Annotated in this window: 52 protein-coding genes, 2 tRNA genes and 1 pseudogene (2 of these 55 only partly in view); 31 read left to right on the top strand and 24 right to left on the bottom strand. The window is 56.1% G+C overall.

From position 1 onward, the window contains the following. Positions 1-90, bottom strand: the beginning of a protein-coding gene (locus ACR0MJ_RS02500; RefSeq protein ID WP_170403445.1) for an ROK family transcriptional regulator. 1128 nt of this gene lie to the left of the window's left edge; only the first 90 of its 1218 coding nucleotides appear in the window; its start codon is at positions 88-90; its stop codon lies off the left edge, out of view. A gap of 151 nt (positions 91-241) precedes the next feature. Here ACR0MJ_RS02500 and xylF point away from each other — a divergent pair, with 151 nt between their 5' ends. The 5 genes and pseudogenes from xylF to ACR0MJ_RS02525 all read left to right on the top strand — a co-directional run. After that, complete coding sequence (gene xylF, locus ACR0MJ_RS02505; protein WP_170512769.1) at positions 242-1261, top strand: D-xylose ABC transporter substrate-binding protein; 1020 nt, start codon at positions 242-244, stop codon at positions 1259-1261. 60 nt (positions 1262-1321) lie between these two features. After that, positions 1322-2620 (top strand): sugar ABC transporter permease, encoded by a 1299-nt coding sequence (locus ACR0MJ_RS02510; protein WP_480758970.1) that lies wholly within the window; start codon positions 1322-1324, stop codon positions 2618-2620. Next, complete coding sequence (locus ACR0MJ_RS02515) at positions 2620-3423, top strand: ATP-binding cassette domain-containing protein (RefSeq protein ID WP_170403439.1); 804 nt, start codon at positions 2620-2622, stop codon at positions 3421-3423. The genes ACR0MJ_RS02510 and ACR0MJ_RS02515 overlap by 1 nt, the downstream gene beginning before the upstream one ends. Positions 3424-3432: 9 nt before the next feature. Further along, positions 3433-4740, top strand: coding sequence for a xylose isomerase (xylA, locus tag ACR0MJ_RS02520; protein ID WP_480758974.1), 1308 nt, complete (start codon positions 3433-3435; stop codon positions 4738-4740). 91 nt (positions 4741-4831) lie between these two features. Further along, positions 4832-5182, top strand: a pseudogene (locus tag ACR0MJ_RS02525) (DDE-type integrase/transposase/recombinase); the annotation flags it as partial. A gap of 123 nt (positions 5183-5305) precedes the next feature. On the opposite strand, the gene ACR0MJ_RS02530 reads toward ACR0MJ_RS02525, so the two are convergent. From ACR0MJ_RS02530 to ACR0MJ_RS02545, 4 genes are all read right to left on the bottom strand, one after another. After that, positions 5306-6328, bottom strand: coding sequence for an adenylate/guanylate cyclase domain-containing protein (locus ACR0MJ_RS02530; RefSeq protein WP_170396212.1), 1023 nt, complete (start codon positions 6326-6328; stop codon positions 5306-5308). Positions 6329-6331: 3 nt separating this feature from the next. After that, positions 6332-6691, bottom strand: a complete 360-nt coding sequence (locus tag ACR0MJ_RS02535; protein ID WP_170403431.1) for a group I truncated hemoglobin — start codon at positions 6689-6691, stop codon at positions 6332-6334. A gap of 117 nt (positions 6692-6808) precedes the next feature. Next, a complete protein-coding gene (locus tag ACR0MJ_RS02540) occupies positions 6809-7639 on the bottom strand; it encodes a class I SAM-dependent methyltransferase (protein ID WP_480758977.1) in 831 nt (276 codons plus the stop codon). Between the two features lie 63 nt (positions 7640-7702). Continuing rightward, positions 7703-8515 (bottom strand): alpha/beta fold hydrolase, encoded by an 813-nt coding sequence (locus tag ACR0MJ_RS02545; RefSeq protein ID WP_480752674.1) that lies wholly within the window; start codon positions 8513-8515, stop codon positions 7703-7705. A 287-nt stretch (positions 8516-8802) separates the two neighbouring features. Here ACR0MJ_RS02545 and ACR0MJ_RS02550 point away from each other — a divergent pair, with 287 nt between their 5' ends. The 5 genes from ACR0MJ_RS02550 to ACR0MJ_RS02570 all read left to right on the top strand — a co-directional run bounded on the left by ACR0MJ_RS02550 (position 8803) and on the right by ACR0MJ_RS02570 (position 17682). Continuing rightward, positions 8803-11034 (top strand): ATP-binding protein, encoded by a 2232-nt coding sequence (locus ACR0MJ_RS02550; protein ID WP_480758981.1) that lies wholly within the window; start codon positions 8803-8805, stop codon positions 11032-11034. Next, a complete protein-coding gene (locus ACR0MJ_RS02555) occupies positions 11027-11740 on the top strand; it encodes a response regulator (protein WP_170396223.1) in 714 nt (237 codons plus the stop codon). Before ACR0MJ_RS02550 ends, ACR0MJ_RS02555 begins: the two co-directional genes overlap by 8 nt. A 39-nt stretch (positions 11741-11779) precedes the next feature. Next, positions 11780-12670, top strand: a complete 891-nt coding sequence (locus tag ACR0MJ_RS02560) for an adenylate/guanylate cyclase domain-containing protein (protein WP_480758984.1) — start codon at positions 11780-11782, stop codon at positions 12668-12670. A 113-nt stretch (positions 12671-12783) separates the two neighbouring features. Continuing rightward, entirely contained in the window at positions 12784-13248 is a 465-nt protein-coding gene (locus ACR0MJ_RS02565) for a hypothetical protein (protein ID WP_170396227.1), read from the top strand. 15 nt (positions 13249-13263) lie between these two features. Further along, positions 13264-17682, top strand: a complete 4419-nt coding sequence (locus ACR0MJ_RS02570) for a WD40 repeat domain-containing serine/threonine protein kinase (protein ID WP_480758987.1) — start codon at positions 13264-13266, stop codon at positions 17680-17682. Positions 17683-17753: 71 nt separating this feature from the next. Here the strand turns inward: ACR0MJ_RS02570 and ACR0MJ_RS02575 are convergent, their stop codons facing one another. From ACR0MJ_RS02575 to ACR0MJ_RS02600, 6 genes are read right to left on the bottom strand one after another with little or no spacing between them, the layout of a single operon-like run. Beyond that, positions 17754-18692 carry an HAD-IIA family hydrolase gene (locus ACR0MJ_RS02575; RefSeq protein WP_480758991.1) on the bottom strand — a complete coding sequence of 313 codons (939 nt, stop codon included), beginning with the start codon at positions 18690-18692 and terminating at the stop codon, positions 17754-17756. Further along, positions 18656-19471, bottom strand: coding sequence for a phosphonate ABC transporter, permease protein PhnE (gene phnE / locus ACR0MJ_RS02580; protein ID WP_480758994.1), 816 nt, complete (start codon positions 19469-19471; stop codon positions 18656-18658). Before phnE (ACR0MJ_RS02580) ends, ACR0MJ_RS02575 begins: the two co-directional genes overlap by 37 nt. Beyond that, positions 19471-20286, bottom strand: a complete 816-nt coding sequence (gene phnE, locus ACR0MJ_RS02585) for a phosphonate ABC transporter, permease protein PhnE (protein ID WP_480758996.1) — start codon at positions 20284-20286, stop codon at positions 19471-19473. The genes phnE (ACR0MJ_RS02580) and phnE (ACR0MJ_RS02585) overlap by 1 nt, the downstream gene beginning before the upstream one ends. Further along, the gene (phnC, locus tag ACR0MJ_RS02590; RefSeq protein ID WP_480758999.1) at positions 20283-21077 is read right to left on the bottom strand and encodes a phosphonate ABC transporter ATP-binding protein; all 795 of its coding nucleotides are present in this window, start codon (positions 21075-21077) and stop codon (positions 20283-20285) included. The genes phnE (ACR0MJ_RS02585) and phnC overlap by 4 nt, the downstream gene beginning before the upstream one ends. A 58-nt stretch (positions 21078-21135) precedes the next feature. After that, a complete protein-coding gene (gene phnD / locus ACR0MJ_RS02595; protein ID WP_170733433.1) occupies positions 21136-22110 on the bottom strand; it encodes a phosphate/phosphite/phosphonate ABC transporter substrate-binding protein in 975 nt (324 codons plus the stop codon). Between the two features lie 13 nt (positions 22111-22123). Further along, the gene (locus ACR0MJ_RS02600; RefSeq protein WP_480759003.1) at positions 22124-22978 is read right to left on the bottom strand and encodes a DeoR/GlpR family DNA-binding transcription regulator; all 855 of its coding nucleotides are present in this window, start codon (positions 22976-22978) and stop codon (positions 22124-22126) included. A gap of 224 nt (positions 22979-23202) precedes the next feature. On the opposite strand from ACR0MJ_RS02600, the gene ACR0MJ_RS02605 reads away from it, so the two are divergent. From ACR0MJ_RS02605 to ACR0MJ_RS02625, 5 genes are read left to right on the top strand one after another with little or no spacing between them, the layout of a single operon-like run. Then, positions 23203-23667, top strand: a complete 465-nt coding sequence (locus ACR0MJ_RS02605; RefSeq protein ID WP_480759005.1) for an NUDIX hydrolase — start codon at positions 23203-23205, stop codon at positions 23665-23667. A gap of 59 nt (positions 23668-23726) precedes the next feature. Next, entirely contained in the window at positions 23727-24752 is a 1026-nt protein-coding gene (locus tag ACR0MJ_RS02610) for an ABC transporter substrate-binding protein (protein WP_170422361.1), read from the top strand. Then, a complete protein-coding gene (locus ACR0MJ_RS02615) occupies positions 24753-26966 on the top strand; it encodes an ABC transporter permease (RefSeq protein WP_480759008.1) in 2214 nt (737 codons plus the stop codon). A gap of 11 nt (positions 26967-26977) precedes the next feature. Then, complete coding sequence (locus tag ACR0MJ_RS02620; protein ID WP_480759011.1) at positions 26978-28039, top strand: ABC transporter ATP-binding protein; 1062 nt, start codon at positions 26978-26980, stop codon at positions 28037-28039. Further along, positions 28040-28606, top strand: coding sequence for a histidine phosphatase family protein (locus ACR0MJ_RS02625; protein ID WP_480759014.1), 567 nt, complete (start codon positions 28040-28042; stop codon positions 28604-28606). A gap of 4 nt (positions 28607-28610) precedes the next feature. Here the strand turns inward: ACR0MJ_RS02625 and ACR0MJ_RS02630 are convergent, their stop codons facing one another. The 7 genes from ACR0MJ_RS02630 to ACR0MJ_RS02660 all read right to left on the bottom strand — a co-directional run bounded on the left by ACR0MJ_RS02630 (position 28611) and on the right by ACR0MJ_RS02660 (position 34449). Further along, positions 28611-29402, bottom strand: a complete 792-nt coding sequence (locus ACR0MJ_RS02630; RefSeq protein WP_170612481.1) for an inositol monophosphatase family protein — start codon at positions 29400-29402, stop codon at positions 28611-28613. A 214-nt stretch (positions 29403-29616) separates the two neighbouring features. Next, positions 29617-29691: transfer RNA gene (locus ACR0MJ_RS02635), tRNA-Glu, on the bottom strand. A 22-nt stretch (positions 29692-29713) separates the two neighbouring features. Then, positions 29714-29788, bottom strand: a tRNA-Glu gene (locus ACR0MJ_RS02640). 109 nt (positions 29789-29897) lie between these two features. Continuing rightward, positions 29898-31640: a single-stranded-DNA-specific exonuclease RecJ gene (gene recJ, locus ACR0MJ_RS02645; RefSeq protein WP_480759016.1), complete on the bottom strand. Its 1743-nt coding sequence runs from the start codon at positions 31638-31640 to the stop codon at positions 29898-29900. Positions 31641-31730: 90 nt separating this feature from the next. After that, on the bottom strand, positions 31731-32714 hold the full coding sequence (gene glpX / locus ACR0MJ_RS02650) for a class II fructose-bisphosphatase (protein WP_480759018.1): 984 nt from the start codon (positions 32712-32714) through the stop codon (positions 31731-31733). Between the two features lie 71 nt (positions 32715-32785). Next, positions 32786-34072 carry a homoserine dehydrogenase gene (locus ACR0MJ_RS02655; RefSeq protein WP_170403375.1) on the bottom strand — a complete coding sequence of 429 codons (1287 nt, stop codon included), beginning with the start codon at positions 34070-34072 and terminating at the stop codon, positions 32786-32788. Between the two features lie 128 nt (positions 34073-34200). Further along, positions 34201-34449 (bottom strand): hypothetical protein, encoded by a 249-nt coding sequence (locus tag ACR0MJ_RS02660; RefSeq protein ID WP_170396262.1) that lies wholly within the window; start codon positions 34447-34449, stop codon positions 34201-34203. 100 nt (positions 34450-34549) lie between these two features. Between ACR0MJ_RS02660 and ACR0MJ_RS02665 the strand changes: the two genes are divergently transcribed. Then, positions 34550-35137, top strand: coding sequence for a TetR/AcrR family transcriptional regulator (locus ACR0MJ_RS02665; RefSeq protein ID WP_170512799.1), 588 nt, complete (start codon positions 34550-34552; stop codon positions 35135-35137). Between the two features lie 7 nt (positions 35138-35144). On the opposite strand, the gene ACR0MJ_RS02670 is transcribed toward ACR0MJ_RS02665, so the two are convergent. Next, positions 35145-36056, bottom strand: coding sequence for a pirin family protein (locus ACR0MJ_RS02670; RefSeq protein WP_223117849.1), 912 nt, complete (start codon positions 36054-36056; stop codon positions 35145-35147). A 159-nt stretch (positions 36057-36215) separates the two neighbouring features. On the opposite strand from ACR0MJ_RS02670, the gene ACR0MJ_RS02675 reads away from it, so the two are divergent. Beyond that, positions 36216-36686 (top strand): hypothetical protein, encoded by a 471-nt coding sequence (locus ACR0MJ_RS02675; RefSeq protein ID WP_480759021.1) that lies wholly within the window; start codon positions 36216-36218, stop codon positions 36684-36686. On the opposite strand, the gene ACR0MJ_RS02680 is transcribed toward ACR0MJ_RS02675, so the two are convergent. From ACR0MJ_RS02680 to ACR0MJ_RS02690, 3 genes are read right to left on the bottom strand one after another with little or no spacing between them, the layout of a single operon-like run. Further along, the gene (locus tag ACR0MJ_RS02680) at positions 36683-37273 is read right to left on the bottom strand and encodes a hypothetical protein (RefSeq protein WP_170403363.1); all 591 of its coding nucleotides are present in this window, start codon (positions 37271-37273) and stop codon (positions 36683-36685) included. The genes ACR0MJ_RS02675 and ACR0MJ_RS02680 overlap by 4 nt on opposite strands. Beyond that, a complete protein-coding gene (locus tag ACR0MJ_RS02685) occupies positions 37260-37889 on the bottom strand; it encodes a hypothetical protein (RefSeq protein ID WP_170403359.1) in 630 nt (209 codons plus the stop codon). Before ACR0MJ_RS02685 ends, ACR0MJ_RS02680 begins: the two co-directional genes overlap by 14 nt. Further along, positions 37886-39613, bottom strand: a complete 1728-nt coding sequence (locus ACR0MJ_RS02690; RefSeq protein ID WP_480759024.1) for a Tad domain-containing protein — start codon at positions 39611-39613, stop codon at positions 37886-37888. Before ACR0MJ_RS02690 ends, ACR0MJ_RS02685 begins: the two co-directional genes overlap by 4 nt. Before the next feature lie 424 nt (positions 39614-40037). On the opposite strand from ACR0MJ_RS02690, the gene ACR0MJ_RS02695 reads away from it, so the two are divergent. The 8 genes from ACR0MJ_RS02695 to rpoD all read left to right on the top strand — a co-directional run bounded on the left by ACR0MJ_RS02695 (position 40038) and on the right by rpoD (position 51170). Continuing rightward, complete coding sequence (locus ACR0MJ_RS02695) at positions 40038-41468, top strand: Glu/Leu/Phe/Val family dehydrogenase (RefSeq protein ID WP_170396277.1); 1431 nt, start codon at positions 40038-40040, stop codon at positions 41466-41468. A gap of 196 nt (positions 41469-41664) precedes the next feature. After that, positions 41665-42918: a sarcosine oxidase subunit beta family protein gene (locus ACR0MJ_RS02700; RefSeq protein WP_480759026.1), complete on the top strand. Its 1254-nt coding sequence runs from the start codon at positions 41665-41667 to the stop codon at positions 42916-42918. Between the two features lie 55 nt (positions 42919-42973). After that, positions 42974-43237, top strand: coding sequence for a sarcosine oxidase subunit delta (locus ACR0MJ_RS02705; protein WP_170396281.1), 264 nt, complete (start codon positions 42974-42976; stop codon positions 43235-43237). Continuing rightward, positions 43234-46167, top strand: coding sequence for a sarcosine oxidase subunit alpha family protein (locus ACR0MJ_RS02710; RefSeq protein WP_480759028.1), 2934 nt, complete (start codon positions 43234-43236; stop codon positions 46165-46167). The genes ACR0MJ_RS02705 and ACR0MJ_RS02710 overlap by 4 nt, the downstream gene beginning before the upstream one ends. Beyond that, positions 46160-46705 (top strand): sarcosine oxidase subunit gamma, encoded by a 546-nt coding sequence (locus ACR0MJ_RS02715; protein WP_480759031.1) that lies wholly within the window; start codon positions 46160-46162, stop codon positions 46703-46705. The genes ACR0MJ_RS02710 and ACR0MJ_RS02715 overlap by 8 nt, the downstream gene beginning before the upstream one ends. A 35-nt stretch (positions 46706-46740) precedes the next feature. Then, positions 46741-47037 carry a hypothetical protein gene (locus ACR0MJ_RS02720; RefSeq protein WP_170396287.1) on the top strand — a complete coding sequence of 99 codons (297 nt, stop codon included), beginning with the start codon at positions 46741-46743 and terminating at the stop codon, positions 47035-47037. 80 nt (positions 47038-47117) lie between these two features. Next, a complete protein-coding gene (gene dnaG, locus ACR0MJ_RS02725) occupies positions 47118-49067 on the top strand; it encodes a DNA primase (RefSeq protein WP_480759034.1) in 1950 nt (649 codons plus the stop codon). Between the two features lie 114 nt (positions 49068-49181). Further along, on the top strand, positions 49182-51170 hold the full coding sequence (gene rpoD, locus ACR0MJ_RS02730; RefSeq protein ID WP_170396291.1) for an RNA polymerase sigma factor RpoD: 1989 nt from the start codon (positions 49182-49184) through the stop codon (positions 51168-51170). Positions 51171-51353: 183 nt separating this feature from the next. Here rpoD and ACR0MJ_RS02735 read toward each other — a convergent pair whose 3' ends face one another. Continuing rightward, positions 51354-52367, bottom strand: coding sequence for an AraC family transcriptional regulator (locus ACR0MJ_RS02735; protein WP_170565787.1), 1014 nt, complete (start codon positions 52365-52367; stop codon positions 51354-51356). Between the two features lie 339 nt (positions 52368-52706). On the opposite strand from ACR0MJ_RS02735, the gene ACR0MJ_RS02740 reads away from it, so the two are divergent. From ACR0MJ_RS02740 to ribD, 6 genes are all read left to right on the top strand, one after another. Beyond that, a complete protein-coding gene (locus tag ACR0MJ_RS02740; protein WP_480759038.1) occupies positions 52707-53132 on the top strand; it encodes a thiol-disulfide oxidoreductase DCC family protein in 426 nt (141 codons plus the stop codon). After that, positions 53122-53676 carry a DUF4166 domain-containing protein gene (locus tag ACR0MJ_RS02745; RefSeq protein WP_480759040.1) on the top strand — a complete coding sequence of 185 codons (555 nt, stop codon included), beginning with the start codon at positions 53122-53124 and terminating at the stop codon, positions 53674-53676. Before ACR0MJ_RS02740 ends, ACR0MJ_RS02745 begins: the two co-directional genes overlap by 11 nt. A 77-nt stretch (positions 53677-53753) precedes the next feature. Further along, the gene (locus ACR0MJ_RS02750; RefSeq protein ID WP_255612048.1) at positions 53754-54155 is read left to right on the top strand and encodes a hypothetical protein; all 402 of its coding nucleotides are present in this window, start codon (positions 53754-53756) and stop codon (positions 54153-54155) included. Between the two features lie 6 nt (positions 54156-54161). After that, positions 54162-54572 carry a secondary thiamine-phosphate synthase enzyme YjbQ gene (locus tag ACR0MJ_RS02755; protein ID WP_170403327.1) on the top strand — a complete coding sequence of 137 codons (411 nt, stop codon included), beginning with the start codon at positions 54162-54164 and terminating at the stop codon, positions 54570-54572. 119 nt (positions 54573-54691) lie between these two features. Beyond that, complete coding sequence (nrdR, locus tag ACR0MJ_RS02760; RefSeq protein ID WP_039534475.1) at positions 54692-55162, top strand: transcriptional regulator NrdR; 471 nt, start codon at positions 54692-54694, stop codon at positions 55160-55162. After that, entirely contained in the window at positions 55159-56259 is a 1101-nt protein-coding gene (ribD, locus tag ACR0MJ_RS02765; protein WP_480759046.1) for a bifunctional diaminohydroxyphosphoribosylaminopyrimidine deaminase/5-amino-6-(5-phosphoribosylamino)uracil reductase RibD, read from the top strand. The genes nrdR and ribD overlap by 4 nt, the downstream gene beginning before the upstream one ends. A gap of 3 nt (positions 56260-56262) precedes the next feature. Here the strand turns inward: ribD and ACR0MJ_RS02770 are convergent, their stop codons facing one another. Further along, a protein-coding gene (locus ACR0MJ_RS02770) for a capsular polysaccharide biosynthesis protein (RefSeq protein ID WP_480759049.1) crosses the window boundary here: on the bottom strand, positions 56263-57318 show its 3' portion. The gene runs 942 nt beyond the window's last position; only the last 1056 of its 1998 coding nucleotides appear in the window; its start codon lies off the right edge, out of view; its stop codon occupies positions 56263-56265.

Consider the following 57318-nt stretch of genomic DNA (forward strand, 5'->3'; position numbering starts at 1 on the left):
GGATCCATTGCTTCTGATCTGTTCCAACACCCGTAGGCGGGTCGCGTTTCGTTGGTCCAAAGAAACTACAGACGCTTTGCTTTTCAGCATCTTGCCCTCGCGAATCTTACCTTTGGTTCAATCTATTTGAATTTTGATGTGTCTTATAGACTAAATATTTTACCGACTGAAATAAATGTGTTATTTAAAATTGTGAGAGCCGCGAATCGAGTTGAGATGGCTCTGCATATGGGAGGAAATCATGAAAAAAATTCTCAGCTTCTCAGCTGTAGCCACGCTGCTGGCCTCGACTGCGTTCGCAGAGCCGGTAGTCGGCGTAAGCTGGTCCAACTTTCAGGAAGAGCGCTGGAAGACAGACGAAGCCGCGATCAAATCGGCGCTAGAAGCCGGCGGTGCCGAGTATATCTCGGCCGATGCGCAATCGTCCTCGGCCAAACAGCTTTCGGATATCGAAAGCCTGATTGCGCAAGGCGTGGATGCACTCATTATTCTCGCGCAAGACGCGCAGGCGATTGGACCGGCGGTTCAGGCCGCGGCGGACGAAGGTATTCCTGTGATTGCCTATGACCGTCTGATCGAGGACGACCGAGCATTTTATCTGACCTTCGACAACGTGGAAGTCGGCAGAATGCAGGCTCGGGCTGTCTTTGAGGCCATGCCCAAAGGCAACTACGTGATGATCAAAGGCTCTCCTACTGATCCGAACGCAGATTTCCTGCGCGGTGGTCAGCAAGAGATCATCGGAGCAGCCGTCGACAGCGGTGACATTGTAATTGTTGGTGAAGCCTACACAGATGGTTGGTTGCCCGCGAACGCGCAGCGGAACATGGAACAAATCCTGACCGCGAACGAAAACAACGTGGATGCAGTCGTTGCGTCGAATGACGGTACTGCAGGCGGTGTTGTTGCTGCGCTGACCGCACAGGGTATGGAAGGCATTCCGGTGTCAGGTCAGGATGGCGACCACGCAGCGTTGAACCGTGTTGCGCTGGGCACTCAAACCGTTTCGGTATGGAAGGACGCTCGTGAACTCGGAAAGGCCGCTGGCGAAATCGCAGTCGCATTGAGCGGTGGGACAAGCCCTGCTGATGTCGAAGGTGCAGTTAGTTGGACATCACCTGGTGGCACCGAGATGAACTCGGTCTTCCTCGCACCCGTTCCGATCACCAAGGACAACCTATCCGTTGTTGTGGACGCTGGATGGATCCCATTGGAAGATCTGTGTCAGGGCGTTGAAAACGGACCTGCTCCCTGCAACTAAACTTCAAAGTCCCTGGCCCCGTCTGGGCCGGGGACTATTGCTGAATATGAAAGATCGGAAATGACCGAAACTTCGTCTCAGCCGGTACCTGAAAAAGCGAAACCCAGCCTGTTCCAGCAACTGGAACTGGATACGCGGCTTTTGGGAATGATCGGCGCGTTTGTCATCCTGTGCATCGGGTTCAACATCTTCACAGATGGAAGGTTCCTGACGCCGCGCAATCTATTCAACTTGTCCATCCAGACGGTTTCGGTCGCCATTATGGCATGCGGGATGGTATTTATTATCGTCACACGGCACATCGACTTGTCGGTTGGTGCACTGCTGGCAACAACCTCGGCCGTGATGGCGATGACGCAAACCGAGCTTTTGCCACAAGTCCTTGGGATGGGTTTGAACAATCCAGCAACCTGGGCGATCACCATTGTTGTCGGGCTGTTTGTCGGCACGCTGATTGGTGCGTTTCATGGCTGGATGGTCGGATACCTGACGATACCAGCCTTCATCGTCACGCTTGGTGGATTTCTGGTTTGGAGAAACGTGGCGTGGTATTTGACTAGCGGTCAGACGATTGGTCCTCTGGATAGTACATTCCTGATGTTTGGCGGGACCAACGGGACATTGGGAACGACGACAAGCTGGCTGTTCGGCTTGTTTGCTACCGCAATCGCGATCTGGGCTTTGTGGAGCAGTCGTCGCGCAAAGGCGGCACATGGGTTCCCCGTCAAACCTGTCTGGGCCGAGGCCACTTTGGCCGGGATAATCGCGATCGCCATCCTTGGGTACGTTTACATCGTAAACAGCTACGCCATACCAACGCGTCGGCTGCAACGTATGTTCGAAGCGCGCGGAGAGACAATGCCAGAGGGGCTGGTCGTCGGATACGGCATACCGATTTCTGTACTCATCCTAATCATCGTGGCTGTCACGCTGACAATTGTGGCGCGAAAAACCCGGTTTGGTCGGTACATCTTTGCCACTGGCGGCAACCCGGATGCGGCAGAGCTTTCGGGTATCAACACTCGACTGCTAACCGTGAAAATCTTTGCTTTGATGGGTTTCTTGTGCGCCGTGTCCGCGGTGGTCGCCTCGGCCCGCTTGGCGAACCATTCGAACGACATTGGTACGCTCGACGAACTTCGGGTCATAGCAGCTGCAGTGATCGGAGGAACCGCATTGTCGGGCGGCATCGGCACTATCTATGGCGCGATCCTGGGTGCATTGATCATGCAGGCGCTGCAATCGGGCATGGCAATGGTTGGCGTTGACGCGCCGTTTCAGAACATCGTCGTCGGCAGCGTCCTCGTGTTGGCCGTCTATATCGACATCGTTTACCGCAAGCGACTGGGGGCAAAGTGATGCAAGCTCAGGATACGCAGAAAAAACCTTCTGGCACTGGGCGCGGTTCAGGCGCGCCGCCATTGGTCGAGATGCGCGACATCTCGATTTCCTTCGGTGGGATCAAGGCCGTCGACCATGTGTCGGTCGATCTCTATCCGGGTGAAGTCGTTGGCCTGCTTGGCCACAACGGGGCCGGAAAGTCCACGTTGATCAAGGTATTGTCCGGCGCCTATCAGATGGACCACGGCGAAATTCTGATCGATGGCAAGCCGGTCGAGATTGGCAATCCCCGTGACGCCCGGGCGAACAATATCGAAACGATATATCAGACGCTCGCCTTGGCCGACAATCTGGACGCGACATCAAACCTGTTCCTGGGGCGCGAGATGACGACGCCTTTTGGCTTGGTCAACGACGCAGCCATGGAGGCCGAGTGCCGAAAGATCATGGCGCAGCTCAACCCGAACTTTCAGAAGTTCAATGACCCGGTCTCCGCCTTGTCGGGTGGGCAAAGACAATCAGTGGCGATTGCTCGGGCCGTCTATTTCAATGCCCGTATCCTGATCATGGATGAACCCACAGCAGCGCTTGGGCCGCATGAAACTCAGATGGTGGCGGATCTGATCCACCAGCTGAAGGCGCAAGGCATCGGGATATTTCTGATCGATCACGACGTGCATGCCGTCATGGAACTGTGCGACCGCGCATCGGTCATGAAGAACGGAAAACTGGTTGGGACGGTCGATATCTCAGACGTAACTGATGACGATCTTTTGTCGATGATCATTCTCGGCAAACAGCCAGCACAAAAAGCAGAGTAGGGGGCAGAAATGCCAAGTGGATTTTTTGAAGGGATCGAGAAGGTCCAGTTTGAAGGCGTGGACAGCAAGAACCCGTTGGCCTTTCGTCACTACGACCCGGATGAAATAATCATGGGCAAGCGTATGGAGGACCATCTGCGGTTTGCAGTGGCCTGGTGGCATTCATTCGCGTGGGAGGGCGGAGACCCCTTTGGTGGACCTACGTTCGAACGCCCATGGTATCCTCAGGACGATATGGGCCGGGCCCGACAGAAGGCAGATATTGCATTCGAATTGTTTGCGCTTTTGGGGCAGCCATTCTTTTGCTGGCACGACGCTGACATCCGGCCCGAACAGGGAAATTTTGCCGATAACCTGCGCACATTGGAAGATATCACCGATTATATCGGTGAAAAGATGCAGGTGTCTGGTACCAAGCTGCTTTGGGGCACGGCCAATATGTTCAGCCATCGTCGCTGGATGTCTGGCGCCAGTACCAATCCTGATCCCGACGTTTTTGCATTCGCTGCAGCGACCGTGAAATACTGCATGGATGCAACTCACAAGCTCGGCGGCGAAAACTATGTTCTGTGGGGTGGTCGTGAGGGCTACGAAACCCTTCTGAACACGGATTTGAAAACCGAGTTGGACCACATGGGCCGTTTCTTGAACATGGTCGTTGAATACAAACACAAGATTGGGTTCAAAGGAACTATTCTCGTTGAGCCCAAGCCTCAGGAGCCGTCCAAACACCAATACGACTACGACGCCGCGACTTGTATTGGATTTCTCAGGAAGTACGGGTTGGAGGACGAGGTCAAGTTGAACCTGGAGCAGGGGCATGCGATCCTGGCCGGACACAGTTTCGAGCATGAAATTGCGGTTGCCGCTGCCGAAGGGATGCTTGGCTCGATCGACATGAACCGAAACGATTACCAATCCGGGTGGGATACGGACCAGTTCCCGAATAACACGCCAGAGGTTGCTTTGGCATATTACTACATCCTGAAAGCTGGTGGCTTTACAACTGGGGGCACAAATTTTGACGCCAAAATTCGTCGGCAATCGCTTGATGCAAAAGATCTTGTTGCAGCCCATGTCGGCGGAATGGACATTTGTGCACGGGGCTTGAAAGCTGCGGCTGCTATGATTGAAGACGGTGGCTTGGAGGACGCGCTGACGGAACGGTATTCCGGTTGGAACACGCCGGAAGCAGTGTCTATGTTGGGTAGCAGTCTGGAAGAGATTTCTGCCCGGGTTCTGCAGGAAAATACCAACCCGAAACCACAATCTGGGCGTCAGGAGATTCTGGAGAATTATGTGAACAGGTTTGTGTGACCAAGGAAAACTGCAATCGGGGAACTGTCAAAAGAGTCTTGTCAGAAGAGCTTTGCTTGGGCGGGGTAGGGGTGTTGCGTAGCTTTTGCCCATGACCAGACCTGCATCTTTCAAATACTATAATAACCAGTTCTGAGATCATCCGCTTGACCGTGATGCTGTACATTCGATTCCCGCTCTCGCTTCGGAATGCCGTAGATCTGTTGCACGAGCGAGGCATCGACCTGAGTCACGAAACCGACTGCTACTGTTGGAACCGGTTCGGTCCAGTGTTTGCCTCTGAGATCCGAAGATAGCGGATGCAACAACTGCGCGCACTCTCGATATGGAAGTGGCACGCCGACGAGATTTTGTGAAGGTGAATGGTAAGAGACATTGCCTCTGGCGGGTTGTTGATCACGAAGGCGAGGTGCTGGAAACCGTTGTCACCAAACGCCGAAACGAGTAGCCGCTTATTTTGGGATCAAGATCAGTGGTTTTGGGACTGGGTAAACAGCCTACTGTAGTCACTGCAGTGATCAGTCACCATTTAGTGCGAACAAAGGATTACAGCGGGCATTGACGCTCAGCTATCGTCGGACAAGCGCCAGATGTCTTGCTCTCCAAACCCACGGATTGTTCGCGCGCCGACATTCTCAAGGTCGAACTGATCTTTGAGGACCTGCGCGACTTCGTCTTGGACTGAAATCTGCATCGGGTCAGAGAATTCCTGAAGTCTGGAGGCCAGATTCACAGCCGGACCAAAGATATCGTACACATACTTCTGGATGCCAACGACCGACCCGACTACCGATCCCGTGGCCAGTCCAATTCTGCACCGCCACTGATGCGGATGGCTCAGGTTTCGGCGGGTCAAATAGCGTACGAAACGAATGGCTGTGTTTGCGATTGCCTTGGCGTGATCCGGAGTCGGATCGGGCAGACCAGCGACGGTGATATATGCGTCTCCGATCGTCTTGATCCGTTCGCAACCGAATTGCTCACCTATGCGATCAAACGCGCTGTAAATATCGTTCAGCTCAGTGACGGTGACGCTTGGGTCCTGCGAGGCGACCATATCCGTGAACCCAACGAAATCGAGCATCAGGACGGAGACGGGATCATAGAGTTGTGGCGTAACCACGCCGAAAGTCTTGTACTCTTCGTAGACCGACCGGGGCATCAGATTTAGCAGCAGTTTTTCAACCTGTTCCTTTTCCCGCTTCAACTCGCGCGTGTTCCGTTCCACCATCATCGAATAGGAGTCGATCATGGACTCCAGCTCTTTGATACGGGTGATGTTCTGACATACCAGAACCAGCACATCGTCGTGCGCGACCGTGAAATCGAGTGCGATCACCAGTGTGCGGCGTTTCTTTTTGAACGTGATTTCTGATGTATGCCGCCCGGTGCCGGACAGGCTTGTTTGCACTGTGTCGATATCCAGATCAGGAAAGAGCTGCTGCAATTGGTCTGAAGGGCCATCGGCACTGAACCACTCGTCAAACGTATCATTGCGGAACCCAAACTTCAGCGATTGACGGTCCAGTAGGGCAACGCCCACACCAATCGCGCGAAGGAGCTGTTCATTGATGGCTTCGATGGTCATGATTTATCCAACAATCAAGGGGCGACGTTTACTGAATTCCGCGACAACGATATCGATATCCTCGGCATCCACGCCGTGTCTTTGCAAAGCATCACGGAGCACGACCTCCAACTCGTCGAAATGGTCATCCGTAATTGCGAGATGAGAGTGTAACTGGCGCAGTTGATTGTCGGTGTAGGAGGCCGGACCACCAAGGAGCGACGCTATGAACTTGGTCTGATGGTCGACCATGCGACTCATATCCACGTTGTCGAAGAAGGGTCCAACCTCGTCATTGTCCAGCAGGATGTCATAGAACGAGAACACGATCTTGCTGATCTGTGAAAACCCACCGTATTTTTCATAAAGTGTGCGCTCGGCCATAACAAAATCCCCCTTAAACAAACTAATACCAAGAAAATGGTGGATCGACTACACCGGGTAATCTTCATCGTTCTTTGACGGTTGGGTCAAAGAACGATGAGCCAGTGATTCACGATCTCAGCCACGCTGCATGACAATTTCAGCGTACTCGGATGAGATGCAAAGTGTGTCATTGCCTGAGATATCGAACTTCTCGATCAGGGCCATGATATCGCGCTGCAGCGCCTCTTGTCCCTGTGCGTCCAGTGCATCGAAGGCCTTTTGCATCGGACCATAGAAAGTCCGAAAATACTCTAGGAAGTGTTCGGCTGAACGGTAGCGGAACATGAAGTTCTTGCGTCGGAACGAAACGATGGTGCTGTGCGATCCGAAGGATTCTTCAATCCAGTCCCGGCTGCCCCACAAAGCCGGAGAGCTTACGCCAGCAGGCGGAGGCACATGTTTACCGATCGTTTTGAACAGAAGACCGATGAAGCTGTCCGGCGTCCAGTTGGCCAGACCAATCTTGCCGCCGCGTTTGACGACCCGTTGCAGCTCTGCTGCTGATTGTTGTTGGTTCGGTGTGAACATCACGCCGAACGTCGAAACCACCGCGTCGCAGGATTGATCATCGAAAGGCAGGTTTTCGGCGTCGGCAACCTTGTAGGTCACGAACAGACCTTCCGCTTTGGCGCGCTGGCTGCTGGCGTCCAGCAGGGCTTCTACATAGTCGGTCGATGTAACATCACAAAAGCGCCGGGCGAAGGCCAGGGTGGCATTACCATTCCCGGCGGCGACATCCAGTACCTTGGAACCGGGCATCAGATCCATGCTTTCAGCCAGTTCTTCACCCGTAATTTGAAGGGTGACACCCACTTTGCTGTAGTCGCCGGAGCCCCAGGCGACGTTTTGCTTTGCTTTGATTGCCGCAAAGTCTGTGGTGGCGTTGATCGATGTTTGAATACCCATGATATTGCTCCTTTTGATGTAGCAGTGGTTTGATGAAGGCCGCATTGCTAAATGCGGCCCCGGTCAGGCAGCTTGACGTTCTGGCCAGCTGACAGTTTCAACGGGCCGCTCCACATTGGCCACGTGTTCGAAAATCCTTGCGTTGATCCATTCGGGCTGGAAGACCGGCGCCATATGGCCCAGCTCGGGCAGCAACGCGATCCGCGCATTGGGCAAAGCCTTCGCGATCTCAACTGAGACGTGCTGCGCAATCTCAGGTGACTCCAAACCAGTCATTACCAACGTCGGTATATCAAGCTTGGACAGGTCCTTCAGTTGCCAGGTTTCAGCAAAACCTTTTGCAAAATCAGACATGACTGATGGGATCATCCCAATGAACCGGTCTCGGGCCTGCGCGGGCAGCGAGTTCCAAAACCCCTTCTCGTTCCAGAAATCCAAAAAGTGATGCATACCAGCAGCGGCATCGCCATCCGCTGCTGCGGCGCTCACCACACCCGCGAGAAGCTGGATTTGCCCGAACAGTTTCTTGCTGACATCATTGCCAGCCTGCAGAAAATGAAAGGCTGCAGGCTCATATACCGTCAGGCTTTTGACAAGATCAGGACGCATCAACGCGACCTTGATGGCGACGCCTCCGCCGTTGGAATGCCCAACCAGATGCACGGGGCGTCCCAGCGCTTCGATTTCGCGGATTACCGGTATGGCAGAAAACGCCGCACCGTTTTGAGAGTTATCTCCAGTCAACGGGCTACGACCGTACCCGGGAAGATCAACAGCGTGAACACTAAAGCGACCTTCCAGATCCGCCGCCAGTTGGTTCCATTGCCCACTATTGGACGCCGAAGAATGCAACGCAAAAATAGGTGCGTTAATCATTTCAGTAGTTCTAAAAGAAATAGTCATCGTTCTTACCCAATCGCACTTAAGATGGGCAATAACTGACCTTTCTATGTTTCATTGTGATGTCTGGAAGCGGTGCCAAGTGTTTCAGTTGTTGCTCTGTGAAGCAGGTCACACAACTTGCTATCCGGCTCAAAAACAAACAGGTTTATCGGCCGGTACTTGGCTGAGTTGGCACCTATTGAAACAATTGAAACACGCGATGCTGATTTTGAAATGGCATTGAAACAATGGTATCCTAAAAATTCAGGATGACGATGGGCATGACGAACGAATTTGAAGAAATCGAGAAGGCGAGGGACCTTCTTCGTGATGCGATCGAATCTCTCAAAGAAGGGTTCGCCCTCTATGATGATGATCGCCGCCTTGTCCTGTTCAATCAACGATATGCCGAGATGAACAAGGGGGTTGCCGACCTGCTGCAACCCGGACTGGACTGGGAAATCCTGATGCGCGAGACGGCGCGCCGGGGAATTTACGCCGAGGCCATCGGCAATGAACAGCAGTGGGTTTCGGACCGGTTGGCTAATGGGGTCGAGTTCATCCAAGACTTTGAGCTGATGGAAACGGATGGGCGCACCTACCTGGTTTCTGTTCATCCCACCAAGTTCGGCGGATTTGTCGTCACGCGTGAGGATATCACCGAACGCAAACAAGCCGAGGTCGAAGAGCGCGACGGCGATCTATTGATCCGAAAGGTGCTGGATGCCAGTTCGGCAATCGTAACTATGGCGCGGATTGGTGATGGACAGATCTTGTATCGCACGCCTGCTGCGCTGCAGATGTTCGGACCTTCCAAATCTGCAAAACAGCATTATCAAAAGCCGGAAGAGCGCGCGGATTTTGTAACCCAGCTTCTGGCCGATGGTCGTGTCGATGACTACAAGCTCGACTTGATTAATGCGGCTGGCAAAACCTTCCCTGCGTCGATTTCGTCTCAATTGATCGATTACAAAGGCGAAGAAGTCATCGTGACCAGCGTGATCGATCTAACCGTCCAGAAAGAGGCTGATGCCTTGATCCGTCAGGTCATGGAGGCTTATCCAGCAGCCATCAACATGACGCATGCCGACACCGGCGAGGTGCTGTTTGCTACGCCCGAGATAAAGGCGCTGTTTGGTGATGCAGAAAGTTCGAAATCCTACTATGCGGATCCGAATGAGCGCCAACGGTACCTGAAAGACCTCCGGCAAGCGGGGGCGCTTAAGGATCGGCGTATGGAGTTCGTCGATGCAAGCGGACGAAAGTTCTGGGGGGCGGATTCTTCACGGCTGATCGAGTTCAATGGTGAAGAAGTAATCGTTTCCAATACCCGCGATCTGACCGATGAATTGGCCATTGAGGCTGAGCTTGAAAAGCAACGAGAGCTGCTGTTCCAGAACGAAAAGATGTCTGCGCTTGGCGAACTACTCGCCGGTGTGGCGCATGAGCTTAACAATCCATTGTCGGTTGTTGTGGGTCATTCGTTGATGCTGAAGGAAGAAATTTCCGACCCCGATCTCGGTGTCAGGATTGAAAAAATCGGCAATGCTGCAGAACGCTGCGCGAAGATTGTAAAGACCTTTCTGGCGATGGCGCGTCAGCAGCCCAGCAAGATCGAGCAGGTTGATGTTCCCAGCATGATCGAAACAGCTGCGGATGTCGCCGGGTACGGTAGCTCATCAGGCGAAATTCGCATTGAGCAAAGTGTGCCAGAAAACCTGCCCGCAGTTGCCGGGGATGCGGACCAGCTTACGCAAGTCGTCTTGAATCTTATCATCAATGCCGAGCAGGCCATGACCGCATCCGGCATCGGCGACCAGATCATGCTGTCTGCCGAGGTCAAGCCTGACACCGGAATGGTTGAGATCACGGTTCAGGACAATGGCCCCGGTATCCCTAAAGCCATACGCGCACGTATCTTCGAGCCGTTCTTCACCACAAAGGAGGTGGGTGACGGCACCGGGATCGGGCTTGCTTTCTGTCACCGGATCATTCTGTCCCATGGCGGTCAGATCAGGCTTGATCAGGCCGCAGTGTCCGGCACCTGCTTCCGGATAACTCTGCCCGTCGCAAAGATGCAAAATGATGTGGCTGAAGAAAAACCCGAACCCGCCGCGAATTTTGCCAAGCACCGTGCATTGGTCGTGGATGATGAGGTCGAAGTGGGTGAGATCAATGCCGAGATACTGCGGAAGGATGGCTTTCACGTTGATTTCGTTACCTCAGGGGAAGAGGCGCTCAGGCAACTGCAGTCCGCCAACTACGATGTATTCCTAAGTGATATGAACATGCCCGGTGTTGACGGACGCAAGATTTATGAGGCGCTGGTGGCGCGTTTTCCGAAAATGCTGACCCGGACAGCATACATCACCGGGGACACCATGGGTGAAAGCTCATTGGGACTGCTGAAGGAATCCGGTCTGCCCTATCTGGAAAAACCCGTCTCGCCTTCGGAACTGAGAATACTTGTCGGAAAGCTGCTCGCCGATCAGAAGGATCAAACGGATGAATGACCAGAAAACCCATATCCTGGTTTGCGATGACGAGATCGACGTGCGCGAGATGCTTCAGGAATATCTGAGCAAACGCGGGTACGAGGTTTCTGCAGCCGCTGGCGGAGAAGAGCTCCGGTCTGTCATCTCCTCTCGTGCTGTTGATGTCATGATCATGGATATCAATATGCCAAAGGAAGATGGTCTTTCGATCCTCAGATCGCTTCGTCCTGAAAACACGACGCCCGTGATCATGTTGACTGCAGCAGGCGATGTAGTGGACCGGATCATCGGGCTTGAGATGGGGGCAGATGACTATCTTGGAAAGCCGGTTGATCTTCGGGAACTGGAAGCGCGGATCAAGGCCCTATTGCGCCGAGGGGCCATCAACGAAAGTCTGCCCGCAGATGCCTCCGAAGGCAATTTGGCCCTTTTTGGCGACTACACGCTGGATAAAGAGGCAGCCAAACTTCTTGCGCCGGATGGATCCGAGGTCCCGCTAACGGCGATGGAGTATAGTCTGCTCAAGGTGTTTGCTGAAAACAAAGGGCGTGTTTTGAACCGTGATCAACTGCTTGAACAAGCGCATGACCGGTCCTGGGACCCGTTCGATCGCAGCATTGATATCAGAATATCCAGACTGCGCCGGAAGCTTGAAACCAACCCGGAAAAGCCGGAAATCATCAGAACCGTGCGGGGTATAGGTTATGTTTATGATCCCAAATAGGGTTTGCCGTTCCGGACAAGCAAAATTGCGAGTAGCACCGTGGAAACCAAGCTCGTCACGACCATAATTGCTGACATTTCTGACAGCACTCCGTTCTACGAAGAAATGGGGGACGATCAGGCGCAGCAGTTGATTCAGTTTGAAATCGATCGATTGCGTGAGGTTCTACTTGGGTTTGGCGGAGTTCCTGTGGGGCAGAAAGGCGATGACGTCTTGTCCTATTTCAAGGAACCCGAGGCCGCCGTAAACGCGGTTGTAGAGATGATTCAGAAACCGCCTGGAACATTACTGTCGGTCCACGCGGGTGTTCATCAAGGTCCTGTTGTTATTGGCGATAATGGGATATTTGGCGAAACAGTAAATCTGACCGCACGTTTGGCGGCCGCGGCCAATCCGGGTGAAGCTTGTGTCAGCGAAAGCGTCGCCAAGGATCTAAGCCCCGAAAGTCTCCAGATGCTCACCCCAATCGGATCGCTTCGCCTGAAAGGTGTGAGTGAACCGGTCAAAGCCTATTCAATCGTGGCCTCAACGGACGGGTTAAGCACCGTGATGCATCTGCCGACGCAGACGGCCAGCGGATCTGAGGGCATGCAGCAGAATGAAAGCTTTGCGCTCATTCTTTATCACGACGATCATACCTGGCGGTGTCGGGAAGGCGGGGAGCTAACGATCGGCAGATCCAGTCAATGCGATGTCATCCTGCCTGAGCCGTGGGTTTCGCGACTGCATGCGGTACTCAGCATGAAAGGCGGGAAGCTGATGCTGGCGGACCGCAGTTCGTCGGGAACTTACGTACAATTCGAGAATGCGCGTGAAATCCAGCTTAAGCGCGAGAACATAATGCTGGCCGATAGCGGGCTGATATCGCCTGCACTATCAATTTTGCACTCTGATGCGCACCCATTAGAGTTTGAGGTCGTCCGCCGATAAACGACGTGGCACGCCTGAATTCTGGCTTCTGTGGTGAAAGTCTCAGAAAGAAACTCGCGATTGTGCTAGAATCGGCACCAATTGCGTATTTCAACCAAGATTGGGAGGAAATGATGTCATTGAATACTTCAGGAAACCAGCTTCGTCAGGGCGCTCTGATCCTGGGTGCAGCTACACTCTTGTTCGGTGCTGATGCAACTGCCCAGTCAGCGATGCCCAATGCCTGCCCTGTGGATGGGTGTGAGGTGCAGATTGTATCGGTCGCCAAAGAGGGTGACGAACTGCTTGTAAACTACGATGCGAATTTCACTCCGGACGTATCGAAGAACCATTTCCATACATGGTGGGGCGAAAGCTATTCCGTTGAGCAAGTCGGCAGAAATGCCCAAAGCGAATTCAATGCCGTTCAAGGCAGGTGGCATCGGCACGATGATTACCCAAGCTATGTGACGAAGGAGGCGGCCTCGACATCGGCGCGCGAGGGAGGGACGACACTGTGCGTTACTGCTGCCGATAGGGACCACAACATATTGGATGCGACCAAGTATCATTGCGTGGATGTGCAAGAGCACCTCTGAAGCGCCAAGAATATCATGACTTTTCCCGCGTTCATCGGCCGTTACGCTGTTGACCGTGAAATCGCGAGCGGTGGGTTCGCGGCGGTTGTCCTTGCGCGGGATGACGAGTTGGAGGTTCCGGTAACCCTCAAGATTCTGCACGCCAACCTTGCGACCAATGACAAAGTCATCACCCATTTTCTCGAAGAAGCCCGTCTGTTGCGGCGCATTCGATCTCCGCGCGTTGTCTCCGTGCATGACGTGGGGCGTTTGGAGGACGGGCGGCCCTATTTTGTCATGGACTACGCGGATCGCGGCACATTGGCCGACCGACTAAAGCGTCTAAGCCCCGCTGCTTTGGCCAAACGCGAAGGTGTGGAAATACTGATTGATGCAATGGCAGATGGCTTGTCTGCGGTTCACGACGCGAATGTCGTGCATCGGGACGTCAAACCCGCAAATGTCCTTCTGCAACGAGTGAAGCGGTCCAAAGACGATAACAGCACGACGGTTTCTGATGCTTTGGTCGGCCTAGACGAGAGGGTTTTTCTGGCGGATCTCGGTATTGCGAAGGATTTAGCGATCGGTGTGACCGGCGCGACCATGATGGCTGGGACACCGCTCTACCAAGCGCCAGAACAAGCTGAGCACGGGCAACCCGTGACGCCGATGACCGACATCTATTCGGCCAGCGCGCTGATGTGGCATGTCCTGACGGGAAAGGCGCCGCCGCCATTCCATCGCGTTACCGAGTATCTTTCCAGCCTGCCGGAAATGTGGCGCGATTGCATTGAGCACGGGATGGCAATGGACCCGCAGGCGCGTTTTCTGGATATGGTGTCCTGGCGCAGTGCAATGAATGATGCGTTGGATCGTGACCGGCGAGAGGCCGCATCCGAAGCGGTGACGCAGATATCGGAAAGTAGGGTGGAATGCCCCTACAAAGGGCTCGCCGCGTTCCAGCCAGAGGATTCCGAATATTTCTTTGGACGCGAGGATCTTGTTGAGGAACTTGTGACCCGGCTTCAACAGAGCCGGATATTGGTTCTGGGTGGCTCATCCGGCAGTGGTAAATCATCCGTTCTGCGAGCAGGGCTGCTGCCAGCGATCGCTGCCAACGCGATATCCGGTAGCGAAAACTGGCGCGTTTGTGTTTTTACCCCCGGGCGCGATCCAATGACCGATTTGTACTTTCAACTCATCGGCGACAATTCTCACCTTACGGCTCAGGTCTCGCTCAACGACTTCATCGCCTATCCGAGTGCGGCGCGCCGATTGGCCACCGCGAATGAAGGAGAGTTGTTGATCTGCATTGATCAGTTCGAAGAATTGTTCACGCTGGTCAAACATGAACGCAGAAGCAAGTTCATCGAAGCTTTGTCAGCCATGACGGACCCTGCAGATAGCCGCGTTCGTATCGTGCTGACAATCCGTGCGGACTTTTATGCATCCTGTGCAGAGATACCGTGGCTTGCGGATCGAATCTCGGAAAACCAGTTTTTGGTCGGGCCGATGACACGGCCCGAGCTGCGCCGCGCAATCAGCGAACCGGCACATGCAGCTGGTTTGCACATGGACAGGTCCCTTATTGATGCGATCGTTGATGAGGCCGGGCGCGAAGCGGGTTCGCTCCCGCTGGTGGCGCATTCTCTGTATGAAACATGGAGCCGACGTAAAGGTGCGGTCATGTCTCTGGACGGCTACCGTCAGTCCGGTGGTGTCACAGGGGCAATCAGCCAGACAGCAGAGACACTTTTTACAGACGTTTTTGACAAAGTTCAGCAAGAGGCAACCCGGCGGCTATTCTTGCGTCTGGTTACGCCCGGCGAGGGGACTCCGGACACACGGCGGTTGTTGCCGATCGATGAGATCGAGCGCGACTCGGACCCGGACACAACGCGGCGGGTCGTTGAAGCTTTGACAGATGCGCGGTTGCTGACGCTGGATGACAAAAATGTTCAGATTGCGCATGAGGCGCTGCTGCGTACATGGCCGCGACTTAATTCATGGATCGAAGAAAGCCGCGATGATCTGCGCATGCGTCAGCGTATTCAGCATGACGCTGCAGAGTGGGATGTTGAAAATCGCGAGCCCGATTTACTTTATCGCGGCACAAGGTTGTTGTCGGCTGAAGAATGGTCGGTGAAGAACCAGAATATCCTCGGTGCGTTAGAGCGGGAATTTCTGGGCGCTGCACGAGACGCGCGTGACCAAGCGCAGGCTGCATCCAAGATGCGCCGGCGTCGGCGTCGACGTATCAATCAAGTTGCCGTTGCTGCCCTTGCCTTGCTGGCCATTGGCGCAACGGTTTCGTCTTTCTTGGCTATCCGCGCGTCCAACCTTGCCGAAAGCAACAGACAGATGGCCGTTGCCGCAACAGCTGAAGCCAATGAAAGGTTCGCAAGGGCGCTAGGCGCTGCTGCGAACGGGTTATCGGATACAGATCCCTTGCTTGCCCTGTCACTCAGCGCCGAAGCGATTGTCCGAGCCGAAACTGCTGGTTCGACATCAGAAGCGAGGGCGGCGATGCTGATGGCTCGGCAAAATCTGGGTGAGGGTGGGCTTGTCCCATTGGGCAGCCCGTTTACGGTTGGTGACGCGCAGACGATGGCTATTGATGCATCTGGTACGCGTGTTGCGGTTGGATTGCGTGATGGGCGCATCGTGGTTCATAGGGCTGAATCCGGCGGAGCGGTTATTGCTGAACTGGTGGGGCATTCCGGCGGGATAAGGGATGTTGCATTCTCTCCCGATGGTGAGTTGCTGGTTTCAGCGGCAACGGATGGGGATGTCCGCCTTTGGAATGTTGGTTCGGCCAAATACGGCCCGATCACGACACTGTTCTCTGGCAATGACGTCGCATTCGGCGTGGCCTTTGATTCCACCGGCAAGCGTATCGCGTCGGCGACCGGTGACGGGACCGTTCGCCTCTGGAACGTTTCCAATGGAATGCAAATTGGAGAGCCATTGGCGAAAATGCCGCTGGGCTTCAAAAAGGTCGCGTTTTCGCCCGTTTCAGAAGGACTTGTTGCCGGAAATGTCGATGGTGGCATATTCGGCTGGGTCGACGCAAAGGCTACGCCTGCATTTCCGCCGATACCGGGCGGTCCGCTGGGGCCTGACCCGGATCACCTGTCCTTCAGCCGCGACGGGAGAACATTCGCGATATCCCATACGAACGGGAAGGTCACGACGATTGGTTTTCCGGATGGTTTTCCAATTGTTGATCGTTTTTCAGATAGTACCGACATCGTAGCAGCAGCATTTACCGCGCCGGACAATCTGCTGGTAGGGGCAGGATCAGACGGAACGCTGCGATTGGAAAATTCAAACATGGAACGTGTTGGCGACGTGGTGCAGGCGCACAGTCAGAGGGTTGTGGACCTTGAAGTTGCCCAAAATGCCCCGTTGCTGGCGACTTTGGGCCGGGATCAGCAGGTACGTCTCTGGCGGATTGGGATCGACCCCGGCGGCAAAGACACGCTTGTTTTGCAGAACGGGGCAAAGGCGCTGGGCATCGCCTATACAACGGATGCAAAGTCTATAGCCATCGGTGACAGTGAGGGGAACATCTGGGTCTGGAAGATGGGGGCTTCCATGAAACCCATGCAGCTGAAGGGGCATGAAAGCCAGGTGTGGGCGATCTCTTTCTCGCTGGATGGCAAAACCATGGTGACTGGTGATCGCGAAGGCGGCTTGAAAATCTGGGACACGGCTGCGATGCGGCTGAAAAATCAACTCGATCTGGGGCAGGCTCCCGTCTGGTCGATCATGCCGGGGTCAGGTCCCGAGGTCTTTGTGGCGACAGGAGATGGAGTGCTGCAAATCGATATCTCAGAGGCTGATTTGGTCAAGAGCTTTGCGCCAGCTGACATTCAGGCAAATCGTGTCGCCGTCTCTGAAGATGGCGGCATGCTGGCAGCGGCCTCGGTGGATGGTAAGGTCTATATTTGGTCGATTGGCGACGGTCAGTTGATCAGAGTGATTGAAGCTGATGACAACACGCTTTGGAGTGTTGCTTTCAGTCGTGATGGCACACAGGCTGCAACTGCTTCCAGCGATGAGGTGGTCAAGGTCTGGGATGTTGAAACCGGCGAAGAGCTTGCCGCTTATGGTGGCCATAAAGGAGGGGCGACGGATGTTGCCTTTTTGGCGGATGAGGCAACCTTGGTGGCAATCGACCGATCTGGGGAACTGCATTGGTGGGATACCGCGACGCACCGTCGGCTCATGCCTGTCGAAAAGATCCATGCAGGCCCGACCTGGCGTATCGCGCTGGCACCTGACGGACATTCTTTTGCGACAACCAGCGAAGCCGGTGATGTTCGGGTTTGGGACAGGTTGAGCTTAGAGATCGCATGTGCGTTGGGCAGTCCAACCTTCGATGAAGGGCGCAGGGTTCAGTATTTGGGAAGCGATGAGCCAACAACGACCTGTGATGCCTTCGCGAATTGATCACATGGCGAGTATTGAAAAGCACTGACGGGCGCTTGGATTTGAAGCGGAACTAAGCAGGCGTGATCAGATTATGGTCGGTTCACAACGAAATCCGGCATGATCTGCGCCTGTGTGATTGCGTCATCGACGTCATGCCCTGCGAAAAAACCGTACCCCGAAATCAGGGCCGAGGCGATTCCGGCAGCATGGGCCCCCAATATGTCGGTATGCAAGCTGTCACCAACCATAAGCACGCGAGTTTTATCGACCCGGCCAAGTCGCTTGAAAGCCAGGTCAAAAATATTCTCAAATGGTTTGCCGAAGAATTTGGGTACAACGCCGGTTCGGTCGGCAAGACGGTGCGCGAACAGACCGGGTTCGTTTGAAAATCCGTGCTCGCGTGGTGCGACTATGTCCGGATTTCCAACCAATACCGGACGCGGGCGTTTTAGCAGGGCTGCTTCCAAATGGGCCTGACGTGCCTCGGACCAGACGGCTGAGCCGATCATCAGAAACCCCTCAACCGAGTCATAGGGCTCGGGATCGTCATCGAGATAAGTCAGGTTCAAATCTTCCAGGTCGCGAAGGCCGGTGCTGGGTGTTGCCATCAAACCCCAATGCAGCGCGCGTTGACCGCCTAGCTCAGCCAGCAGTGTTGCGCGGCTTGTGATGATATCCTCTGACGCAAAATCATATCCCAGCCGGGCGTATTTCTCGACGAGCGCCGCATGAGGGTGACCAGCTGCATTCGAAACGACCAGAACACGTTTACCCATGGCTTTGAGCTGATCAATCCGCGCGGCTGTACCGGGAATCGCAGTCTCGCCGATATTGAGGACACCGAACGCATCCAGAAGGAATACATCGAAGCCTTCAGCAATATCCATCAAAGTGTTCGCATGCTGATAGGATTGAACAGCCGGTTCAGCAGCCGGAAGTCGATGCCGAACGGCCTCGTAGGCTTCGAAAGCCTCTTGGGTCGTGAAGCGGCTCAAATAATTGCCCCTCGTACTTTGGCGGACACCCATTCGCTGATCATGACGGCAAGCAGAATGACGATCAGAATCAGGCTGACCTGCGGCCATGCCAGAACGTTCAGCGACGCTGACAATTGCAGCCCGATGCCGCCTGCGCCCACAAGGCCCAGAACCGTGGACTCGCGAATGTTGATATCCCAGCGGAAAACGGCGATGCCAGCAAAGGCGGGTAAAATTTGCGGGACGATTCCGTAGGCCATGACCTGCCAGCGGGATGCGCCCGTGGCGGTGATGGCTTCGACTTGAGTGTGATCGATTTCCTCGATGGCTTCATAGAGAAGCTTGGCGCAGAAGCCGATCGAACGAATGGCTATGGCGATGACGCCTGCGAACACTCCGGGACCGATGATCGCGATCAAAAGAAGCGCCCAGATCAACGAGTTAATCGAGCGGGTTGAGACAATGATCAGCAGCGCGATGGGGCGGATGAACACAGCCGATGGCGTGGTGTTGCGGGCGGCCAGAAAGGCGACGGGAACGGCCAGGAACAGCGCAATGATCGTGCCAAGTGTGGCGATGTTCAGCGTGTCCCAGATCGGGCGTCCCAGCTGGGTAATGTAGTCCCATTTCGGCGGTGTTGCCCGGGTCCAAATATCGTTCGCGATGCGGGGTGCGTCCCAAACAAAGAACCATGTCGTCGAGGCCGAAATGATCTGCCAGCAATAGACGAAGACTGCCACACCCAACAGCCAGCAGAACCAGCGCACAAGGCTTTGACCAGTCGTACGCCTGCGCCAGATTTGCGAACCTTCATGTTCAAGCACCGGCATTACTGAACCCTCGCGCGGATAATACCCGAGAGGTATTCGAGCACCATGACGATCCCGATGATGAGGATCAGAATGGCGGCCGCGGTGTCGTACTCATAACGGTCGAACGCCGTGTTCAGCGTCGCCCCGATTCCCCCGGCACCGACCAGACCCAAGATGGCACTTTCACGAAAGTTGATATCGATCCTGTACATCGACAGCCCGACCAGCCGCGGCATGACCTGCGGTTGCACACCGTAGTTGATCCATTGCATCCAACGTGCGCCTGAGGCTTTGATCGCCTCGGCCTGCACTTTGTCCATGGCCTCGATGTCTTCGGCCAGAAGCTTGGACAGGAAACCGATGGTGGCGAAGGACAGTGTCAGGAATCCGGCCAAAGGTCCGAACCCAAAGATGGCCACCAGAAGAATGGCGACGATGATCTCTTGCAGGGCGCGGCTAATCGCAACAATGCCTCGGCAGATCACATAGACCGGGAGAGGCGCAATATTGCGTGCAGCGCCCAGTCCGATCGGGATCGATATCAGGATGCCCACCACCGACGCTGCAACCGTCATCACGATGCTCTCGAGAAGACCGCTCCAGATATCGCTCCAGCGCGATATGAAATCGGGGCTGGTGAAGGCAAGGACAAAGGCCCAGCCGCGATCCAAGCCTTCGTAGACACGGCCCCAATCGACCTCGATGGTCATGAAGGCCGCGATCAGATAGGCGACGAATCCAACGATCAGGGTCCAGCGCAGCAAGGCATTCTTGACGAAGGCCGGTTTGCGCCAGCCTTTGCCCAGCAGGTCATCAAGTTCGGGATGGCTCATTCTGCGGCCTCGATCTCTTCGTCGTCTTCGACTTTTTCGATGGTCGCTTCCCAGTCTTCTTCGCCATAAATCTCAGTCAGTTTGTCGGGTGTAAGACCAGTTGGGAGGCCGTCAAATACGATTTCACCAAAGCGCAGGCCGACGACGCGCGGCACGAACATCTGCGCAAGTGCCACGTCATGAATGTTGATAATCGCGGCCAGTCCCCGTTCCTGACACAGCTCGGTAATCAACCGCATGATCTGACGGCTGGTTTTTGGGTCCAGCGAGGCGGTCGGTTCATCGACCAGCAGAAGCTTGGGGTTTTGGATCAGTGCGCGGCAGATGCCGACCCGCTGGCGCTGGCCGCCTGACAATTCGTCCGCGCGTTTGTCGGCCATATGCAACAGCCCCACGCGATCAAGCAGGCGGAAAGCCTCGTCCACATCAGATTGGGGGTAGCGCCGCAGAAAGCTGCGCCAGAACCCGACATATCCCAACCGCCCTGACAACACGTTTTCCATCACCGTCAGGCGCTCGACCAGTGCATATTCCTGAAAGATCATCCCCATCTCGCGGCGCGCTTTTCTCAGCGCGCCCGAGCCGAGTTTTACCAGATCCACGTCGTCCAGCAGAACCTCGCCACTTGTGGGTTCAACCAAACGGTTAATGCAGCGGATCATGGTGGATTTGCCAGCACCGGAAGGTCCGATCAGCGCCAGAACCTGACCCTTGGGCACATCAAGATCGATCGCTTTCAGGGCCTGATCGCCGGTTTTATAAGTCTTTGTAAGCTTTTGAAGCCGCAGCATTTATGCCCCCGGTTCGGGTGGTAACGGGCCCCGCAGGGCCCGCCATATTAGAAATCGATTACTGACAAGCGTAGGAAACGCCGTTAGCCGCGTCGATCTTGCGGATGACGTCCCAGAACTCCTGATAGGTCATCTCAAGGAACTGACCTTCATTCGATTTCGAGAACTCAGCCTCAAGCGTCGTTCCCTCCCAGTCGAAGCTGAAGAAGGCATTGCGGATTTTCTCCTGTAGCTCCGGCGTCAGGTTGTAGACGGTGCCAAAGCCTGTCGTCGGGAAGGTCTGCGACTTGTAGATCGTGATGACGTCGTCTTCGTTGATCACATCGCGCGAGATCATCCGCGATTTGACCGAATTGGCGATCGAAGCGGCCAGATAATCCTTGTTGGCGACACCCAGGATCGAGTTGTCGTGTTTGCCCGAATAAACCGGTTCAAAATCGCGCTCGGGCAGCAGATCAAAGTCGCTTTTCAGGATCGCTGATGGCGCTTTGAAGCCCGAGTTTGAGGTGGGAGAAGTAAAGGCCAGTTGCTTGCCCTTGATATCCTCGACCTTTTCGATGCCCGAACCGGGATAGGTGATGATCTCCATCTCGTATCCGAAGTTTCCGTCTTTCGACGCCATGATCGTGAAAGGCCGGAATCCTGCGCAGTTCACAGCCAACGGGTTAGAACCAGTGTTGAAGCCAGCGATATGCAGACGCCCCGAACGCATGGCCTCAATCTGGGCCGCGTTGTTCTGAACCGGAAAGAAAACAACGTCTTTGCCAGTTTCCGCTTTCAGATGATCAAGAAAGTCTGACCATGCGGTTTTGTAAACAGCGGGGTCTTCGACTGGGGTGTAGGCAAAGATCAGGGTATCAGGATCAATCTGATCGGCAGGATCGGTGGGGATATCCGCGATCAGATCGCCGTCGGCATCGCAGAATCGTGCATCCAGATCACCGCGTGGGCAGTCCTGCGCTGAAGCGGTGCCCGATAGCGACAAGAGCGCGATTGCGGAAGCTCCGATCAGTAGTTTGATATCAAATTTCATTTCTTCCTCCCAGTCATGCGTGGCTTTTCTGTCCACGGTTTGTCGTTCTTTGTAAGGACTGCTCAGCGACAAGGATCTTCACCCCGGCGTCGTTGATCGCGCCCAGCAAATCCCCTGTTGGTTTGGTATCAGTTACGATTGAATTCAGCCCGTCAAGGTCGCCCACACGGGTCAAACCTTTGCGGTCGAATTTCTCGGACCCAATCAGAAGATGTCGCGTCGCGGCGCGTGCCAGCATCATCCGTTTGACGGTTGCGAAACCGCGCACGGTCTCTGACGGCCCTTCTTCTGACAGGCCGGACGCGCCAATCATGCAGCGATCGACGTTGAAACGAGACAGGAAATCCAGTGTATCTGTCCCGATCGTGGCGGACTCGGCGGTCAGATATTCGCCTGGGCATAGAATGACTTCAACGGGTGCGTGACCAAGGGTCATGGCCACCGGTATCGAATTCGTAATTGCCGTGCAGTGAATGCCCCGATACGCCAACATACGGGCCATCTCGATCGTGGTTGAGCCGGAATCGATCATCACCGTCTCGCCTTCCTGAATCAGGTCGGCTGCGCATTTGCCGATCTTTTCACGCTCATCAAGGCGGGCGTGGGTGCGCTCATCCAGACTTGGATAACGTCCTTGTATCGGGGCAGAGGCGCCGCCATGCGCCCGCGAGATTAGCCCATCATCGGCCAGGGCATCAAAATCCCGGCGCACCGTTTCCGCCGAGACATTGAAACGCTGCGCCAATTCGCTGATCCGGACGTGCGGGCGAAGCTTCAACTCCAACAATATCTCACGGCGGCGGTCGGATTTCTTGAACCGACTCTGGCCCTTGTTGGTTTTCTTATCGAGCGTTTCCGCTTTGGGCATCTGGCAATCCGACTCGGTTTCAATCTCACTTTTGTGGCGTTTCAGTCGTTTTGCAACAATTTCTGTTGCAAAGCCCACGATTCATTGTGAGACTTCAAAGAACTGTTTCTATTTCGAGGCGTAGCAATCGAAGTGCACCGGCGTTCTGGATGTAGCCACCTTGTTCAACAGCACGTATGTGTTGCCATTGCCCTTTGCGTAGTGCCAGAGCCAAGAGCGCGCGCATGAGCAAGACCGAATTCACAGATCAGATCGGTGCGCTTCCAGTGCGATGGGACAAGTCCGACAAGCTGCGGGTTCTCATGGTCACTTCGCGTGACCGGGGGCGGTGGGTCATCCCCAAAGGTTGGATGATGGATGGTAAGAAGCCTTGGCATGCCGCTGAAATCGAAGCTTTGGAAGAGGCCGGAGCTGTTGGCTTTATCTCCAAGAAATCGATCGGGTGCTTTCACTATGACAAGCGATACGAGGGTAAAAGCAGCGTGCCTTGCCGCGTAACGCTTTATCCGTTGATTGTGGAACGGCTCAAACGCCGTTGGAAGGAACGCGACGAACGCAAGCGCCACTGGTTCGCACCTGCCAAGGCCGCAAAGCTTGTCGAAGAGAAAGAACTGGCGCGTTTGTTAAAGAGCCTGTCAGATAATCAAGAGACGTTGGCTGTTATCGAGAAATTGCGAAAGGCCGCATGAGGAAGGGCATATAAGAGCCGGGAAATCCGGACGCAGTGAACTTAAAGGGAGAGAAATCAATGAAGAAATTTACATCCACAACGTTGGGATCGCTTATTGCCCTTGCCGCATCGATGTCAGCGGCACAGGCTGACAAGTTGACACTTTATTGTTCTGCGCAAGAGGATTGGTGCCAGCTTATGGCGCGCAGTTTCGAAGATGCGACTGGCATTGACGTCAATATGACCCGTAAATCCTCAGGTGAGACATTTGCTCAGATCCGTGCAGAAAGCTCCAACCCCAAGGGTGATGTCTGGTGGGGTGGTACCGGTGATCCACATCTACAGGCCGCAGAAGAGGGCCTGACGATGGAATACATGTCGCCGATGCGTGACCAGCTTCATGATTGGGCGATTTCTCAGGCGGAAAGCGCGGGTAACAAGACCATCGGCATCTATTCAGGTGCGCTTGGTTACGGCTACAATGCCGATCTAGTCGCCGCGAACAACCTTCCCGAACCTGCTTGCTGGAAGGACCTTCTGAAGCCCGAGTACAAGGGGCACGTTCAGATGGCGAACCCGAACTCATCAGGTACGGCCTACACGACTCTGGCCTCGATGGTGCAAATCTTCGGCGAGGACGAAGGATTTGAGTTCATGAAGGGGCTACATTCGAACATCAACCAATACACCAAGTCGGGCTCGGCACCGATCAAGGCTGCTGGTCGAGGCGAGAATACAATTGGTATCGTTTTCATGCATGACGCAGTAAAGCAGGCGGTATCGGGTTTCCCGATCAAAGTCGTCGCGCCATGTGAAGGTACTGGTTACGAGATCGGTTCGATGTCGATCATCGAAGGCGCGCGCAACGAAGATGAGGCCAAAAAGTTCTATGACTGGGCATTGTCGCCCGAGGCGCAGAACCTCGCCCTTCAGGTAAATGCCTTCCAAGTGCCGTCAAACAAAGGTGCTGAAACTTCGGAAAGCGCGCCTGACATGAGCCAGATCAAGCTGATCGACTATGACTTCAAGAAATACGGCTCGTCGGATGAGCGCAAGCGCTTGCTGCAGAAATGGGACGAAGAGGTTTCGGTACTGCCGCAGTAAATGACTGACGACACGACAAAAACGACCCATCCGGTTCTGATCTTCTGGGTCATCGCCGGGTGGGTCGGATTCTGCCTGCTGCCGTGGTACATGGTTGACGGTGGCCTGTGGTCGTTCGAGTGGCTGCTGGACGGCTACCCTTTCGACGAAGATTATGCGCCTGCTGCCTTTCTAATCGGGCAGGGTGAAAAGCCGTGGCTTGCTCCGCTTCTTATTGCACTCCTGCTGCCACTTCTGGTGTTAAGACGCGCCAAATCAGATCCGCTTTATGCCCGAATTTTGATCCTGTCAGGGGCGCTGGGCTTCGGCTGGCTGATCGCACAAGGGTTCAGCATCGGAATCCGAGGCTACAACTTCGACTGGCTCGAAACCCTGTTTGGCGAGCTCGGTGATCGGCAGTTCGGCATGGGCTATGGCGCGATGATCTGCGCGTCGAGTTTTCTGTTCCTTCTGACCCAGGGTGTCGCCGCACGTGGGGCGATTAACGGAGACGTCTTCGTGGTCAGCGCCATCGGTGGTGTGATCACCATCGTCACCGCGTTTGTATTCTTTCCTATCGCCAAGATGCTGTTCGCTGCCTTTGTGACGGAAGAGGGCGCGTACTCCATCGCAGTGTTCTTCTCGAAATTCTTTGACGACCGGCTTTGGGGGCTGGGATGTTTCTGGGGCGCACGATGCGGGGCGGCATGGAACTCACTGTTTCTGGCCATCCTCGTCGGCTTCATCACCACTGCGCTCGGCTTGTGCTTTGCGCTTGTCGTGACCCGCTCGGGCTTTCGGTACAAGCGCGCGTTGCGCGCACTGACGGTTCTGCCGATTATCACGCCACCGTTCGTGATCGGCCTAGCGCTGATCCTGCTGTTTGGATTGTCGGGTTCAGTAACGCAGTTCTTTGCCGAATTATTCGGCACCCAACCCACTCGCTGGCTGTATGGCATGCCGGGTGTTCTGATTGCGCAGACGTTGGCATTTACACCCATCGCCTTCCTTGTGCTGATTGGCGTCGTTGAAGGGGTGTCTCCCTCGATGGAAGAAGCGGCCCAGACATTGCGCGCGAATAGATGGCAGACGTTCAAAACCGTGTCCCTGCCGCTGATGCGCCCGGGCCTCGCCAATGCTTTCCTTTTGGGCTTCATCGAAAGCATGGCCGATTTCGGCAACCCACTTGTGCTGGGTGGCAATTTTGACGTGCTATCGACCGAGATATTCTTTGCCATCGTGGGCGCCCAGTACGATCAAGGCCGCGCTGCGGTTCTGGCCATGGTGCTTCTGTTCTTCACGCTTTCAGCCTTCTACGCGCAGCGAGCCTGGCTGGGTAAGAAAAGCTACACCACAGTCACGGGCAAAGGTGACGCTGGCGTACATCCATTGATGCCAACCGGCCTTTCCATCCCGGTGCTAACCGTCGCCCTTGGCTGGGCCGTGTTTACCATCGTCGTCTACGCCATGATCGTCTACGGCAGCGTGGTTGAGCTGTGGGGAGTCAATAATTCCCTGACGTTCAAGCACTACGTCACTGCCTTCTCGGTTCGGTTCGAGTCGGAAGGAATTCGCTGGACAGGGGCCGCATGGGACAGTTTCTGGACCACCATAACAATCGCCGCAATCGCCGCGCCGCTTACGGCTGCAGTTGGGCTCGTGACGGCCTATCTACTAACCCGGCAGAGTTTCGCAGGCAAAGACGCTTTTGAGTTCGGCACCATGCTGTCCTTTGCCATCCCCGGTACCGTGATCGGTGTCAGCTACATTCTCGCCTTCAACGTGCCACCGATCGAGATCACGGGCACGGGTGTCATCCTTGTTGTCAGTTTCATCTTCCGCAATATGCCGGTCGGTGTCCGAGCCGGCATCGCCAGCATGTCGCAACTGGATCGCAGTCTTGACGAGTCATCTCTGACCCTCGGGGCAAATTCGTGGCAGACTTTCCGGCGGATCATCCTACCACTACTGCGCCCGGCAATTCTTGCGGCGCTTGTGTACAGCTTCGTGCGGGCCATGACGGCGATTTCGGCCGTGATCTTTCTGGTCAGCGCGGAATATGACATGGCGACCAGCTATATCATCGGGCGGGTCGAGAATAACGACTATGGTCTCGCCATCGCCTATTCCACCACACTGATCTTTGTGATGCTGTCAGTGGTTGCCCTGATGCAGCTGATCGTGGGTCGGACCAAGATCGGGCGACGAATGACGCAGTCGCGGACCAATGTTTAGGAGAGTTTGACATGAGCCTGCAGTCCAAAGCCGCGCCGGTTCGGTTCGAGTCCGTGACAAAGATGTTTGGCAAGGATGTCGTTGCCGTTGACAACATTAACCTGCATGTCGAAGCCGGAAAGCTGGTCACGCTGTTGGGCCCGTCGGGCTGCGGCAAGACGACGACGTTGAGGATGATCGCGGGGCTCGAAATGGCCACCTCGGGAAAGATTACCATCGGGGATCGCGATGTGACCAAACTGCCCGCGACGGACCGCGACGTATCCATGGTGTTCCAGTCCTACGCGCTGTTTCCTCATATGAGCGTGCTTGAGAACGTGATGTATGGCCTCACGTTCTCGGGCTTTGCTAAAGACGAGGCCCGCCGCCGCGCGTTGGACGGTTTAGAGCTGGTTGGCCTGAAAGGTTTTGACGGCCGTCTCCCGTCAGAATTGTCTGGTGGCCAACAGCAGCGCGTCGCTGTAGCGCGGGCTTTGGTGTTGGAACCACAGGTGCTGTTGTTTGATGAACCGCTCTCGAACCTCGACGCGAAACTACGCCGCCAGGTACGCGAGGACATCCGGGCCATTCAGCAAGACCTTGGTCTGACCGTCGTCTACGTAACACACGATCAGGAAGAGGCTCTGGCAGTATCGGACGAAATCGTCGTGATGCGGAATGCCGCGATTGCCCAGATTGGCACGCCCCGCCAGCTTTACGACGCCCCAAATGATCGCTTTGTTGCTGATTTTATTGGTGAGGCAAATCTGCTTGCCTGCCAGATCAACTCTGTCGACGGCGACATGGCCACCATCGAGATCGAAGGCTACCGCCATACCTTGGCATCCCGTGGCTTGACCGAAGGGCCTGCGACCGTCGCCATCCGGCCTTCTCGACTTGTGATTGGAGCCGCGCAAGGGGTTGCAGCGACCGTCTCCAAAGCCACCTATGTGGGTGTCCGAATGGAGTACACTCTGACCGGTGCGTTCGGCCAGGTCTTTGCAGTCCATGACGATGTCGATGCGCCGCTAGAGCCGGGTACAGAAGTACAGATGGCCTTCGCCGAGAAAGGTCCGGTGCTTTTGCCCGAATAGATGCCCTGTCTTCTAATCATCACGCACCCCGAGGTCATCATTGACCCGAACACCCCCATTCAGGACTGGGGGCTTAGCGCGGTAGGTCGCCGCCGCGCTGCGGCCTTCGCAACCAGCGGAATTTTTGCAGAGGTTACCCACCTATGGGCCAGCACCGAGCAAAAGGCCCGCGAGACGGCCGACATCCTGGCCGCGCCCCGAGGCCTGCGGATAAAACAAGATGCCGCACTTGGCGAGAATGATCGAAGCGCCACCGGTTTTCTGCCGCGTGACCGGTTCGAAGCTGCCGCTGACGCATTTTTTGCCCACCCCAACACCAGTTTTCGCGGCTGGGAAACTGCCGTTGCCGCCCAGCGGCGGATAAACCAAGCAGTAACTTCAATTATCGAAACGCATGATGGCAGTGACCTCGCCATCGTTACCCATGGGGCCGTCGGGACCCTTCTGTGGTGCTCCTTGTCGGGCCACCCCATTGATCGGAGGTATGATCAGCCCGGGCAAGGCCATTATTGGCAAGCCGATCTAACGGACCTCAAACCGCTGAGCGGATGGCGCTCAATCGACTAGATTGTCAGGCCTGCCATGCGTTCTCAGAGATTTCACGCAAAGTATCAAACACATCCGGAGTACCAGCGATCACCCGACCGCCGTTGCGGATCATTGCGCCTGCGTCCTGATCTTCGACCACGCCGCCTGCTTCCGCAATCATCAATTGACCAGCCAGACAATCCCAGGCGTTCATATGTTCTTCGACATAGCCAAGCAGCCGGCCCGCTGCGACATAGGCCAGTGACAGCGCGCCACTGGCGTTTCTGTGAAACATGGCCCCACGCTCGATCAGGTTCGCGACGATTGGAACAATGTTACGGTTATCCACCCGGTTCGAATAACCCACTGCCACCGTTCCTTGATGCAGCGCAACACCCGAAGCGACCCTCATTGGCGCATCATTCAGTGTTGCCCCGCCTCCGCGCGAGGCTACGAACGTCTCATTGATATTTGGGTCATGGATTACACCGATCTCGGTGTTTTCCTCAGCGACGCCCGCCAGAACGATGGTCCAGGCCGGAATGCCATTGACGAAATTCGTGGTGCCATCGATTGGATCGATCACCCAGTCAAATCCGCTTGAACCTTGTGTTTCACCATGCTCTTCGCCAAATATGCCATCGTTGGGCCAAGCCTCGGCGATCCTCTGGCGGATGAAGGTTTCGACATTCCGGTCTGCCTCGCTGACCCAATCCTGTGCGCCTTTTTGATCGACGATCAAACCGCCCCGGTCGGAGAAATATCTGGAGGCGATTGTGCCAGCTTCCTTGCAGATCGCGATCGCGAAGTCTTTGCGTTCTTTGAGGTAATCCATTGGGAATCCAAATCATATCTGTTGTTGGCCAAAACTGTGCAGGCTTGGTGATGGAATGGCAAATACCAAATGCTGGTGAACTCGGTCCGGGGCAGCCATTGACAGGCGTGCCTTCAACCGCATTTCGCGTCTTCAAAACGGGGCGCGCAGGTTTCGTGCTAAACACTATGCTGTAAGAATACGTCGCCGGGAACGATTTTGGCATTGAAGAAAATGGTAGCCCGTAGGGGAATCGAACCCCTCTTTCCAGGTTGAAAACCTGGCGTCCTAACCGATAGACGAACGGGCCATTTAGACCAGACAAGCACAAGTGGTAGCCCGTAGGGGAATCGAACCCCTCTTTCCAGGTTGAAAACCTGGCGTCCTAACCGATAGACGAACGGGCCACGCTGGCTTGTGGAGGGCCTTTTACGGTTTACCTTCCCCCCCCGCAAGACGAAAAACGCAAGGCTGTGAAACTTTTTTGGCCGTTCCTGAGCGGCGTTGAAACGGTTGTCAGACAGCTTCTGCCGCGTCTTCCAGCCGCAGCTGCACGCTCTGTCGTCCGCCCCAGGTATTCACCTCAAGCCGACCCGCGAAATGGAACCGCGCACCGCCGTGATTAGACAGGCGATCCCCCAACGGGCCGTCGAACGCGCCAAAGGCGATGGCATCCAGTCCGCCAGACATTCCATCCGAAAGTGACAGCTTCAAATGTGTTTCGCCCACGCGTTTAGCAAAGCGCACTTGCAGATCAGGCAGCGCATAGCGCGGGGCAGGGGCACCGGCCCCGAAAGGACCCGCTTTCTCTACCTGTTCGATCAAATCGACTGTCGCGGCCCCGGGCATCAGCGCCCCGTCCAGTTTCAAGTCGGCGGGACCGCCTTGGCCTGCACCCTGCTTGGCCAGAAGCTCGGACAGGCGCGACATTGCAGGCTCCAACTGATCACGCATCACCGTGAGACCGGCCGCCATCTTGTGGCCACCACCCTTGACCAGCAGCCCTTCGGCAGCCAGTCGCTGGATCGACGCGCCCAGATCAACGCCCGAGATCGACCTGCCTGAACCTTTGCCCTCATCCCCGTCGAACCCGATCACGATAGCGGGCCGGTTTGCCGACTCTTTCAGCCGCGAAGCAACGATACCTACCACGCCGGGATGCCAACCGTCGCCTGCGGCCCAGACCAGCGGCGCATCCAGCCCACGGTCCTCGGCTTGCGCCAAAGCCGCCGCGCGGACCGCGTTTTCGATCTCGCGCCGTTCCGAATTCAGAGCATCCAGCCGCTCGGATAAGGCTTCGGCCTCAGTGATCGAGTCCGTGCTCAGCAGCCGCGCGCCAAGATCAGCCTGACCAATGCGACCGCCTGCATTGACGCGCGGCCCCAGAAGAAACCCCAGATGATAGCTATTGGGCGCGGTATCCATGCGCGCCACGTCTGACAACGCGACCAAACCAGGCCTTTGCCTTTGGGTCATCACTTTCAGGCCCTGTCGAACCAGCGCCCGGTTGGCGTCGATCAACGGCGCAACGTCCGCGACCGTGGCCAGCGCCACCAGATCGAGCATTGCCATCAGATCCGGCCCCTTGGCCCCGGCCTCACGCAACTGACGACCCGCCTCGACCAGCATCAGGAACACCACCGCAGCAGCGCAGAGATAGCCTAGATCGCCGCTTTCGTCCTGTCGGTTCGGGTTCACCACGGCGACGCAATCCGGCAGGGTTTCTGCACCCAAATGGTGATCCAAAACGATCACATCCGCACCCTTCGCCGCCGCGATAGGTTCGTGGCTCAGCGTTCCGCAATCCACGCAGATGATCAGGTCATGGCTAGCCGCCAGTTCCTGCATTGCAGGTACATTTGGCCCATAGCCTTCATCAATCCGGTCGGGCACATAAAGCGTCGCGGCAAGCCCCATCTGGCGCAGCCACACCAACAACAACGCAGCCGAACTGCCCCCGTCCACATCATAGTCAGCAAACACTGCGATCTTTTGGCGCTTGCGCACAGCCTGTAGAAACCGGGCCGCAGCGACGTCCATATCTTTCATCGATCGCGGGTCGGGCAGCAGTTCCTTCAACTTGGGTTCTAGGAAACCGGCGGCCTCCATCACCGGTACACCGCGCCGTGCCAAAACCTGACAGACGGCGCGAGGCAGATCTGTCTGCTGCGCCATCATTTCTGCTGACCGCTCGACCTCAATCCCCGGTCCGATCCAGCGTCGCCCCGTCAGAGATTGCTTTACGCCCAGAAATGCCACATCTCACCTCATGCACTAAGGCCGGACCCCTGCGGATCCGGCCTCTTGGTCTTTTATGAATACTCTTGCTGAAGGCGCTGGCGCAAGCCGCTATGCTTCGTTATGTGGCCACATCGGCGTGCGGTAGGACATCCGCCGCACCGAGCCCGTTTTTGATCGCATGAGCAGCGTCGTTGTTTCAACCCAACCCGGTTCCCGCTTGATGCGCGGCAGCAGTGAACCTCCGGTGACCCCAGTAGCAGCAAAGATTACATCCGCCGTTACCATCTCGTCGCGCGCATAAACACGGTCCAGATCTGTGATGCCCGCCTTGGCCGCCCGGCCACGTTCGTCGTCATTACGGAACAACAGGCGGCCAAAGATCTGACCGCCCATGCATTTCAGCGCGGCTGCGGCAAGCACACCCTCGGGCGCACCACCTTGACCCATATACATGTCGATGCCGGTCACTTCGCTTTCGGCGCAATGCATCACACCTGCGACGTCGCCATCTGTGATCAGGCGGATCGACGCACCGGTATCGCGGACTTCAGCAATCATCGCTTCGTGGCGAGGACGCTCCAATATGCATACGGTAATATCCGCAGGCCCACAGCCTTTGGCCTTGGCCAGCGCTTCAACTCGTTCGCGCGGGCTCATGTCCAAGCTTACGACACCTTCGGGAAAGCCCGGACCAATGGCCAGTTTGTCCATGTATACGTCCGGAGCGTGTAGCATTGAGCCGCGCGGGCCCATGGCAATGACGGTCAGCGCGTTGGGCATATCCTTGGCGGTCAGGGTTGTGCCTTCAAGCGGGTCCAGCGCAATGTCTACGCCCGGGCCGTTACCAGTGCCAACCTCTTCGCCGATATAGAGCATCGGCGCTTCATCACGCTCGCCCTCACCAATGACAACGACACCCTCAATGTCCAGAAGGTTCAGTTGTTCACGCATAGCGTTGACGGCAGCCTGATCGGCAGCTTTCTCATCACCCCGGCCAACCAGAGAGGCGGACGCCAGCGCGGCCTGTTCTGCCACCCGTGCAAGGCCCAGAGATAGCAGGCGGTCGTTGAAATCGATCTTGGCAGCGTTCATCTTCGCATATCCTTTGGTCAGCTAAGGCGTTTTATCCGGCATAGCCTGCGCGCAGCATAGGCCGCAAGGGGTCAGACTTGTTCGATACGCAGGGCGACGGGTTCTCCGGCCACCACATCGGTGGCGCGCAGGCCATCCAGTGCATGGTCCAGCGTCGCCCGCGTGGTTTTGTGGGTCACGATCAGCACGGGCGCTGTGCTTTCTGTGTGCCCATACTGCCGCATCCGGTCGATCGAGACGCCAGCATCGCCCAGAATCGCCGCGACCTTTGCCAGAGCGCCGGGCTTGTCCAGAAGACCGAGCCGCAGATAGTAGGGTGCAGGTAAGCCAGTAACGGCGGAGGCTGCGTCTTGTAGGGTCGTCGCCGGGCGGCCAAATGTCGGTATATGCAAGCCTCGCGCCAGATCGCAAACGTCGCCCATCACCGCGCTGGCAGTGGGACCTTCACCGGCACCGGGGCCGCGCAGAACGATTTGTTCAACTGCGTCCCCATCCAGCACAACCATGTTTGTTCCGCCTTCCAACTGACCTAGCGGAGAATTGCTCGGCACTAGACAGGGTTGCATCCGCTGTTCCAGTCCGCGCGCCGTTCGCTGTGCTACACCCAACAGCTTGATGCGATACCCCATGTCGTGGGCCTGATGGATGTCATCGAGGCTAATATGCTGAATGCCCTCGATCTCGATCCCGTCGAAATTCGGCTTGGTGCCAAAGGCAATCGAAGACAGCAGCGCCAGTTTGTGCGCCGCGTCGATGCCGCCAACATCCAGATTCGGATCGGCTTCAAGATAGCCAAGCTGCGCGCATTCCTCGAACAGGGCGTTATAGCCCAACTCCTGCGATTGCATCCGGGTCAGAATATAGTTGCAGGTACCGTTCATGACGCCCATGACACGCGTGATCTCGTTACCCGCCAGTCCTTCGGTCAGAGATTTGATTACCGGGATACCACCCGCGACAGCCGCTTCGAAGCGAATGACACGCCCTGCGGCTTCGGCCAATTCCGCCAGTTCCTGCCCATGAATCGCCAGCAGTGCCTTGTTTGCGGTGACGACATCCTTGCCACTGTTCAGCGCCGCCTCGACCGAAGCTTTCGCGGGGCCGTTCTCGCCGCCCATCAGTTCGACAAAAACATCGATGTCTTCGCGTTTGGCCAATGCAACGGGATCGGTTTCCCATGCATAATCCGAGAGGTTAACTCCACGGTCCTTGCTGGCATCACGGGCTGAAACTGCGGTGATCTCGATGCGACGCCCGGTGCGGGCGTGCAACAAATCGGCATGACGACGCACAATTTTGACCACACCCACGCCAACGGTTCCCAATCCGGCAATTCCAAGCCTCAGCGCCTGTGTCATTCCCTTGGGTCCTTTCTGCTCGCTATACCGCCCGCGATGGCGAAGTGTCCTTTGCGGGCTGCCTTAGCGGGTTCGAGGCAGGGGTGCAATCCGTCTAATCTTTTGGAGCTAGTGACGTGACCGAAATCCTAGTTAATCTCGGCATTCTGCAGCGCTTCGGCCTTTTCCGCCAACGCTTCGCTGCGTGCTGTCAGGTCTTCTTCTACCTCTTCCGCTTCGCTGATTGGATCGGTCGGAGGGCCGAGGGCGGGATCTAAAGCAATAAGCTTGGGGTAGGGTGCCTTGCGCAATGCGGCGGTTTCGCTGCCTTCCAACTCAGGGATATTTGCGCAGCCGGCGGTGGCCAGCACAAAGAGAATGGGCAGCAAAAGCTTCATCGCAGTCCTTCGGGTCGCAGCGTGTATCCTGTGATGCACGTTTTGTCGGAATGGTTCAAGCGGGGTTCTATCTGAACGTCTGTTCAGATACGATCGAAGCATGGCGCGTACACAAGGTTCTCATTCCGATATCACCGGCCCCCGCATTCGCGAGGCCGCACTGGGGCTGTTTGCCCGTCATGGCTATGCTGCGGTTTCAATGCGGCAGATCGCAGGCGAGGTGGGGGTGCAGGCTGGGGCACTCTATAATTACACGCCCGACAAGCAGAGCCTGCTGTTTCGGCTGATGCGCGATCACATGCAGGATCTGATGGCCGCCTATGACGATCTCGACCGATTTGATAATCCACAAGATGCGTTGCGTCAGTTTGTCGGGTTCCACATCCGTTTTCACCTGCAGCGTCCCGACGAGGTGTTCATCGCTTATATGGAGCTGCGCAATCTGAACCCCGAAAATTTTGCCGAAATCGAGGCCTTGCGCCGCCGTTACGAGGACTCGTTAGAGCATATTCTGCGTAACGGGCAGCAATCGGGTCAATTTTCGGTCTCCGATACCAAGATCGCTACCTTGGCGGTGATCGCCATGCTGAATGGTGTGATCACTTGGTATCGCAGCGGCGGCCGCCTGTCGCTGGATGAGGTCGAGCAGGTGTATTGGGACATGGTCCGCAAAGCGGTTACCGCCTGACCAGTCCTTAGTGGGCCGGGCGGATGAACGTTCCGTTCCGCAACTCCCGAAACGCTTGCTGTAATTCTGCCTGCGTATTCATCACGATCGGGCCATGCCACGCCACGGGTTCATCGATCGGAGCGCCCGAGATCAAAAGAAACCGTACACCCTCGGGCCCGGCCTGAACCGTGATTTCGTCTCCGGTCCCGAACCGAACCAACGTCCTGTCTCCTGACATGTCGCGGATGTTGACCTCTTGCCCGGCGATCTCTTTCTCTAGAAGAATTCCAGTTGGCTGAGACGCATCCGCAAAGGCAGCGCTGCCTTCAAAGATATAGGCGAAGGCCCGGCGGTATGTGTCGATCGGAATGGTTTTTTTCACCCCTGCCGGTATGCTGATATCCAGGTATTGCGGATCGGCAGCGATACCGTCCACTGGGCCCGTACGTCCCCAGAATGTACCGACAATCACACGGACCTTTGTCCCATCATCATCGATGATTTCTGGAATATCAGTGCTTTGAACGTCCTGATAGCGCGGGGTGGCCATTTTCTGATCTGATGGCAGATTGCCCCACAGCTGGAACCCATGCATCTGACCGCTGGCCGACCCCTTGGGCATTTCCTGATGCAGGATACCCGACCCGGCGGTCATCCACTGGACATCTCCGGCACCCAGCGTGCCGCTATTGCCCAGCGAGTCGCTGTGTTCGACTGTACCGGACAGGACATAAGTGATCGTTTCGATGCCCCGATGCGGATGCCACGGAAAACCGGCCATATAGTCCAATGGGTTGTCATTCCGGAAATCATCGAACAGCAGAAACGGGTCCAGTTCCGACGGGTCCTGAAACCCGAACGCCCGGTGCAGTTTGACGCCCGCGCCTTCCATTGTCGGGACCGCCTTGCGGAATTCCAAAGTTGGTCTGAGTGACATAAAAGCCTCCTGATCCTTTGACCGGAACTTATGCGTCGGCCTGAGGCAGTCAATTTGCGCAGGAACACTGAAGCTGTGCGAAGATGCTCAGACAGGTGACGCGGTGCTGTCCTTTGCGTATCAAAGCGGTTAAAGCGGGCGGACAATCAGGAGAACAATATGCAAGAAGAAGTGCTGGCTACGGTCGCGGCCTCGGCACCGCGGCGCTGGACTGGGGTAGGGATGCTGGTCACGGTCGGGGCGTTGGTCATTTACGTCGCGTTGGCATCGCCGCCTGAGTTTGGCTGGCAGGTCTTCTTACTGGTTTCCGGGGCAGCCGCGTTCTGGTTAGCCCGTCGCATGTGGTACGCGACCGAAGACAGGATCGAGCTGACCCAATCCCAATTGCGCACAGGCTCGGGGCAGGTGATCTGCAATATCGAGGATGTCGAAGGCGTAGACCGGGGCGTGTTCGCATTTAAGCCATCAAATGGCTTCTTGGTAATCACTCATGCACGAAGCTCAAACCAGTGGGCGCCCGGTCTTTGGTGGCGTGTCGGACGAAGGATTGGCATAGGCGGCATGACAGCCGCCGCCGAGACCAAATACATGTCGGAAATGCTTTCGGGGATTCTAGCGGAAAGGGATTAGCTCACCGTGCAAGGTGTATTGACGACCTGGTCAAAAACACGCGGGTGCGTAAACACAAAGTTGTCCATCTCAAAGTCAGCAAAATCGAGCGCAAACCGGAATGGAGCTCTGTAAGTATTATTGGTTTCGACGATAATCATGGATCCGTTGTCAGGCATGACCGGAATTCGGTGCTTGATCTTCACGATCTCCGTGTTTGTCAACTGAATGTACTTCTCACCCCGTGTACAAGACCAAACTACGTTGTGGGCATCGGCATCAGCATCATACTCAATGTAAGAAGCGCGCATAGACACCGGAGATCTTGTATAGACCATCGACTCTAGAAGGTTGTACAAGGTGTCAACGTATTTCACATTCATGTCGCTGTCTTCGCGAGAAATAATGTCAGCTATTGCATACGCCCCTTTGATGTTACGGGCGCTTTGACGATAGCTGTCATAATAGGTGTAAGACGCGAAAATCGACCAAAACACCAGCGGTACGATCAGGACCGCCTCGACTGTAATCGAACCTTCTTCTCGTTTCAGAAAGCGAACGAGCAACGCGTTGGCAAAGTCCTGAATTGATTTTTTAGTTCGAGGCATCGGCTACATCCACAGTTTCAGACGAATCTTCGTCTGGGGAGCTTGATGACCCACCGAATGGTTCATGTACGAACACTGTCGTCGCATGCAATTCCCATTGACCGTCGGGGTCCTGTTTCGCAAGGCCGCCAATCATCGTGAAACCCCAGACAGGTGAGACTTCAAGACAAGCGCGGATGATCATCAGCTCGTTTGAAGTGCCCGATTCAAAAAGGACATTCTCGGGTGGCCTGACAGTCGCTGGCGTGTCGACACAATAAGGGTTCAAATAAGAAGGGTTGTCCAGGGGATTGCCGACGCGTGGATCAATAGGAGTCATCTCAAGCGCCAAGTCTTCCAAGCAATTTGTGATCATTGCCTCGTCACAGATCATTTCTTTGAGAAGCTCATGATCCCATTCGGTTTCACCCTCTGGCAAGCGATTGAGCCTAACCTCTCGGACTGTTATGTCCAGAGACCGTTCAAGATCGGCGTGATGAAAGGATTGCAGTCCCAGATCCATGCCGGAATAAGCGACATAGAGGAAGAAAGGAAACCAGAACATAAACTCGATAGTCGAGTTTCCATCCTCATTATTGTAAAATCTACGCAGCCGCTTCCGCAGTGTCGTAATCATTGGGTCAGCCTCAGATTCTGAATGGAGGTGCTGATCGAGTCAAAAACCCGCTCGATTTGTGTACCAGTCGCCTCATAGTACCGCGCATCTTTGACCGCGCAGTCTTTCAACATTTGCTTAACGCCGGACGGGGCTTCAAAGGCGATGGAGAAAATGATGACCTTTTCTTCTTCGGCTTTATTGCAAAGATCCACAACGTTTGGATTTTTGGTCGATGGACCAATTTCGGTTGTAGAGTCTGATGCAAATTCGTCGCCGCGATCCCAGCCATAAGCGTGACGCAACATATTCCGAATTGCATACTTTTCCGTGTGCGCCCAGACGTCAGGCCATTCCAGTTCTACCGGATCGGAATCTGTTGAAAGCCCTTCGGAGTCTTCGCGTGTTTGCGATCTGTCCATCGAATAGCAGGTGCCGTTGTAGTAATCCGTACAGCGGTAGCGTATATAAGTCTCATCGCCATAGGCATGATCTTGGTATTTGTCGCGGGTCCAGCGCCTGTACGAACTGTCCCGTACAGTTGTGGCGACATTAGGCCAAGCCCAGCGGTCATACTCTTCATCGTAGATAGAATACACTTCGGCATCTTCATTCCAATAGATGTCCGAGAGGCCGTCATTGTAAGGCGGATTCACTTTGTGTTGATAAGTGTTTTCACCATCCGTCATCAACACTAGAACCTTAAGAGTGTCAGAGGTCTTGTTCGGAGCCGGTCGGATCGCAAATGAGTTCGGAATTTCAGAACTGTCTGCAATCTGAGCGATAAGCGGTTGAACACTGTCATCAAGCAAGGTCAGACCCCACTTCAGACCTACGTCGATTGAAGTCCAGCCGCTTGCCACAAGGTTCTGGATCTGACCCTTCAAAATGTCCGGGTCGTTCTGGATTACGGTCATCTCTCGACGGTCGGTGTCGGATTCAAGGCGACAGGTATTGCTGCTTACCAGCGTATCGCTGAACCTTTTGTCGCTAGAACCATTATCCTTGAAATGAAGAGTCTGTGGGACATAGTCCCCAGGTCTGATGATGTTGCCGCCGTCATCCACGATGTCGTAGTAGTTGAAGTCGGTCGTTGTGAAATCCGAAGGCTGGAAGTCGATGCAATTGGCTCTTTCGTTAGCTCCGATCGTGTTAATCGCATCCATTAGATAGTCGGGCACCGAGACCTGTTCCGAGTAGGGCACGATTGAGATTGACAATCTGCCGTCTTCCGACTTCAGGATCATTTCATCAATAAAGTCCTCAGCGGCACTTTTGAGGTTGGTAAGCTTCGTACCACGCATCGAACCCGACACGTCCAAGACCAAAGAGATTTCGACATTACCAATCGATTCTTCGGCGATGCTGGTGGCGGTTGTATCAATAGAGTCGACACCACTCCATTTCATGAAATGTGTTTCGATACTCATATCGGCGCTGGCTTCGACTTTCCGTTTTCCTTCAAGTTCGGCAACCTGAGACACCGTTCCGTCGTCGTTCGTAGTACATGTCTCAGGCTCGACCTTGATATCTTTGATGATATCCGTATCGAAGCCTTCTTTGCGGATGTAATCATTCACTACGACACGTGGGCAAAGCTCTTGGTCCAGGTCAGCTGCGGCAAGGACCGCGCGGTCCAGTGCGTATTGTAGCCTAACCCTTTCGCGATCATACCGCATGACGTCGACGGCAAACCCGGCCACGGTAAAAACCATCATGACTAGGAACATTGCGAGTATTGTCATCGTGCCTTCTGTCGAAGAAACAAAGTGACGCAAGTGCCGCGAGCATCTGTTCTCGTGGCAGAGACGGTTGAATTGAGCTTTCAAATCAAACTTGCGCATAATTGGTTCCTCGGTCGATCAGGCACACTGATGCCAGCACTTCGCAACTTTGATAATTTATCCACGGATCGTGGCGAGATTTGGGCGCAGTGGACACTATGTTGCTCGTTTTTAAAGAGATTCAGCTTTATTCCCGGTGTTATTGACGGTTTTGTTTCGCTACTTTGGACAATCGCGCGGCTTTCGTTAACGCCCGACTCACCAATGGAGCTAAAAAGTAAAGTTCACAAACTGATGAAAATACGTGCAGTTACTGATTGCGGTATTTAGCAAGCAGTGCGACAAAAAGTCATGACGTATCTCGTCTACCGGCACGGAGGATTTTATGACCGGCATTAAAGAACCCAGCTTTCGTGAGAGTGTTGATTTGATGTTCAACAGAGCGGCGTCTCTGATGGATTTGCCGCCCGGGCTAGAAGAGAAGATACGGGTTTGTAATGCCACCTACACCGTTCGGTTCGGGGTGCGTCTGCGGGGGCAGATCCACACCTTTACCGGATATCGTTCGGTTCATTCGGAACATATGGAGCCGGTAAAGGGTGGCATTCGCTATGCCTTGGCGGTGAACCAGGATGAGGTCGAAGCGCTGGCTGCGCTCATGACTTACAAGTGTGCACTGGTCGAAGCGCCCTTTGGTGGCTCGAAAGGGGGCCTTTGCATTGATCCTCGCCAGTATGAAGAACATGAGATGGAACAGATCACGCGTCGTTTTGCCTATGAGCTGGCAAAGCGCGATCTGATCAACCCCTCACAGAACGTGCCTGCGCCCGATATGGGAACAGGCGAGCGCGAAATGGCGTGGATGGCTGACCAATATGCGCGGATGAATACGACCGATATCAACGCGCGAGCCTGTGTGACAGGTAAACCGCTGAACGCGGGGGGCATCGCGGGCAGGGTCGAAGCAACCGGGCGCGGCATCCAATACGCGTTGCGCGAATTCTTCCGAAACCCGGAAGACGTCAAGAAGGCGAACTTGTCAGGCACGCTGGACGGAAAGCGCGTCGTCGTGCAGGGATTGGGTAACGTGGGCTATCACGCAGCCAAGTTCCTCAGCGAGGAAGACGGGTCGCGTGTGGTCGGCATCATCGAATGGGATGGCGCACTGTACAATCCCGATGGCATCGACGTAGAAGCCGTGCGGCAGTGGATCGTCAAGCATGGCGGCGTGAAGGACTATCCCGACGCCACGCATTCCGCCGAGGGCGGCGCGGTACTTGAAGCCGAGTGTGACATCCTGATTCCGGCGGCGCTGGAGGGGGTAATAAACCTATCCAACGCCGAACGTATTAAGGCACCACTGATCATCGAGGCCGCCAACGGGCCTGTCACGGCGGGTGCTGATGAGATCATGCGCAAGAAAGGCACGGTGATCATTCCTGACATGTATGCAAACGCCGGTGGTGTGACCGTGTCCTATTTTGAATGGGTCAAAAACCTCAGCCACATCCGTTTTGGCCGGATGCAGCGGCGTCAGGAAGAAGCTCGGCATGAGTTGATCGTCAGCGAACTGGAACGGTTGGATCGGTATCTGGGTGACGCTTGGTCGATGTCTCCGGATTTCAAGGCCAAGTACCTAAAGGGCGCTGGCGAGTTGGAGCTGGTGCGTTCTGGTCTCGATGACACGATGCGCATTGCCTATCAGTCGATGAGCGAAGTCTGGCATGATCGCGCAGATGTCGACGATCTGCGCACGGCGGCCTATATCGTTGCGATCGACCGCGTCTCAAAAAGCTATCGCGCCAAGGGCCTCTGAGCGCACAGACAACAGAAGATTCTTGAGTGGCCAACCATCGGGTTGGCCATTTTTCATTTAGGTCGAAGTCGTCAGAGTGTGTGGATTGGTCGCCCAGCGACAAGTTTTCGTCGAAAACAGGAGTGGAACCGGATTCCGGCGTTGTTACTGCTGGGTGAAGTTGGTTTGATGCCGACACACCTGTAGGGAGTTCTGAATGCGTTTCTCCGGCTTACGTGTCCTGAAAGAGGGCCTGACCGGCAACAAAGGCTGGACGCCGCAATGGCGCGAGCCTGAACCGAAATCCGAATATGACATCGTCATTATCGGCGGCGGAGGTCATGGGTTGAGCACGGCCTATTATCTGGCCAAGGAACATGGTCTGACCAATATCGCTGTTCTGGAAAAGGGCTATATCGGTGGGGGCAATGTCGGGCGCAACACCACCATTGTGCGCGCGAATTACTTTTTGCAGGGCAATTCCGAGTTCTACTCGCACTCATTGAAGCTGTGGGAAGGTCTTGAGCAGGATCTGAACTACAATGTCATGCACTCGCAACGCGGGATCATCAACCTGTTCCATTCGGACGGGCAGCGTGATGCCGCTGCGCGCCGGGGCAACATGATGATCAGTCAGGGTGACGATGCTATCCTGCTCAATCGCGATGAATTGAGGCGGATGGTGCCCTATCTGAATTTCGATGACCTTAGGTTCCCTCTGTATGGCGGTCTCTACCACCCGCGCGGAGGTACAGCGCGACACGATGCCGTGGCCTGGGGCTATGCGCGCGGAGCGGACCAGCGCGGCGTGGATCTGATCCAGAACTGCGAAGTGACCGGTATTGATATCGAGAATGGCGTTGTGCTCGGTGTTCAGACCTCGCGTGGGCCGATCCGGGCCAAGAAGGTGGCGATGGTTGCTGCCGGGCGTTCAGGTCAGGTGGCGGCGATGGCTGGAATGAGGCTGCCGATTGAAAGCCATGTCTTGCAGGCCTTCGTGACCGAAGGTCTGAAGCCCTGCATCGATCATGTGGTGACGTTTGGCATGGGGCATTTCTATATCAGCCAGTCAGATAAGGGCGGGCTGGTTTTTGGCGGTGATCTGGATTTTTACGCCTCCTATGCGGCGCGAGGTAACTTGCCCACCGTCGAAAGCGTGATGGAGGCCGGGATGGCGCTGATGCCGATGATCGGCAAGGCGCGGGTACTGCGATCCTGGGGCGGGATCATGGATATGTCGCCCGATGGCTCTCCGATCATCGACCGGACGGATATCGACGGGCTCTATCTGAATGCCGGCTGGAACTATGGCGGGTTCAAGGCGGTTCCGGGTTCGGGGAATGTGTTTGCGCATCTGATTGCGACGGATCGGTATCACGAGAATGCCACCGGCTTCCGACTGGATCGTTTCCGCACCGGGCGCGGGATTATCGATGAAGAGGGCAAGGGCTCTCAGCACAATCTGCATTGAGGGGCGCGATGTTGGATTTGGGTATTATTGAAAAGATCAAGAAGGGCGCGCGGCTATGAGGATCACCTGTCCATATTGCGGCGAGCGGGATCGGCGCGAATTCTACTATCGTGGGGCGGCAGTGGATCTGGACCGACCGGCCCCGGATGCCGGTGAGGCGGCTTGGGATGATTTTGTCTACCAACGGGAAAACCCGGCAGGGCCGACACGAGAGCTTTGGTATCACGAAGGCGGGTGCGGTGCATGGATCGTGGTCACACGAAACACGGTCACGCATGAGATGATCGACGCGCAGCCGGCATCGGAGGAGCGGGCATGAGAATCGATGGAAAGGGTCTTATCGATCGTACGCAGTCGATTCCGTTTGTTTTCGATGGTGCCAGCTACAGCGGCTATGCGGGCGACACACTGACCTCAGCGCTTTTGGCGAATGGCGTACGACTGATGGGGCGTTCGTTCAAGTACCACCGGCCTAGGGGTGTGCTGAGCGCAGGCAGCGAAGAGCCGAATGCGCTGATGACCTTGGGGGCAGGCGCAGGTCAAGAACCAAATATTCGCGCCACGATGCAAGAGATCTATCCGGGACTTGAAGCGCGCAGCCAGAATCGCTGGCCCAGCCTGAGTGTCGATTTGATGGGGATCAACGATCTGGCTTCCCCGTTCTTGGGCGCGGGTTTTTACTACAAAACCTTCATGTGGCCGAAAAGCTTCTGGGAAAAGCTATACGAGCCGATCATTCGACGTGCCGCCGGATTGGGTGCACTATCGGGCGAAGACAATGCCGACAAGTACGAAAGCGCTTATGCCTTTTGCGATCTGCTGATTATCGGGGCAGGGCCTGCGGGGCTGATGGCCGCACTGGTCGCTGGTCGTGCCGGCGCGGACGTCATTCTGGCCGACGAAAACAGTCGCGTGGGTGGGCGTCTGCTGGCCGAGACCTATGAGGTCGACGGAAAACCGGGTCCCGTTTGGGTTGACGAAGTGCTGGCCGAGTTAGCCGCGATGGACAATGTCCGCATCATGACCCGGACCACTATCGCAGGCGCCTATGACCAAGGTACCTTTGCGGCGTTGGAACGCGTTTTTCACCATACGGATCACCGCCCCAACGGGGCGCCGTTGGAAACCTATTGGCGGATCGTGGCCAAGCGGTCAGTTCTGGCGGCAGGCGCGCTGGAGCGCCCGGTCGCATTCCGCAACAATGATCGCCCGGGGATCATGACCGCTGGCGCGGTGCGGGCGTATCTAAACCGATGGGGTGTCAGCCCGGGCCGCAATGTGACGATCTTCGGAAATACTGACGATATCCATCGCACTGCGCGTGATTTGTTGGATGCTGGTGTCCATGTGGCGGCTGTGATCGATAGCCGCCATGACGCGCCCTTGTCTGACGACTACGAGGTTCTACGCGGGGCGCAAGTTTGTAACAGTTCGGGCCGTAAAGGGCTGGAGGCGATTACAGTGCGCCGCGCCAGTGGAGAAGAACGGATACACACGGATTGCCTTGCCATGACAGGGGGCTGGAATCCTTCGGTTCATCTAACGTGTCATATGAATAGCCGCCCGATCTGGAAGCGTGAGATCGAAGCCTTTGTGCCAACGCCAGGGGCCGTGCCGGGCATGGTGACAGCGGGTGCGTGCAACGGATCTTTCTCAACTACAGCCTGCCTTCGTGAAGGGATTGAGGCAGCCAAAGGCGTGCTTGGCGATCTTGGCTACAAGGCCTCGAAGATTGTGCCACCGCAGGCCGAGGATACGCCATACGAGATCACGCAGCTTTGGGCCGTTCCCGGCAAAGGGCGCGCGTGGCTGGATTTCCAGAACGATGTTACAGTGAAAGACGTCAAACAGGCCGCAACTGAGAACTTCCGGTCAGTCGAGCACATGAAGCGCTATACGACGCAAGGTATGGCGACGGATCAGGGCAAGAATTCGAACGTGGCAGCGTTGGCCATTCTGGCGGACGTCACCGGGCGCGCGATACCCGAAACCGGAACCACGACGTTCCGCCCTCCGTATTCTCCTATCGCCATTGCCGCGCTGGGCGCTGGGGCTGAAGGCAAGGCTTTCAAACCGCAACGCTTTATCACTTCGCACAAAGCGACCGTAGCGCGGAAAGCTCCGTTGGTTGAGGCCGGGCTGTGGTATCGGCCCAGCTATTTCCCAAAGGATGAAGAAACCACGTGGCGGCAATCCTGTGACCGTGAGGTCAACATGGTGCGTCAGGCCGTCGGGGTGTGCGATGTCTCGACGCTTGGCAAGATTGACATACAGGGGCCGGATGCGGGGGCGTTTCTGGACTTCGTTTATACGAACATGTTCTCGACCCTCAAAGTTGGCCGAACGCGATATGGCCTGATGTTGCGTGAGGATGGATTCGTCATGGATGATGGCACCACCGCGCGGCTGGGAGAGACGCATTACCTGATGACCACCACCACAGCAGGTGCTGGCGATGTAATGAAGCATCTGGAGTTCGTTCATCAGGGACTGCGCCCTGATCTGGATGTCTCGTTCATCTCGGTCACCGAACAGTGGGCACAGTTTGCCGTTGCTGGGCCAAAATCGCGTGAATTGTTGAATGGTTTGCTGGGCACACCTCTTGATGAAGAAAGCTGGCCCTTCATGGCTTGTGGGTCGATCTCGGTGCTGGGTGTGCAAGGGCGTTTGTTCCGGATCTCGTTCTCGGGCGAGCATGCATATGAAATCGCCGTGCCTGCGCGCTATGGCGCGACCCTGTTCGATATTTTGACCGAGCGGGCTGAAGCGCTGGGCGGTGGTCTTTATGGGATGGAGGCACTGAACGTTCTTCGGATCGAAAAGGGCTTTATTACGCATTCCGAGATCCACGGACGGACGACTGCCTATGATATCGGCATGGGTCGGATGGTGTCGCAGAAGAAGGATTGCATCGGCAAAACCATGTCGCAACGTCCGGGGCTTGAAGAGCCGGGGCGCGAGCGTTTGGTCGGGCTTATACCCATTGGCGAAAGCAGGGAATTGCTTGCGGGCGCGCATCTTTACCGGGAAGAGGCCGAGCCGGTGCGGACCAATGATCAGGGCTATCTGACCTCCGTGTGTTATTCCCCGACGCTGGAAACGATGCTGGGATTGGGCTTTCTGGCGGATGGGCCTGAAAGGTACGGAGAAATCGTGAAAATGGTCGATCATCTGCGCGGCGTGACAACCCTGTGCGAAGTGGTGAACCCGGTATTCTTTGACCCCGAAGGAGGGCGTGTCCGTGGATAATCTGACCGCCAAAACACCCTGCGACGGGTTGCTGCCTTTGACCTTCGGCTCTGTAACGCTCAGCGAAGAGGATGCGGGGGCGATCCATTCGATCTCTCCCCTCATGGGTAAGCAAAAGACGCTATCCGAAGCTTTGAAAGCAGCGCACGGGATGGCTTATCCATCGGCCAATCGCGCAACGGGTAAGGCTGGCGCGCGGGCGATCTGGTTCGGCCCGGCGCATGCGATGCTGATCGGGCCGTCTCCTGATGCGACCCTGACCGAGAATGCTGCCATTGTGGACCAATCAGATGCCTGGGCTGTGGTCCGGTTAGAGGGCGCCGACGTCGAGGACGTGTTGGCGCGTGTGGTGCCAGTTGATCTGCGTAAGGTGCATTTCAAGCGCGGCCATACCGCCCGTACCCTGCTGTTCCACATGACCGCTTCGATCACACGCGTTGGTGAGAACGCGTTTCAGATCATGGTCTTCCGTTCCATGGCTGAGACATTGGTTCACGATTTGAAAAGGGCGATGGAAGGCGCCGCCGCGCGCGGGTAAGCTGCGCTGAAAGAAACGAATCTTCGGAGATCCCCATGTTGCGTATCGCCATCGTTGCGGCCGTGCTGGCCACGCCAGTGGTTGCACAGGAAACCAAGGAACAGAGCTGCAAGTATCAGGCCGACGTTGTTGCAGCGATACAGAAAGCGCGACTTGACCGGGTCAAGGAACGCGATGTGGCGCAGGCGGTGGCCGACAGTGGTCCTACCTGGCCCGAGAACTACAATGCCGCTGTTCCGCTGATCACGCCTTGGGTATATGAGCAAAAGATGCGCGACGTGCGTAAGAAGGATCTCGGAGCTGCGTGGCTGGAGTTGTGTTTACAACAATAATCCACAGTCAGATCATTTCTCTGTGGACAACCGCGCGCCATCCCCTTGGCGCGCGTTTTCATTTCTGGCAGGTTTAACCCATGTCTTTGCCCCCCGGATTTCTGGATGAACTGCGCACGCGCCTCAGCCTGTCTCAGGTTGTTGGGCGTAAGGTCATGTGGGACCAGCGCAAATCCAATCAGGGCAAGGGGGATATGTGGGCGCCTTGCCCCTTTCATCACGAAAAGACCGCCTCGTTCCACGTCGATGACCAAAAGGGATTCTATTATTGCTTTGGCTGCCACGCCAAAGGGGACGCGATCAGTTTTGTGAAAGAGACCGAGAATGTCTCTTTCATAGAAGCCGTGGAAATTCTGGCGCGCGAGGCTGGGATGCCGATGCCCGCGCGTGATCCCAAGGCGCAGGAAAAGCAGGACCGCCGTTCACAGCTGGCCGAGGTGATGGAACAGGCTGTGCAGTTCTTTCGTTTGCAACTCAAGACTGGGGCAGGGGCGGGGGCGCGCGACTATCTGGGGCGCCGAGGACTGGATGCGCAGGCGGTGGATCGGTGGGAGATCGGGTTCGCGCCGGACGGCTGGCAGGCGTTGTGGGATCATCTGACCGGTAAGAGTGTCTCCGAGGACCTGATCCTTGGGGCCGGGCTGGCGAAACCTTCGAATAAGGGCAAAAAGCCCTATGACACATTCCGCAACCGCATCATGTACCCGATCCGCGACCCGCGCGGGCGGTGCATTGCGTTTGGTGGCCGGGCGATGGATCCCAATGACAACGCCAAATACCTGAACTCGCCCGAGACCGATCTGTTCGACAAAGGCCGCAGCCTCTACAACCATGGCCCCGCACGACAGGCGGCAGGCAAGGGGCAGCCTTTGGTTGTGGCCGAGGGCTATATGGACGTGATCGCTTTGGCAGAGGCCGGGTTTGGCGCGTCGGTTGCGCCATTGGGGACTGCGATTACCGAGCATCAGTTGCAACTACTTTGGCGCATCTCTGACGAGCCGATCATCGCTTTGGATGGCGATACGGCAGGGCTGCGCGCGGCGATGCGGGCGGTCGACTTGGCATTGCCGTTGCTGGAGGCGGGTAAGTCACTGCGCTTTGCGCTGATGCCTGAAGGCAAGGATCCCGACGATCTGTTGCGCGCCGAAGGTTCGGGGGCGGTGCAGGATGTGCTGGATGCTGCAATCCCGATGGTCAAACTGCTCTGGCAACGCGAGACGGAAGGCAAGGTCTTTGACAGCCCCGAACGCAAAGCGGCGCTGGATAAATCCCTGCGAGAGAAGATCAAGCTGATCCGCGACCCCTCGATCCGATCGCACTACGGGCAGGAAATTAAGGACCTGCGCTGGCAATTGTTTCGCCCACAGCGACAATCGCAAAATCGTCCGTGGCAACCGCGCGGAAAATGGCAGCCGCAGGCACAGCCTGCCACGCCAGGCGCACGGGCGTCATTTCTGGCCTCGGCTGAGAATGCGGATATTCAACTGCGCGAAGCGGCAATTCTCGCGATTGCCATCCTGAATCCACAAGTTGTCGTGCAATTCGAAACTCAGCTGGAAGAAATGGATTGCCACGACCCTGATCATGCGGCCTTGCGGGGAGCAATCCTGCGCCATGCCATCGACGATCCGGACAATCTGCAGGATCACATCATGCAAACTTTGGGACCGGAACCCCTTGAAAACCTGCTGGCCCTTCGCCATGTCGCAGTGATCCCCTGTGTGTACAAACCGGGCGACGTTGAAAAGGCCGAGATGACGCTGGCCGAGGAACTCGCAAAGATCAAAGCGCTCCGGGGGTTGGATGCTGAGATTGCCGAAGCGGCAGAGGAATTGTCTGATCTGGCCGATGAGGCGCTGACATATCGGCTGGCGCAAGCCGCCGAAGAGCGCAACCGTACAAGCCGCAGCCAGAACGAAGACAGGGCCGTTTTCGACATCGCCGACAATGGTGCGCGAATCAACCGCGATGAGAAAGACGCGTTTGAGGCCATCACGTCTGGCATCAAATTCGAACGGAAACATCGATGAGGTGGTGTTTTCGTAAGGCACTGGAAAAGAAAAACGGGTAAACGGGTGGCCGAATCACTTCTACGCGCTAATGATTCGGTTCAAACGAATCACCCATCCCTGCAGGAGCATTGAATGGCCGCCAAGGATACGAACGAAGACCGCAAATCCGACGAGCAGGAACAGGAAATCTCGCTGGACATGAGCCAGGCCCAGGTCAAGAAGATGATCGCCGAGGCTCGCGAGAAAGGTTACATCACCTACGACCAGCTCAATCAGGTTCTGCCGCCTGATCAGGTCAGCTCGGAACAGATCGAAGATGTTATGTCGATGCTGTCCGAGATGGGCATCAACATCATCGAAGATGAAGAAGCCGAAGAAGAAGAAAACAAAGGCTCGACCGAACTGGTCACCACCGAAGGTCCGCGCGAGGTTGCGCTGGCTGGTGCTGCAACCGAAAAGCTGGATCGCACCGATGACCCCGTACGCATGTATCTGCGTGAGATGGGTTCAGTCGAACTGCTGAGCCGCGAGGGCGAGATTGCTATCGCCAAGCGGATCGAAGCCGGTCGGAACACCATGATCGCTGGTCTGTGCGAAAGCCCGCTGACCTTCCAAGCGATCACCATCTGGCATGACGAACTTTTGTCCGAAGACATTCTGCTGCGGGACGTCATCGATCTGGAAACCACTTTCGGCAACCAGATGGATGAAGACGGCGAGGTTGAAGAGCCGGTTGTCGATACCTCATCGGTGCAGGCGGCCAAGCCTGCCAAGGATGAGGGGCCGGAGCTTGACGCTGACGGCAACCCGATTGCCAATGATGATGACGATGATGACGACGATCAGGCCAACATGTCCCTGGCCGCGATGGAAGCAGCGCTGAAGGATCAGGTGCTGACCACGCTGGAACGCATCTCGACCGATTTCGCAATGCTGTCCGAAATGCAGGACAGCAGGATATCTGCGACGCTGAACGAGGATGGCACTTTCAGCGCGAAGGACGAAGAAACCTATCAGAAGCTGCGCGCTGAGATTGTTGAATTGGTGAATGGTCTTCACCTGCACAACAACCGGATCGAAGCTCTGATTGACCAGCTTTATGGCATCAATCGCCGGATTATGTCACTGGACAGCTCGATGGTGAAACTGGCTGACCAGGCTCGCATCAACCGTCGCGAGTTCATTGATGCTTATCGTGGGCGCGAGCTGGATCCGAACTGGTTGGCCGAAATGGCCGAGAAACCGGGTCGGGGTTGGCAGATGTTCATCGAACGCTCGACCGAAAAGGTTGAGGAACTGCGCAACGACATGGCTCAGGTTGGCCAATATGTTGGTCTCGATATCCCTGAATTCCGCCGCATCGTGCAGCAGGTTCAAAAGGGTGAGAAAGAGGCGCGGCAAGCCAAGAAGGAAATGGTCGAGGCCAACCTGCGTCTGGTGATCTCGATTGCCAAAAAGTACACGAACCGCGGCCTGCAATTCCTTGATCTTATTCAGGAAGGTAACATCGGCCTGATGAAGGCGGTGGACAAGTTCGAATACCGCCGGGGCTATAAGTTCTCGACCTATGCAACCTGGTGGATCCGTCAGGCGATCACGCGTTCGATCGCGGATCAGGCGCGCACGATCCGTATCCCGGTGCATATGATCGAAACGATCAACAAGCTGGTCCGGACAGGTCGTCAGATGCTGCACGAAATCGGCCGCGAGCCAACACCGGAAGAATTGGCCGAAAAGCTGCAAATGCCGCTTGAGAAGGTGCGCAAGGTGATGAAAATCGCCAAAGAGCCGATCAGCCTCGAGACGCCCATCGGCGACGAGGAAGACAGCCAGCTTGGTGATTTCATCGAGGATAAGAATGCCGTGCTGCCGCTGGACAGCGCCATTCAGGAAAACCTCAAGGAAACCACCACACGGGTTCTGGCCTCTCTCACCCCGCGTGAAGAGCGGGTTCTGCGGATGCGCTTTGGCATCGGCATGAACACCGACCACACGCTGGAAGAGGTCGGTCAGCAGTTCAGCGTGACGCGCGAACGTATCCGCCAGATCGAGGCGAAGGCGCTGCGTAAGCTGAAACACCCGAGTAGGTCGCGTAAATTGCGGTCCTTCCTAGATCAGTAAATCGAAAGGCGCCTCATCCCGAGGCGCTTTTTTCTTTCGCCCGCTCACAATGACTGAACTTCAAATCAAATTGGCGGGAATTCGCAAGGAGTCCGGCGATGCCATCTTTATATCGCCGCTGTCCACTCATGGACAGGCCGGGGCGAGGTGATTGGGCTGATGACCCCCGGCCACTTTTTAGCTTCATGAAAGCGGATGAGAGACACGTTTGCGAAAAGCGGTCGGGGCCTGACCCGTCCAACGTTTGAAGGCGGTGGAAAACGCAGCCTGATCGGAATAACCGAGCGAATACGAGATTTCGGACAGATGCATACCGTTCTTGATAAAGGTCTGCGCCAGGTCACATCGTAAATCTTCAACGATCTCACGATATGAGGTGCCTTCATCAGCCAGGCGGCGAGCCAATGTTCGAGGGCTTAGGCCGAGCTGGGTGGCGGCGTCGTCCACCTGTACGATTCCCCCCGGCATCGCATCTGTGATCAACCCTTCGATCTGTGCTCGGGTTTTCTGTCTTGGCGACTGTCTTTCGGCCAGCAGGCGTTCGCCAAATTCAACCAAATGCGCGCGCAGGCTAGGGTCGTAAGTTGGGATCGGTGTTTCCAGCGAGGGCAGCGACAGGATGATTTCCAAGCGTTCGGCCCCGAAGGTAACTGGGAAACCTCCGATCTTCTGGTAGGTGGCTTGGTGTTGCCCAACTGTGTGCTGAAACCGTATCTCAATCGGATTCAGATTCAACTGAGTCAACGCCCGCATCCGGGCGATGGCGCCAAACAGCAGGAACTCGGTCCGCCGATGATAGCGGGAAAAGCTCGGGTCTTTCCAATCGGCCTCAAGCGAGGCAGCGTTACCTGAAAGGCGCAGATTGAAGGCCAGGGCCGGGTCGATAATGCCATGAAACCGCGCCGTATTCTCGATCACCTGCTTCAGATCACGAGAGTATTTGCTGATATAGGCCGTAATGCTGGAAGAAGAACTGAATTCCAGACCCGCCCGCGCGCCAAAGGTGATATCGCCAAGTGCATCGCAGGCGTGTCGGACAAACAGCGCTTCTTTGTGGGCGCTGTACCTTTTGGCAGGCGGTTCAATATCGCTGCGGGTCAATGCGCAGTCACTCAGGACCTGTTCCACCACGGTCGCGCTTGCGTGATCCTCAAGGGTCCGTGTCAGCAATTGAATGCGTGAAATGTCGACGTCCATCACCCAGCCCAAAAAACGCGTTACTGTAATACCGTTACCCTAGCGGCAAACCGTGGCAATGCGCCAGCCTCGGTGCTGATACCCAGGAATTGACCGCAACTCACAAAGATATGGCAGAAATGGCCATGTCCGTAGCCTTGGCCAATAGCTACATGACCGGTGTTGTCGGGTCAGCGCCTTTTGGGGAAAAGGTCAGAGCCTGAGCGAGCGGTCCACCAAGCCGTTTCAACGGGTTCCCCGGCACGCCCCTCTCATTCTTCTGGTCAGTCATGTCGCATTGCTGCGGCGCATTCGACGTGACAGCATCACGGGGAACCTTTTGTTATTTCTTGATCTCTCGTGGCTGATGATCTTTCCATCGATACAGATTTGATCGTCTTCGACGGTGAATGCGTGCTGTGTTCAGGGTTTTTTCACTTCATGTTGCGCCATGATCGAGATCAGAAATTTCTATTTGCAACTGCGCAGTCACCGCTTGGGCAGCAGCTTTATACTCTCCTGAACCTGCCGACAGACGAATTTGAAACCAATTTGGTGATCGTCAAAGGAAAGGTGCACCAAAATCTCGACGCATTTGCCGCTGCGATGCGTGCATTATATGGTCCGTGGCGGGTATTGTCCTTGTGTCGATACCTGCCGAGGTTTCTGAAGAACCCGCTGTACCGGATGATTGCCCGTAACAGATATGCGCTATTTGGGCGGCGGGATGAGTGCCTAGTTCCTGATCCTTCTCTCAGATCGCGGTTTGCCCAAGATGGATTCTGATCGTGATCCATTCCTGCAGGCGCTGGGTATAGATGAAGCTGTGCCTGGATTGGTCAGGGATTTGCACAGCGGGGAAGGTCGCTACTCTGGTCGATGCATCATTCAGCGTGGCCGAGGCGTTTTGGTCGCGCTGGCACTTCGCATCGGGCGATTTCCACCTGCGGGCGAAGATCTGCCGGTTACCCTCACGATCCGAAAGCCTGGCGCATATTGGCAATGGGATCGAGATTTCGCAGGCCACAAAACGCGTTCACGGATCACTTTTGATCCGCTTCGTGGCTGGGTTCGGGAACAGATCGGCGGGCTGACGATATGGCTGCAGCCAGTGCGAACCGATAAGGGGCTGACCATTGAGATCCGCCGCCTCGCTTTATTTGGCATTCCGTGTCCGGGGTTTCTTTTGCCACGTTCCGGATCGACCGAGGCTGAGGACGCACAATTGAGGTTTCGCTTTGACATTTCGGCGACAGCACCGGGATTGGGACACCTGATCCGCTATCAGGGATGGTTAGAGCCTGTTCACGAACCACGTGGGTCAAGCTGACATGATCGTTAGTTCGCTTTGCTGACGATGGCGACGCACTAGTCTATATTTCACATGGAAACAGGAAGATGGTCACAATGAAACAGACAATACTTTGCGCATTTGCAGCACTGCTTATGACCAGCTCTGCGGGCGTTGTCGATGCAGCGCCGAACGGTTATCGAACAGAACCGATGAGCGGCACAGACTTCGAGGTCATTCCAAGGACACGTCAGGATACTGATGGATATTGGTGCGCCGCTGCTGATTTTGCCCGCCGGAAATTGGGTGCTGGGTGGCAGCAACAAATCTACGTTCTGCGCGGCTACGGCCCCAGCGTGACAACGGGACGCCGGACGGCGGTACAGTTCACACTGAAACAACCCGCCAATGTCCCGCAGAAAGGCAGCTTTTCGGTCACAGCCGGGTTCCAGCCGGGTGACAGCATGTCGGTACAGGGCGCAAATGCGCGGTGCGGCGTCCGTCCGTTTATCAATTGACCTGCGATGCAGACAGAATTCTCGATCCAGACACAGGGCGTGGGGCTCTATGAGATTACCGCCCCTGTGCGCAGTTGGCTGAGGCCGGTTTCGGACGGTTTGCTGACGCTCTTTGTACGCCACACTTCTTGTTCGCTGCTTATTCAGGAAAACGCCGACCCCGAGGTGCAGACTGACCTGCGCGCATTCTTTGATCGGTTGGTGCCGCAATCGGATCATCCGTCGATGGCTTATCTGCGCCACACCTATGAGGGGCCGGACGACATGCCAGCCCATATCAAGGCCGCGATGATGCCTGTATCGCTGTCGATACCGGTGTCAGATGGGGTACCTGCGCTGGGCACATGGCAGGGGATATATCTGTTTGAACACCGCAACGCGCCGCATGAAAGAAAGGTCGCTGCGCATTTTGGGTGACGCTTTATATTGGGGTGGAAAATTCCGACTACCCAAACCCTAGAGGCTGTCCTATAGTTGTGGATAAGTAAGCCGCAGCGCTTACAAAAAGTGGCCAGCTAGGGACGAGGAGACGGCGGATGCGCTGCCCGTTTTGCGGAAATATCGATACTCAGGTCAAAGATTCACGCCCGGCAGAGGATCACGTCGCGATCCGTAGACGACGGTTCTGCCCGGCCTGCGGCGGACGGTTCACCACCTATGAACGCGTGCAACTGCGTGATCTGGTCGTCATCAAAACCAACGGTAAGCGCGAAGACTTCGACCGCGACAAGCTGGAACGCTCGATCCGTATTTCGATGCAGAAGCGGCCCATTGATCCCGATCGGATTGATCAGATGATCTCCGGTATCGTGCGCCGTCTTGAAAGCATGGGGGAAACCGATATCCCTTCGAATAAAATCGGTGAAATTGTAATGGAAGCGCTGGCCCGGATTGATACGGTCGCATATGTTCGCTTTGCGAGTGTGTACAAGAATTTCCAGGCGGCCGATGATTTCGAGGAGTTTGTCCACGAGTTGCGCCCGCCGCAACCTTCGACGGATGAGTGAGCGATACAGATAAGCGATATATGGCGCTGGCCCTATCATTGGGGCGGCGCGGCCAAGGCACCTGCTGGCCGAACCCGTCCGTCGGGTGTGTCGTCGTGCGCGATGGACGCATCGTTGGTCGCGGCTGGACGCAGCCCGGGGGTCGTCCGCATGCAGAACCTATGGCTCTGACGCAGGCGGGTGAGGCCGCGCGAGGTGCCACCGCTTATGTCTCGCTTGAACCCTGTTCACACTACGGAAAGACGCCGCCCTGTGCCGAGGCATTGATTGAGGCCGGTGTTGCCCGTGTGGTTTCGGCGATCGAAGACAGCGATCCTCGGGTCGCTGGGCAAGGGTTTGCCATGTTGCGCGAGGCCGGGATTGAGGTCACCACCGGTATTCTGGCGGAACAGGCGGCACGCGACCACGCAGGGTTTTTCCTGAAAACCGAGCAGGGCCGCCCGTTTGTGACTTTGAAACTGGCCAGCAGCTTTGATGGACGGATTGCTACGGAAACCGGGCACAGTCAGTGGATCACAGGTCCAAATGCTCGCCGCGCAGTGCATGCGATGCGTGCGCGCCACGATGCGGTGATGGTTGGGGCAGGGACAGCGCGCGCCGATGACCCGTCGCTGACAGTTCGTGATCTGGGCGTGCAGCATCAGCCGGTGCGCGTGGTGGTCTCGCGCCATCTGGATCTGCCCTTGATGGGGCAACTTGCGCGAACCGCGTCCGATATCCCTGTCTGGCTCTGTCACGGCCCCCACCCAGACCCCGAGCGTGCGCGCGCATGGGAGGGGTTGGATGCCCGTCTGATCCCTTGTGCGCTGGATGGTCATCACGTGGATGCGGCTGATCTGTTGCAGCAGCTTGGGCAGGCCGGATTGACGCGTGTCTTTTGCGAAGGCGGATCAGCATTGGCTGCATCTTTGCTAAAGGGCGATCTGGTCGATGAGTTGGTCGGTTTTACAGCGGGGCTGACCATCGGGGCCGAAGGTCTGTCCGCGATCGGGGCACTGAGGCTTGATACTCTGGATACTGCCCCCCGATTTGATCTGATCGAAACACGGGTCGTAGGCGGCGATATCCTACATCGCTGGGCGCGCGTGACGCACTAGCCTTCAGCGCCACCAATGCGCATGCGTCGCCAGTGCGCCCTGAAATTTGGACAAGATGCGATTTACGGGTCCGGTAAGGGATGGCGCACCCTGCGCAAGCCGTTCGACCGCGATTTCGACGGGGCAGGTCTGTCCCGTCACCGGATCGAGATAGCGGGGGTAGTCAATCAGCGTTGCGTGCACCAATCCCATCAGCGAAGGCCGCGCGCCACGTCGCGCAGGCACTGCCCCCAGATCACTCGTCAGCCCCCAACCGGCATAGAAAGGCGCACCGAGAGTGGTGACCCGGACGCCACGCAGCAAAGCCTCGAACCCCAGCAGAGAGGTCATAGTCCAGACCTCATCCACCTGTCCAAGCAGGGTGGCAGGATCGGTGCCTTCTACGATGACATCGGCCAGATCGGTTTCGATCTTGCCGTCGCGCAGACCAGCTTCGACATCCGGGTGCGGTTTATAGATCAACACAGCGTCGGGATTGGCCTCGCGCGCCGCGCGCAGCAGATCGAGATTGGTGCGGATATTGCTTGTTCCCAGCCGGATTGAGGCGTCATCTTCTACCTGACCTGGCACCAGAATACGATGCCCCGTCGGTAGGTCCGGGGCGGGGTGGCCGATGTTGTACTTGCTTAGGCCCTCGGTCAGCAGCCGGGCTGTCAGCCGCTCGGCGCGGAGCCTCTGATCAGGGCGCAAGGTTTCGCGCGTGGTGATCCATTCTTCCAGGCGGCTGGGATGCGTTGGATCGTAGTAGATGCCGATATCATCGGTCACCAGCGACAGCGGTGGAACCAGCTCCGCGCCCAACCCGCGGGATCGTAAAAAGCCATCCTCAATCCGGGTTGCATTCAGCGTCTCACCGGCTCGGCTGGCCCAGACCATATGGGGTTGTTTGGTGTTCTCTGGCTGCTCGGCCACGAAACGCACCTTATGGTGCTGGCCGAAAATGCGTTGCAGGTGGCGGCGTTTCCATACCCGCATCCCGGAGGCGGTCCAGCCTTTGTGGTCCTGCCGCCAGGCCCGGGTTTGCGCCTCAAGCGTATCGAGCACGCATTCCAATTCGCA

The organism is Ruegeria sp. C6 (assembly GCF_056537625.1).

Excerpts from the sequence above, each read along its gene's own strand:
- xylF (WP_170512769.1), top strand. The coding sequence starts at position 242 with ATGAAAAAAATTCTCAGCTTCTCAGCTGTAGCCACGCTGCTGGCCTCG.
- ACR0MJ_RS02510 (WP_480758970.1), top strand. The coding sequence starts at position 1,322 with ATGACCGAAACTTCGTCTCAGCCGGTACCTGAAAAAGCGAAACCCAGC.
- ACR0MJ_RS02515 (WP_170403439.1), top strand. The coding sequence starts at position 2,620 with ATGCAAGCTCAGGATACGCAGAAAAAACCTTCTGGCACTGGGCGCGGT.
- xylA (WP_480758974.1), top strand. The coding sequence starts at position 3,433 with ATGCCAAGTGGATTTTTTGAAGGGATCGAGAAGGTCCAGTTTGAAGGC.
- ACR0MJ_RS02530 (WP_170396212.1), bottom strand. The coding sequence starts at position 6,328 with ATGACCATCGAAGCCATCAATGAACAGCTCCTTCGCGCGATTGGTGTG.
- ACR0MJ_RS02535 (WP_170403431.1), bottom strand. The coding sequence starts at position 6,691 with ATGGCCGAGCGCACACTTTATGAAAAATACGGTGGGTTTTCACAGATC.
- ACR0MJ_RS02540 (WP_480758977.1), bottom strand. The coding sequence starts at position 7,639 with ATGGGTATTCAAACATCGATCAACGCCACCACAGACTTTGCGGCAATC.
- ACR0MJ_RS02545 (WP_480752674.1), bottom strand. The coding sequence starts at position 8,515 with ATGATTAACGCACCTATTTTTGCGTTGCATTCTTCGGCGTCCAATAGT.
- ACR0MJ_RS02550 (WP_480758981.1), top strand. The coding sequence starts at position 8,803 with ATGACGAACGAATTTGAAGAAATCGAGAAGGCGAGGGACCTTCTTCGT.
- ACR0MJ_RS02555 (WP_170396223.1), top strand. The coding sequence starts at position 11,027 with ATGAATGACCAGAAAACCCATATCCTGGTTTGCGATGACGAGATCGAC.
- ACR0MJ_RS02565 (WP_170396227.1), top strand. The coding sequence starts at position 12,784 with ATGTCATTGAATACTTCAGGAAACCAGCTTCGTCAGGGCGCTCTGATC.
- ACR0MJ_RS02570 (WP_480758987.1), top strand. The coding sequence starts at position 13,264 with ATGACTTTTCCCGCGTTCATCGGCCGTTACGCTGTTGACCGTGAAATC.
- ACR0MJ_RS02575 (WP_480758991.1), bottom strand. The coding sequence starts at position 18,692 with ATGGGTGTCCGCCAAAGTACGAGGGGCAATTATTTGAGCCGCTTCACG.
- phnE (WP_480758994.1), bottom strand. The coding sequence starts at position 19,471 with ATGCCGGTGCTTGAACATGAAGGTTCGCAAATCTGGCGCAGGCGTACG.
- phnE (WP_480758996.1), bottom strand. The coding sequence starts at position 20,286 with ATGAGCCATCCCGAACTTGATGACCTGCTGGGCAAAGGCTGGCGCAAA.
- phnC (WP_480758999.1), bottom strand. The coding sequence starts at position 21,077 with ATGCTGCGGCTTCAAAAGCTTACAAAGACTTATAAAACCGGCGATCAG.
- phnD (WP_170733433.1), bottom strand. The coding sequence starts at position 22,110 with ATGAAATTTGATATCAAACTACTGATCGGAGCTTCCGCAATCGCGCTC.
- ACR0MJ_RS02600 (WP_480759003.1), bottom strand. The coding sequence starts at position 22,978 with ATGCCCAAAGCGGAAACGCTCGATAAGAAAACCAACAAGGGCCAGAGT.
- ACR0MJ_RS02605 (WP_480759005.1), top strand. The coding sequence starts at position 23,203 with ATGAGCAAGACCGAATTCACAGATCAGATCGGTGCGCTTCCAGTGCGA.
- ACR0MJ_RS02610 (WP_170422361.1), top strand. The coding sequence starts at position 23,727 with ATGAAGAAATTTACATCCACAACGTTGGGATCGCTTATTGCCCTTGCC.
- ACR0MJ_RS02615 (WP_480759008.1), top strand. The coding sequence starts at position 24,753 with ATGACTGACGACACGACAAAAACGACCCATCCGGTTCTGATCTTCTGG.
- ACR0MJ_RS02620 (WP_480759011.1), top strand. The coding sequence starts at position 26,978 with ATGAGCCTGCAGTCCAAAGCCGCGCCGGTTCGGTTCGAGTCCGTGACA.
- ACR0MJ_RS02625 (WP_480759014.1), top strand. The coding sequence starts at position 28,040 with ATGCCCTGTCTTCTAATCATCACGCACCCCGAGGTCATCATTGACCCG.
- ACR0MJ_RS02630 (WP_170612481.1), bottom strand. The coding sequence starts at position 29,402 with ATGGATTACCTCAAAGAACGCAAAGACTTCGCGATCGCGATCTGCAAG.
- glpX (WP_480759018.1), bottom strand. The coding sequence starts at position 32,714 with ATGAACGCTGCCAAGATCGATTTCAACGACCGCCTGCTATCTCTGGGC.
- ACR0MJ_RS02655 (WP_170403375.1), bottom strand. The coding sequence starts at position 34,072 with ATGACACAGGCGCTGAGGCTTGGAATTGCCGGATTGGGAACCGTTGGC.
- ACR0MJ_RS02660 (WP_170396262.1), bottom strand. The coding sequence starts at position 34,449 with ATGAAGCTTTTGCTGCCCATTCTCTTTGTGCTGGCCACCGCCGGCTGC.
- ACR0MJ_RS02665 (WP_170512799.1), top strand. The coding sequence starts at position 34,550 with ATGGCGCGTACACAAGGTTCTCATTCCGATATCACCGGCCCCCGCATT.
- ACR0MJ_RS02670 (WP_223117849.1), bottom strand. The coding sequence starts at position 36,056 with ATGTCACTCAGACCAACTTTGGAATTCCGCAAGGCGGTCCCGACAATG.
- ACR0MJ_RS02675 (WP_480759021.1), top strand. The coding sequence starts at position 36,216 with ATGCAAGAAGAAGTGCTGGCTACGGTCGCGGCCTCGGCACCGCGGCGC.
- ACR0MJ_RS02680 (WP_170403363.1), bottom strand. The coding sequence starts at position 37,273 with ATGCCTCGAACTAAAAAATCAATTCAGGACTTTGCCAACGCGTTGCTC.
- ACR0MJ_RS02685 (WP_170403359.1), bottom strand. The coding sequence starts at position 37,889 with ATGATTACGACACTGCGGAAGCGGCTGCGTAGATTTTACAATAATGAG.
- ACR0MJ_RS02690 (WP_480759024.1), bottom strand. The coding sequence starts at position 39,613 with ATGACAATACTCGCAATGTTCCTAGTCATGATGGTTTTTACCGTGGCC.
- ACR0MJ_RS02695 (WP_170396277.1), top strand. The coding sequence starts at position 40,038 with ATGACCGGCATTAAAGAACCCAGCTTTCGTGAGAGTGTTGATTTGATG.
- ACR0MJ_RS02700 (WP_480759026.1), top strand. The coding sequence starts at position 41,665 with ATGCGTTTCTCCGGCTTACGTGTCCTGAAAGAGGGCCTGACCGGCAAC.
- ACR0MJ_RS02705 (WP_170396281.1), top strand. The coding sequence starts at position 42,974 with ATGAGGATCACCTGTCCATATTGCGGCGAGCGGGATCGGCGCGAATTC.
- ACR0MJ_RS02710 (WP_480759028.1), top strand. The coding sequence starts at position 43,234 with ATGAGAATCGATGGAAAGGGTCTTATCGATCGTACGCAGTCGATTCCG.
- ACR0MJ_RS02720 (WP_170396287.1), top strand. The coding sequence starts at position 46,741 with ATGTTGCGTATCGCCATCGTTGCGGCCGTGCTGGCCACGCCAGTGGTT.
- dnaG (WP_480759034.1), top strand. The coding sequence starts at position 47,118 with ATGTCTTTGCCCCCCGGATTTCTGGATGAACTGCGCACGCGCCTCAGC.
- rpoD (WP_170396291.1), top strand. The coding sequence starts at position 49,182 with ATGGCCGCCAAGGATACGAACGAAGACCGCAAATCCGACGAGCAGGAA.
- ACR0MJ_RS02735 (WP_170565787.1), bottom strand. The coding sequence starts at position 52,367 with ATGGACGTCGACATTTCACGCATTCAATTGCTGACACGGACCCTTGAG.
- ACR0MJ_RS02745 (WP_480759040.1), top strand. The coding sequence starts at position 53,122 with ATGGATTCTGATCGTGATCCATTCCTGCAGGCGCTGGGTATAGATGAA.
- ACR0MJ_RS02750 (WP_255612048.1), top strand. The coding sequence starts at position 53,754 with ATGAAACAGACAATACTTTGCGCATTTGCAGCACTGCTTATGACCAGC.
- ACR0MJ_RS02755 (WP_170403327.1), top strand. The coding sequence starts at position 54,162 with ATGCAGACAGAATTCTCGATCCAGACACAGGGCGTGGGGCTCTATGAG.
- nrdR (WP_039534475.1), top strand. The coding sequence starts at position 54,692 with ATGCGCTGCCCGTTTTGCGGAAATATCGATACTCAGGTCAAAGATTCA.